Annotated in this window: 58 protein-coding genes (1 of these 58 running past the window's edge); 12 read left to right on the forward strand and 46 right to left on the reverse strand. The window is 62.3% G+C overall.

Annotated elements, in window-relative coordinates; all coding sequences use genetic code 11:
- Positions 1 to 64 precede the first annotated feature (64 nt).
- Complete coding sequence (gene rlmN / locus ACWF6P_RS29480) at positions 65 to 1,174, reverse strand: 23S rRNA (adenine(2503)-C(2))-methyltransferase RlmN (protein ID WP_230812959.1); 1,110 nt, start codon at positions 1,172 to 1,174, stop codon at positions 65 to 67.
- Between the two features lie 102 nt (positions 1,175 to 1,276).
- On the opposite strand from rlmN, the gene ACWF6P_RS29485 reads away from it, so the two are divergent.
- Complete coding sequence (locus ACWF6P_RS29485) at positions 1,277 to 1,687, forward strand: LapA family protein (RefSeq protein WP_452623412.1); 411 nt, start codon at positions 1,277 to 1,279, stop codon at positions 1,685 to 1,687.
- Between the two features lie 95 nt (positions 1,688 to 1,782).
- Entirely contained in the window at positions 1,783 to 2,625 is an 843-nt protein-coding gene (locus ACWF6P_RS29490; protein ID WP_030244636.1) for an HpcH/HpaI aldolase/citrate lyase family protein, read from the forward strand.
- A gap of 79 nt (positions 2,626 to 2,704) precedes the next feature.
- On the opposite strand, the gene ACWF6P_RS29495 is transcribed toward ACWF6P_RS29490, so the two are convergent.
- The 6 genes from ACWF6P_RS29495 to rpsB form a co-directional block, all read right to left on the reverse strand.
- The gene (locus ACWF6P_RS29495; protein ID WP_452623413.1) at positions 2,705 to 3,433 is read right to left on the reverse strand and encodes a class I SAM-dependent methyltransferase; all 729 of its coding nucleotides are present in this window, start codon (positions 3,431 to 3,433) and stop codon (positions 2,705 to 2,707) included.
- Positions 3,434 to 3,439: 6 nt separating this feature from the next.
- Positions 3,440 to 4,336, reverse strand: a complete 897-nt coding sequence (locus ACWF6P_RS29500; RefSeq protein WP_283303770.1) for a phosphatidate cytidylyltransferase — start codon at positions 4,334 to 4,336, stop codon at positions 3,440 to 3,442.
- Between the two features lie 48 nt (positions 4,337 to 4,384).
- The gene (frr, locus tag ACWF6P_RS29505) at positions 4,385 to 4,942 is read right to left on the reverse strand and encodes a ribosome recycling factor (protein ID WP_003942777.1); all 558 of its coding nucleotides are present in this window, start codon (positions 4,940 to 4,942) and stop codon (positions 4,385 to 4,387) included.
- Positions 4,943 to 4,985: 43 nt separating this feature from the next.
- Positions 4,986 to 5,714 carry a UMP kinase gene (pyrH, locus tag ACWF6P_RS29510; RefSeq protein ID WP_019747988.1) on the reverse strand — a complete coding sequence of 243 codons (729 nt, stop codon included), beginning with the start codon at positions 5,712 to 5,714 and terminating at the stop codon, positions 4,986 to 4,988.
- 198 nt (positions 5,715 to 5,912) lie between these two features.
- Complete coding sequence (gene tsf, locus ACWF6P_RS29515; protein WP_378449529.1) at positions 5,913 to 6,740, reverse strand: translation elongation factor Ts; 828 nt, start codon at positions 6,738 to 6,740, stop codon at positions 5,913 to 5,915.
- 151 nt (positions 6,741 to 6,891) lie between these two features.
- Positions 6,892 to 7,773 (reverse strand): 30S ribosomal protein S2, encoded by an 882-nt coding sequence (rpsB, locus tag ACWF6P_RS29520; RefSeq protein ID WP_113682954.1) that lies wholly within the window; start codon positions 7,771 to 7,773, stop codon positions 6,892 to 6,894.
- A gap of 307 nt (positions 7,774 to 8,080) precedes the next feature.
- Between rpsB and ACWF6P_RS29525 the strand changes: the two genes are divergently transcribed.
- Positions 8,081 to 8,581 (forward strand): M23 family metallopeptidase, encoded by a 501-nt coding sequence (locus ACWF6P_RS29525; protein ID WP_452623414.1) that lies wholly within the window; start codon positions 8,081 to 8,083, stop codon positions 8,579 to 8,581.
- Positions 8,582 to 8,612: 31 nt separating this feature from the next.
- Here ACWF6P_RS29525 and ACWF6P_RS29530 read toward each other — a convergent pair whose 3' ends face one another.
- Positions 8,613 to 9,722 (reverse strand): nucleotide-binding protein, encoded by a 1,110-nt coding sequence (locus tag ACWF6P_RS29530; RefSeq protein ID WP_452623415.1) that lies wholly within the window; start codon positions 9,720 to 9,722, stop codon positions 8,613 to 8,615.
- A 123-nt stretch (positions 9,723 to 9,845) separates the two neighbouring features.
- Complete coding sequence (locus ACWF6P_RS29535; protein ID WP_452623416.1) at positions 9,846 to 10,772, reverse strand: tyrosine recombinase XerC; 927 nt, start codon at positions 10,770 to 10,772, stop codon at positions 9,846 to 9,848.
- Between the two features lie 84 nt (positions 10,773 to 10,856).
- Here ACWF6P_RS29535 and ACWF6P_RS29540 point away from each other — a divergent pair, with 84 nt between their 5' ends.
- Complete coding sequence (locus tag ACWF6P_RS29540; RefSeq protein ID WP_378449573.1) at positions 10,857 to 12,029, forward strand: multidrug effflux MFS transporter; 1,173 nt, start codon at positions 10,857 to 10,859, stop codon at positions 12,027 to 12,029.
- On the opposite strand, the gene ACWF6P_RS29545 is transcribed toward ACWF6P_RS29540, so the two are convergent.
- From ACWF6P_RS29545 to ACWF6P_RS29565, 5 genes are all read right to left on the reverse strand, one after another.
- Positions 12,026 to 12,796: a siderophore-interacting protein gene (locus tag ACWF6P_RS29545; protein WP_378449533.1), complete on the reverse strand. Its 771-nt coding sequence runs from the start codon at positions 12,794 to 12,796 to the stop codon at positions 12,026 to 12,028. The two genes, ACWF6P_RS29540 and ACWF6P_RS29545, sit on opposite strands and share 4 nt — an antisense overlap.
- A gap of 293 nt (positions 12,797 to 13,089) precedes the next feature.
- On the reverse strand, positions 13,090 to 13,449 hold the full coding sequence (locus tag ACWF6P_RS29550; RefSeq protein ID WP_003942721.1) for a histone-like nucleoid-structuring protein Lsr2: 360 nt from the start codon (positions 13,447 to 13,449) through the stop codon (positions 13,090 to 13,092).
- Between the two features lie 404 nt (positions 13,450 to 13,853).
- Positions 13,854 to 14,981, reverse strand: coding sequence for a DNA-processing protein DprA (gene dprA, locus ACWF6P_RS29555; protein WP_452623417.1), 1,128 nt, complete (start codon positions 14,979 to 14,981; stop codon positions 13,854 to 13,856).
- Positions 14,978 to 16,486: a YifB family Mg chelatase-like AAA ATPase gene (locus ACWF6P_RS29560; RefSeq protein ID WP_452623418.1), complete on the reverse strand. Its 1,509-nt coding sequence runs from the start codon at positions 16,484 to 16,486 to the stop codon at positions 14,978 to 14,980. The genes dprA and ACWF6P_RS29560 overlap by 4 nt, the downstream gene beginning before the upstream one ends.
- The gene (locus ACWF6P_RS29565; protein WP_378533771.1) at positions 16,486 to 16,842 is read right to left on the reverse strand and encodes a YraN family protein; all 357 of its coding nucleotides are present in this window, start codon (positions 16,840 to 16,842) and stop codon (positions 16,486 to 16,488) included. Before ACWF6P_RS29565 ends, ACWF6P_RS29560 begins: the two co-directional genes overlap by 1 nt.
- A 263-nt stretch (positions 16,843 to 17,105) precedes the next feature.
- Between ACWF6P_RS29565 and ACWF6P_RS29570 the strand changes: the two genes are divergently transcribed.
- The gene (locus ACWF6P_RS29570; RefSeq protein WP_452623419.1) at positions 17,106 to 17,840 is read left to right on the forward strand and encodes a hypothetical protein; all 735 of its coding nucleotides are present in this window, start codon (positions 17,106 to 17,108) and stop codon (positions 17,838 to 17,840) included.
- A 1,417-nt stretch (positions 17,841 to 19,257) separates the two neighbouring features.
- Here the strand turns inward: ACWF6P_RS29570 and ACWF6P_RS29575 are convergent.
- Positions 19,258 to 20,073 (reverse strand): AraC family transcriptional regulator, encoded by an 816-nt coding sequence (locus ACWF6P_RS29575; protein WP_452623420.1) that lies wholly within the window; start codon positions 20,071 to 20,073, stop codon positions 19,258 to 19,260.
- A gap of 143 nt (positions 20,074 to 20,216) precedes the next feature.
- Between ACWF6P_RS29575 and ACWF6P_RS29580 the strand changes: the two genes are divergently transcribed.
- The 3 genes from ACWF6P_RS29580 to ACWF6P_RS29590 all read left to right on the forward strand — a co-directional run bounded on the left by ACWF6P_RS29580 (position 20,217) and on the right by ACWF6P_RS29590 (position 22,797).
- A complete protein-coding gene (locus ACWF6P_RS29580; protein WP_452623421.1) occupies positions 20,217 to 21,224 on the forward strand; it encodes an iron-siderophore ABC transporter substrate-binding protein in 1,008 nt (335 codons plus the stop codon).
- Positions 21,225 to 21,305: 81 nt separating this feature from the next.
- Positions 21,306 to 21,524, forward strand: a complete 219-nt coding sequence (locus ACWF6P_RS29585) for a hypothetical protein (RefSeq protein WP_452623422.1) — start codon at positions 21,306 to 21,308, stop codon at positions 21,522 to 21,524.
- Positions 21,525 to 21,621: 97 nt separating this feature from the next.
- Positions 21,622 to 22,797 carry an RtcB family protein gene (locus tag ACWF6P_RS29590; protein ID WP_452623423.1) on the forward strand — a complete coding sequence of 392 codons (1,176 nt, stop codon included), beginning with the start codon at positions 21,622 to 21,624 and terminating at the stop codon, positions 22,795 to 22,797.
- Positions 22,798 to 22,879: 82 nt separating this feature from the next.
- On the opposite strand, the gene ACWF6P_RS29595 is transcribed toward ACWF6P_RS29590, so the two are convergent.
- The 6 genes from ACWF6P_RS29595 to ACWF6P_RS29620 form a co-directional block, all read right to left on the reverse strand.
- The gene (locus tag ACWF6P_RS29595; RefSeq protein WP_003942715.1) at positions 22,880 to 23,185 is read right to left on the reverse strand and encodes a DUF2469 domain-containing protein; all 306 of its coding nucleotides are present in this window, start codon (positions 23,183 to 23,185) and stop codon (positions 22,880 to 22,882) included.
- A gap of 37 nt (positions 23,186 to 23,222) precedes the next feature.
- Entirely contained in the window at positions 23,223 to 23,903 is a 681-nt protein-coding gene (locus tag ACWF6P_RS29600; protein WP_378631236.1) for a ribonuclease HII, read from the reverse strand.
- A gap of 50 nt (positions 23,904 to 23,953) precedes the next feature.
- Positions 23,954 to 24,757 carry a signal peptidase I gene (gene lepB, locus ACWF6P_RS29605; protein ID WP_452623424.1) on the reverse strand — a complete coding sequence of 268 codons (804 nt, stop codon included), beginning with the start codon at positions 24,755 to 24,757 and terminating at the stop codon, positions 23,954 to 23,956.
- Between the two features lie 55 nt (positions 24,758 to 24,812).
- Positions 24,813 to 25,154, reverse strand: a complete 342-nt coding sequence (rplS, locus tag ACWF6P_RS29610) for a 50S ribosomal protein L19 (RefSeq protein ID WP_003942791.1) — start codon at positions 25,152 to 25,154, stop codon at positions 24,813 to 24,815.
- An 89-nt stretch (positions 25,155 to 25,243) separates the two neighbouring features.
- Positions 25,244 to 26,131 carry a hypothetical protein gene (locus ACWF6P_RS29615; protein ID WP_378533783.1) on the reverse strand — a complete coding sequence of 296 codons (888 nt, stop codon included), beginning with the start codon at positions 26,129 to 26,131 and terminating at the stop codon, positions 25,244 to 25,246.
- A gap of 104 nt (positions 26,132 to 26,235) precedes the next feature.
- Entirely contained in the window at positions 26,236 to 28,575 is a 2,340-nt protein-coding gene (locus ACWF6P_RS29620; protein ID WP_452623425.1) for a Tex family protein, read from the reverse strand.
- A 75-nt stretch (positions 28,576 to 28,650) separates the two neighbouring features.
- On the opposite strand from ACWF6P_RS29620, the gene ACWF6P_RS29625 reads away from it, so the two are divergent.
- Positions 28,651 to 29,637: a serine hydrolase gene (locus ACWF6P_RS29625; protein WP_452623426.1), complete on the forward strand. Its 987-nt coding sequence runs from the start codon at positions 28,651 to 28,653 to the stop codon at positions 29,635 to 29,637.
- A 26-nt stretch (positions 29,638 to 29,663) separates the two neighbouring features.
- Here ACWF6P_RS29625 and rffA read toward each other — a convergent pair whose 3' ends face one another.
- Both rffA and ACWF6P_RS29635 read right to left on the reverse strand, forming a co-directional pair.
- A complete protein-coding gene (gene rffA / locus ACWF6P_RS29630; protein WP_452623427.1) occupies positions 29,664 to 30,806 on the reverse strand; it encodes a dTDP-4-amino-4,6-dideoxygalactose transaminase in 1,143 nt (380 codons plus the stop codon).
- On the reverse strand, positions 30,796 to 31,782 hold the full coding sequence (locus tag ACWF6P_RS29635) for a glycosyltransferase (protein WP_452623428.1): 987 nt from the start codon (positions 31,780 to 31,782) through the stop codon (positions 30,796 to 30,798). Before ACWF6P_RS29635 ends, rffA begins: the two co-directional genes overlap by 11 nt.
- Positions 31,783 to 31,954: 172 nt before the next feature.
- On the opposite strand from ACWF6P_RS29635, the gene ACWF6P_RS29640 reads away from it, so the two are divergent.
- Together ACWF6P_RS29640 and ACWF6P_RS29645 are read left to right on the forward strand one after the other, a co-directional pair.
- The gene (locus ACWF6P_RS29640; RefSeq protein WP_452623429.1) at positions 31,955 to 34,153 is read left to right on the forward strand and encodes a hypothetical protein; all 2,199 of its coding nucleotides are present in this window, start codon (positions 31,955 to 31,957) and stop codon (positions 34,151 to 34,153) included.
- On the forward strand, positions 34,150 to 34,596 hold the full coding sequence (locus ACWF6P_RS29645) for a GtrA family protein (protein ID WP_283303750.1): 447 nt from the start codon (positions 34,150 to 34,152) through the stop codon (positions 34,594 to 34,596). The genes ACWF6P_RS29640 and ACWF6P_RS29645 overlap by 4 nt, the downstream gene beginning before the upstream one ends.
- Before the next feature lie 4 nt (positions 34,597 to 34,600).
- On the opposite strand, the gene ACWF6P_RS29650 is transcribed toward ACWF6P_RS29645, so the two are convergent.
- Positions 34,601 to 35,179: a TetR/AcrR family transcriptional regulator gene (locus tag ACWF6P_RS29650; protein WP_378449548.1), complete on the reverse strand. Its 579-nt coding sequence runs from the start codon at positions 35,177 to 35,179 to the stop codon at positions 34,601 to 34,603.
- Between the two features lie 68 nt (positions 35,180 to 35,247).
- On the opposite strand from ACWF6P_RS29650, the gene ACWF6P_RS29655 reads away from it, so the two are divergent.
- Positions 35,248 to 35,823, forward strand: coding sequence for a dihydrofolate reductase family protein (locus ACWF6P_RS29655; protein ID WP_452623430.1), 576 nt, complete (start codon positions 35,248 to 35,250; stop codon positions 35,821 to 35,823).
- On the opposite strand, the gene trmD is transcribed toward ACWF6P_RS29655, so the two are convergent.
- From trmD to ACWF6P_RS29765, 22 genes are all read right to left on the reverse strand, one after another.
- A complete protein-coding gene (trmD, locus tag ACWF6P_RS29660) occupies positions 35,820 to 36,524 on the reverse strand; it encodes a tRNA (guanosine(37)-N1)-methyltransferase TrmD (RefSeq protein WP_452623431.1) in 705 nt (234 codons plus the stop codon). The genes ACWF6P_RS29655 and trmD overlap by 4 nt on opposite strands.
- A 9-nt stretch (positions 36,525 to 36,533) precedes the next feature.
- Positions 36,534 to 37,106: a ribosome maturation factor RimM gene (gene rimM, locus ACWF6P_RS29665; protein WP_050656639.1), complete on the reverse strand. Its 573-nt coding sequence runs from the start codon at positions 37,104 to 37,106 to the stop codon at positions 36,534 to 36,536.
- 14 nt (positions 37,107 to 37,120) lie between these two features.
- Positions 37,121 to 37,363 carry an RNA-binding protein gene (locus ACWF6P_RS29670; RefSeq protein ID WP_003939023.1) on the reverse strand — a complete coding sequence of 81 codons (243 nt, stop codon included), beginning with the start codon at positions 37,361 to 37,363 and terminating at the stop codon, positions 37,121 to 37,123.
- Positions 37,360 to 37,830 carry a 30S ribosomal protein S16 gene (rpsP, locus tag ACWF6P_RS29675; RefSeq protein ID WP_003942818.1) on the reverse strand — a complete coding sequence of 157 codons (471 nt, stop codon included), beginning with the start codon at positions 37,828 to 37,830 and terminating at the stop codon, positions 37,360 to 37,362. Before rpsP ends, ACWF6P_RS29670 begins: the two co-directional genes overlap by 4 nt.
- Positions 37,831 to 38,039: 209 nt before the next feature.
- The gene (locus ACWF6P_RS29680) at positions 38,040 to 39,122 is read right to left on the reverse strand and encodes an amidohydrolase family protein (protein WP_452623432.1); all 1,083 of its coding nucleotides are present in this window, start codon (positions 39,120 to 39,122) and stop codon (positions 38,040 to 38,042) included.
- Positions 39,123 to 39,125: 3 nt separating this feature from the next.
- Complete coding sequence (gene ffh, locus ACWF6P_RS29685; protein ID WP_230812905.1) at positions 39,126 to 40,703, reverse strand: signal recognition particle protein; 1,578 nt, start codon at positions 40,701 to 40,703, stop codon at positions 39,126 to 39,128.
- Between the two features lie 116 nt (positions 40,704 to 40,819).
- Positions 40,820 to 43,327, reverse strand: a complete 2,508-nt coding sequence (locus ACWF6P_RS29690) for a [protein-PII] uridylyltransferase (RefSeq protein WP_452623433.1) — start codon at positions 43,325 to 43,327, stop codon at positions 40,820 to 40,822.
- Positions 43,317 to 43,655 (reverse strand): P-II family nitrogen regulator, encoded by a 339-nt coding sequence (locus ACWF6P_RS29695; protein WP_003942772.1) that lies wholly within the window; start codon positions 43,653 to 43,655, stop codon positions 43,317 to 43,319. Before ACWF6P_RS29695 ends, ACWF6P_RS29690 begins: the two co-directional genes overlap by 11 nt.
- Positions 43,656 to 43,711: 56 nt before the next feature.
- Entirely contained in the window at positions 43,712 to 44,971 is a 1,260-nt protein-coding gene (locus tag ACWF6P_RS29700; protein WP_042450902.1) for an ammonium transporter, read from the reverse strand.
- Between the two features lie 247 nt (positions 44,972 to 45,218).
- Positions 45,219 to 46,658, reverse strand: coding sequence for a signal recognition particle-docking protein FtsY (gene ftsY, locus ACWF6P_RS29705; RefSeq protein WP_452623434.1), 1,440 nt, complete (start codon positions 46,656 to 46,658; stop codon positions 45,219 to 45,221).
- 42 nt (positions 46,659 to 46,700) lie between these two features.
- Complete coding sequence (gene smc / locus ACWF6P_RS29710) at positions 46,701 to 50,288, reverse strand: chromosome segregation protein SMC (protein ID WP_452623435.1); 3,588 nt, start codon at positions 50,286 to 50,288, stop codon at positions 46,701 to 46,703.
- A gap of 26 nt (positions 50,289 to 50,314) precedes the next feature.
- Positions 50,315 to 50,599 carry an acylphosphatase gene (locus ACWF6P_RS29715; RefSeq protein WP_230812898.1) on the reverse strand — a complete coding sequence of 95 codons (285 nt, stop codon included), beginning with the start codon at positions 50,597 to 50,599 and terminating at the stop codon, positions 50,315 to 50,317.
- A 5-nt stretch (positions 50,600 to 50,604) separates the two neighbouring features.
- The gene (locus ACWF6P_RS29720) at positions 50,605 to 51,528 is read right to left on the reverse strand and encodes an SMP-30/gluconolactonase/LRE family protein (RefSeq protein WP_452623436.1); all 924 of its coding nucleotides are present in this window, start codon (positions 51,526 to 51,528) and stop codon (positions 50,605 to 50,607) included.
- Positions 51,528 to 51,980, reverse strand: coding sequence for an OsmC family protein (locus ACWF6P_RS29725; RefSeq protein WP_317555137.1), 453 nt, complete (start codon positions 51,978 to 51,980; stop codon positions 51,528 to 51,530). Before ACWF6P_RS29725 ends, ACWF6P_RS29720 begins: the two co-directional genes overlap by 1 nt.
- 42 nt (positions 51,981 to 52,022) lie before the next feature.
- Positions 52,023 to 52,892: a bifunctional DNA-formamidopyrimidine glycosylase/DNA-(apurinic or apyrimidinic site) lyase gene (mutM, locus tag ACWF6P_RS29730; protein ID WP_230812885.1), complete on the reverse strand. Its 870-nt coding sequence runs from the start codon at positions 52,890 to 52,892 to the stop codon at positions 52,023 to 52,025.
- Between the two features lie 8 nt (positions 52,893 to 52,900).
- The gene (gene rnc / locus ACWF6P_RS29735; RefSeq protein ID WP_378449558.1) at positions 52,901 to 53,674 is read right to left on the reverse strand and encodes a ribonuclease III; all 774 of its coding nucleotides are present in this window, start codon (positions 53,672 to 53,674) and stop codon (positions 52,901 to 52,903) included.
- 19 nt (positions 53,675 to 53,693) lie between these two features.
- Complete coding sequence (gene rpmF, locus ACWF6P_RS29740) at positions 53,694 to 53,876, reverse strand: 50S ribosomal protein L32 (protein ID WP_007729318.1); 183 nt, start codon at positions 53,874 to 53,876, stop codon at positions 53,694 to 53,696.
- Between the two features lie 2 nt (positions 53,877 to 53,878).
- The gene (locus ACWF6P_RS29745) at positions 53,879 to 54,439 is read right to left on the reverse strand and encodes a YceD family protein (RefSeq protein WP_007729319.1); all 561 of its coding nucleotides are present in this window, start codon (positions 54,437 to 54,439) and stop codon (positions 53,879 to 53,881) included.
- Between the two features lie 189 nt (positions 54,440 to 54,628).
- Positions 54,629 to 55,390 (reverse strand): DivIVA domain-containing protein, encoded by a 762-nt coding sequence (locus ACWF6P_RS29750; RefSeq protein ID WP_230813222.1) that lies wholly within the window; start codon positions 55,388 to 55,390, stop codon positions 54,629 to 54,631.
- Between the two features lie 132 nt (positions 55,391 to 55,522).
- Positions 55,523 to 56,017, reverse strand: a complete 495-nt coding sequence (gene coaD / locus ACWF6P_RS29755; protein WP_452623437.1) for a pantetheine-phosphate adenylyltransferase — start codon at positions 56,015 to 56,017, stop codon at positions 55,523 to 55,525.
- Positions 56,014 to 56,580, reverse strand: a complete 567-nt coding sequence (rsmD, locus tag ACWF6P_RS29760) for a 16S rRNA (guanine(966)-N(2))-methyltransferase RsmD (RefSeq protein ID WP_378449560.1) — start codon at positions 56,578 to 56,580, stop codon at positions 56,014 to 56,016. The genes coaD and rsmD overlap by 4 nt, the downstream gene beginning before the upstream one ends.
- A protein-coding gene (locus ACWF6P_RS29765; RefSeq protein WP_452623438.1) for a pyruvate carboxylase crosses the window boundary here: on the reverse strand, positions 56,577 to 57,671 show its final stretch. 2,310 nt of this gene lie beyond the right edge of the window; the window shows 1,095 of its 3,405 coding nt (coding positions 2,311-3,405); its start codon lies off the right edge, out of view; its stop codon occupies positions 56,577 to 56,579. The genes rsmD and ACWF6P_RS29765 overlap by 4 nt, the downstream gene beginning before the upstream one ends.

A 57,671-nucleotide genomic window follows, 5' to 3' on the forward strand; every position in this document is an offset into this window, starting at 1 on the left:
GAACGAAAGTTCGTGGAGGCCTTCTCTTTACGTGTTACAGGCCTAGAACTTGACCTGGAGCGTCTCAGTTCTCGGCGGCCAACTGGCCACAGGCTGCGGCAATTTCCTGGCCGCGCGTATCGCGCACCGTGCACGAGACGCCCTGGGCGATGACCCGACGCACGAACTCACGCTCGACGTCCTTCGGGCTCGCGTCCCACTCACTGCCCGGGGTTGGGTTGAGCGGAATCAGGTTGACGTGCACCAACCCGCCGAGCGCCTTCTTCAGCTTCTTGCCCAGCATGTCCGCACGCCACGGCTGATCGTTGACGTTCTTGATCATCGCGTACTCGATGGAGACACGGCGGCCGGTCTTGTCTGCGTAGTATCGCGCGGCTTGGAGCACCTCCGACACGGACCAACGGTTGTTGACCGGCACAAGGGTGTCGCGCAGTTCGTCGTCCGGCGTGTGCAGCGATACCGCCAGCGTGACGCTCAGGCCTTCGTCGGCGAGCTTGCGGATCGCGGGAGCGAGGCCGACGGTCGAGACCGTGACCGACCGCTGGGACAGGCCGAGTCCGTCCGGTGCGGGCGAGGTGATGCGCCGTACCGCCGCCACCACACGCTTGTAGTTCGCCAACGGCTCGCCCATGCCCATGAACACGACATTCGACAAGCGACCGGGGCCGCCGGCTATTTCACCGTCGCGCATGGCTGCTGCCGCCTCGCGAACCTGATCCACGATCTCGGCAGTCGAGAGGTTGCGGTCGAGGCCGCCCTGACCCGTCGCACAGAACGGGCAGGCCATTCCGCAGCCTGCCTGACTCGAGATGCAGAGTGTCGCCCGATCGGGATAGCGCATCAGGACGCTCTCGAGCAGCGTTCCGTCATGTGCCTTCCACAGCGTTTTGCGTGTGTCGCCTGAATCGCACGCGAGATGCTTGATCGGCGTCAACAAAGTCGGGAAGAGCGACTCCCCCACCTTTTCGCGTACCGATGCGGGGAGGTCCGTCATCTTTTCCGGATCTGCTTCGAGCCGAGCGTAGTACTGACGCGCCAGCTGATCGGCCCGGAAAGCGGGGAGGCCGAGCTCTTTCACCGCTTCTTTGCGCTCGGCGGAATCGAGATCGGCGAGGTGCCGTGGAGGCATTCCGCGCTTGGGTGCAGTGAAAACGAGGGGAAGAGAGGCAGCCATAGTTACACCATTGTCCCATTGTTTTGGGGTGCTACCCCACTGCCACCCGATTGTGGCCGGATTACCCGTGCAACTTCGCGCAGGTTGCGTGATGATCATGTCATGTCAACCACACCAGAGGATCCGTCGAACTCCCCCGTGTACGGCCCTGCCGACGGTTTCGGTCCCGACCCGGAATTTCCGAAGGTGGGCGAGGACAAGGCAGTCGAAAAACACGATCCCGAACCGAGCCCGACGCCTGAACCGACGCCGACCGGAACCGCGGTTACCGACCGAACCAGGGCTGCGACGACGTGGGTTGGCCTGGTCATCGGCGCAATCGTGCTGATCATGCTGCTGGTGTTCATATTGCAGAACCTCGAGAGCGTCTCCGTCAAGATCCTGGCCTGGCAAATCGACTTTCCGCTCGGAATCACGATCCTGCTCTCCGCGATTGCGGGCGCGTTGATCATGGCCTTGGCAGGCGGGGTTCGCATCATTCAGATCCGGCGCGCAGCGAAGCGGCAGATGTGACTGAAATCTAGTTACGCAATTGGGTCTACCCGCGAGTAAGCAGGCATCATTGTTGTCGTGGAAATCACCCGAAAGGCCCCGATGTGACTACTCACATGGAGAGACCTGTGACCTCGCGTATTGCCCCGCAACAGGCAAGATCATGGCTCCTCGTCCCCGCATCCAAACCTGACACTTTTGATGCCGCTCTTGCGAGCGCCGCCGACGCCGTCATTCTCGATCTCGAGGATGCCGTCACCGCACCCAACAAACCGGCCGCCCGCCGCGATGTCGCCGCATTCCTGAGCGAACACAATCACGCCTGGGTTCGGATCAACGATGCCACGACACCGTTCTGGGAAGAGGATCTGGCCGCACTCGCGGGCCTCCCCGGACTCGAGGGTGTCATGCTCGCGAAGACCGAGAGCGGCCAGCAGGCCGACGCCACTGCCGAGCGACTTCCCGAGGGCACCAAGATTCTTGCTCTCGTCGAATCCGCGGTAGGGCTCGAAGCTGCGCCCGAGATCGCACGCACCGACGGAATCTTCCGTCTTGCATTCGGCAGCGGAGACTTTCGTCGCGACACCGGGATGGACGACTCGCCCACCTCGATGTCGTACCCGCGTTCGCGGCTCACCATCGCCAGCCGCGCGGCTCGTATCGCTCCGCCGATCGACGGTCCCACGCTCGGCCCCGATCTGGATCTGCTCGCCCGAGACTGTGCGATCACGTTGTCACTCGGCATGGCAGGCAAGCTCTGCATGACCACCGCGCAGACTGCCCCCGTCAACGCGGGCCTGAGTCCGTCCGTGGCCGACGCGATTTGGGCTCAGAACGTCATCGACGATCTCGGTGAAGACGGCTCACGCGTACGTGACGGCAGTGACCTGCCCAAACTCGCCAAGGCAAAGAAGATTCACAAGCTCGCCACCCTGTTCCACATCCCCACCGATCACTAATTTTTTTGCTACTGAATCGGTGCAGAAAACGTCAGGCGCTCACGTCGGAGCGCCTGACGTTCGTCTTTTGAGCCCGCCTTCACGCCAGTTCGAGTGACCGTGGTTTGAATCGAACATGGATCCGGTATCGCACCGCAAAGGCCAATCCCGTCACTTGCGAGAACGCACGCTCGGCGGTCTTCTCGGTGAACTCGATCCCGAGTACTCGCCGCAAGTCGTCTCGATTCTCGAACTCCCACCGGGCGTCGACACGGGTGAGCGAGAATCCCTGAGCCTCGAAAAACGCTTCGACGGCCGCGGGATCGTATTTGGGCAGATCCGCCCTCATCCACTCTCCGTACGGGCCGGCGCTCACGTCCAGGTCCACGATCAGCAGGGCTCCCCCAGGCCTCAGGATGCGCATGGCCTCACGAACTCCCGGGCCGCAGCCTTTGCCGAAGAAGTACGCCGTTCGGGCATGAACGAGATCGACGGAAGCATCAAGGAGACCCGTGGACTCTGCGGAACCCTGGATCACGTCGATCGACGCCGAATCGCGGGTTCGTTCTCGCGCGGCCTTCACCAGCGGCGCGTGCGGCTCCACTCCGACAACACGGCGCGCGGTACGAGCGAACTCCGGTAGGTGAAACCCCGCGCCGCAGCCGACGTCGACGACGTCGAGTCCAGACCAGTCGACCTGGGCTCGCATCGCGGCCCAGATGGAACCGTCGACGTCCTGTGCGCGGTTCTCGACCTCGTAGACGTCCGGCCAGTGCCAGATGTTCGGGCTGGGGATGGGCTTGGAACGGCCCGAGAAGAAATCACGCACGAGAAATCAGACGAGTGCGTACAGAATCAGCCAGGTGACAAATGCCGACGGCAGGAGCGAATCGAGGCGATCCATGATTCCGCCGTGGCCGGGAAGCAAAGTTCCCATGTCCTTGATGCCGAGTTCACGCTTGATCTGCGATTCGATCAGGTCACCGACCGTCGCGACGACCACCAGCACCACACCGAGCAGGACGCCGATCATCGAGTTCGCGTCGAGGATCAGGGTCACCGAAAGCAGGCTGCCGATAACGCAGAAAATGAGGGAACCGACGAATCCCTCCCAGGACTTCTTCGGGCTCACCGCCGGGACCATCGGGTGCTTTCCGAATAGGACTCCCGCGGCATAACCGCCGACGTCGGAACACACGACACCGATCATCAGGACAAAGACACGACCCGGGCCGTCATCTTCGAGCACCATCAACGCACCGAAGGACGCCAACAGCGGGATCCACGCCAGAACGAACACCGTGATGGAGGTGTCTCTCAGGAAGTTCTTCGGAGTTGCCTTGAGCCCGTGGTCGAACAACCGCCACACCATGCACACCAGGACGGTCGCGGTGAATCCGCTGAGCACTCCGACCGGTCCCCACGGCCAACCGAGCCAGATCGTGGCTTGCCCTCCGACGAGCAGCGGAATTCGCGGCACCTCGATGTCGGCTTCACGAAGCCGCGTGGTGACCTCCCACGTCGCGATGAACATCGCGATCGCGACTACAGCGATCCACCCCGGAGGCAGAAAGATCAAAGTGCCGATGACCAGGGCGCCGAGACCGGCTCCGACGCCGATGGCGGCAGGTAGGTTCCTGCCTGCCTTCGACTTCGGCGGTTGCGCGCCCTCAGCGCCGCCCGTAGGCCCGTCCGTGACGGGACCACCGGCGGTTCCCTCTTGTGCGTGCACCCAGACTCCCTGATCTACTCCCGACGACAAACACTGCAAACGAGGAGGCTATACCTCCATCAACTCTGCTTCCTTGTGCTTGACGAGTTCCTCGACCGTGTGCACGTACTTCGCCGTGGTCTTGTCGAGTTCTTTCTCCGCGCGACCGACCTCGTCCTCGCCGGCTTCGCCGTCCTTCTGGATCCGGCCGAGTTCGTCCATCGCCTTGCGGCGGATGTTGCGCAGCGTGACCTTCGAGTCCTCGCCCTTGGACTTGGCCTGCTTCACCAGTTCACGACGACGCTCCTCCGTGAGCTGCGGAACCGAGATGCGGATGATGCTGCCGTCGTTGGACGGGTTGACGCCGAGATCCGAGTTGCGGATCGCCGTCTCGATCGCGTTGAGCTGCGAAGCCTCGTACGGCTTGACGATGACCATGCGGGCCTCGGGGACGTTGATGCTCGCGAGCTGCGTGATCGGCGTGATCGAACCGTAGTAGTCGATCACGATGCGCGAGAACATACCGGGGTTGGCGCGTCCGGTACGAACCGAGCCGAGGTCGTCCTTGGCTACCGTGACAGCCTTTTCCATCTTCTCTTCTGCCTCGAAGAGCGCTTCATCGATCACGGCTGTTCCTCCATGTTGTTCTGCATCATTTTTCGGGGTTCACTCACGACTTGATCAGGGTGCCGATCTTCTCACCGGACACCGCGCGAGCGATGTTTCCTTCGGTGAGGAGGTTGAACACCATCATCGGCATCGAGTTGTCCATGCACAGGCTGAACGCCGTGGCGTCCGCGACCTTGAGTTCACGCTCGATGACCTCGCGGTGCGTGATCTGTTCGTACATCGTCGCGTCCGGGTCGATACGCGGGTCGGCCGAGTAGACGCCGTCGACAGCCTTGGCCATCAGCACTACCTCGGCACCGATCTCCAGCGCGCGCTGCGCAGCAGTGGTGTCGGTGGAGAAGTACGGCATACCCATCCCGGCACCGAAGATGACCACGCGCCCCTTCTCGAGGTGCCTACGTGCACGAAGGGGAAGGTACGGCTCGGCGACCTGTCCCATGGTGATGGCCGTCTGCACACGAGAATCGACGCCGGCCTTCTCCAGGAAATCCTGCAGAGCGAGGCAGTTCATGACGGTGCCGAGCATGCCCATGTAGTCGGAGCGCGCGCGATCGAGGCCACGCTGCTGCAGTTCCGCTCCGCGGAAGAAGTTTCCGCCGCCGATGACCACCGCAACCTGTACGCCAGATCGAACGACCTCTGCGATCTGCTCAGCCACCTTGGTGACCACATCGGGATCGAGACCGACTTTGCCGCCTCCGAACATTTCGCCGCCGAGTTTGAGCAGGACCCGCTTGAATCCTGGACGTTCGTTGGCAGGTTCGGACATTGTTCTCCTCAGTTCGATACAAGACCCTGTGGGTCCTTCGTTCTTCTTCTGCCACCGAATCGGAGACGGTGACACAGAAAGCCCTCGGGACTAGTCCCAAGGCACTCCCATCCTGCCTCATCGGAGGCCCCAGGTACACGTAGACCCCGCCGGTAGAGCAAATGCTCTTCTGGCGGGGTCCATGTGTACGGGCTCCGATTAAGCGGAGGCGCCGACCTCGAAACGCACGAAGCGCTTGATGGTCACGCCGGCCTCGTCGAGGATCGCCTTGACGGTCTTCTTGGAGTCCTGAACCGAAGACTGCTCGGTCAGCACGACGTCCTTGAAGTAGCCGTTGACGCGGCCTTCGATGATCTTCGGCAGAGCCTGTTCGGGCTTGCCCTCCGCGCGAGCGGTCTCTTCGGCGATGTGGCGCTCGGAAGCGACGATCTCCGCGGGGACCTCGTCACGCGTGACGTACTTGGCCTTGAGTGCAGCGACCTGCATTGCAGCTGCGCGAGCAGCCTCGGCTGCGGCATCGCCTTCACCGGTGTACTCGACGAGCACGCCGACGGCCGGCGGCAGGTCGGCACTGCGCTTGTGCAGGTACACGGCAACGGGGCCGTCGAAGGAAGCGACGCGGCTCAGCTCGAGCTTCTCGCCGATCTTCGCGGACTGCTCCTGGATGACGGTGTCAATGGTCTTGCCGTCGAGCTCGAGCGCCTTGAGTGCGTCGAGGTCGGCGGGCTTGCCAGCAGCAGCGACGGTCACGATGGCGTCGGCCAGCTTGATGAACTCGTCGTTCTTGGCGACGAAGTCGGTCTCGCAGTTGATCTCGATCATGACGCCGTCCTTGGCGACGACGAGACCCTCAGCGGTGGTGCGCTCTGCGCGCTTTCCGACATCCTTCGCGCCCTTGATGCGCAGCTGCTCGACGGCCTTGTCGAAATCGCCGTCTGCATCTGCGAGTGCGTTCTTACATGCCATCATTCCGGAGCCGGTGAGCTCACGGAGCCGCTTGACGTCAGCGGCGGTGTAGTTCGCCATGATTAGCGAGCCTCCTCATGTGTCTGTTTCGGACCTAGGACTAACGGTGAGCACGGCCTAACGGTGAAGCACGGCCTGACGGTGGTGCTCGGGCCTAACGGTGAAACGGCCCTGACCAAAAGAACTCTTGGTCAGGGCCGGTTTCAACGAATCAGGCCTCGGTGGCCGGTGCCTCTGCGGCGGGGGCTGCCTCAGCCTCTGCAGCCGGAGCTGCCTCAGCCTCAGCAGCCGGAGCTGCCTCAGCCTCTGCGGCCGGAGCTGCCTGCGAGAGCAGTTCCTGCTCCCACTCGGCGAGGGGCTCGCCTGCGCCGGCTTCGGGCTTCGCGTCCTTGTCGGCGCTCAGTCCTGCACGTGCCTGCACTCCCTCGGCAACCGCGGAAGCGACAACCTTGGTCAGCAGTGCTGCGGAGCGGATGGCGTCGTCGTTGCCCGGGATCGGGTAGTCGACGAGGTCGGGGTCGCAGTTGGTGTCCAGGATCGCGATGACCGGGATGTTCAGCTTGCGAGCCTCGGCAACTGCCAGGTGCTCCTTGTTGGTGTCGACGATCCACACCGCGGAAGGAACCTTGGCCATGTCGCGGATACCACCGAGGGTGCGATCCAGCTTGGTCATCTCACGCGTGAGCATGAGGATTTCCTTCTTGGTGCGACCTTCGAATCCACCGGTCTGCTCCATTGCCTCGAGCTCCTTGAGGCGAAGCAGACGCTTGTGGACGGTGGTGAAGTTGGTGAGCATGCCGCCGAGCCAACGCTGGTTGACGTAGGGCATTCCGACGCGAGTCGCTTCGGAAGCGATGGACTCCTGCGCCTGCTTCTTGGTGCCGACGAAGAGAACGGTGCCGCCGTGGGCAACGGTCTCCTTGACGAACTCGTACGCCTTGTCGATGTACGTCAGCGTCTGCTGGAGGTCGATGATGTAGATGCCGTTGCGGTCGGTCAAGATGAATCGCTTCATCTTCGGGTTCCAGCGACGGGTCTGATGTCCGAAGTGGGTTCCACTATCGAGCATCTGCTTCATGGTTACGACAGCCATGGCTGTGTACCTCAAACTTTCAATCCGGTTGATGCAGGCGATCGGGTGATCCCTGCCCTGGCACCCGCACGGCCGTCGGACCTGTTTCGTGAGAACCAGGACCAGCCGAGGCCGGAAAACGTGCGCGGGCGCGCGAAGTCGGACTGTGCGAGCACAGACCGCTCGACAAGTGTACGTCCTCGTCCCCCGATGCCATAACCACCCCGGAAGCAACAGACCGAACCGGCGGTTGTGGATCGGCGGCCATCCTGTGGATTACCCGTCTGATCTGCATTGAAGCGCGCACAACTCCACGCAAGATCAAGCAATGACGATGTTGAGCGGAGCCCGACGAGGAGTGGTCATCGCTGTGATTTTCTGCTGTGTCGCCGTAAGCACGGCGTCGGCAGAGGCGCGTTTCGACTGGCCGCTCACTCCGCGGCCGCATGTGGAACACGCTTTCGACAAACCGGCCCAGAACTGGCTGCCCGGCCATCGCGGCGTCGATCTAGGCGGCAGTCCCGGCCAATCCGTCCTCGCGGCCGGCGACGGCGTCGTGGCGTTCGCGGGAGTCGTCGCGGGAAAGCCGACGGTGTCGATTGATCACGACGGCGGCCTACGTACTACCTACGAACCCGTCGCGGCCGACGTTCGAGCAGGTGAACGCATCGCAACCGGGGCGGTGATCGGAACCCTCGAACCCGGGCACGACGGGTGCGTCGTCGCCGCGTGTTTGCACTGGGGCCTGCGCAGAGGGCGCGAGTATCTCGATCCACTCGGACTGGTTCGGTCGCAACCGCTCAGACTCAAGCCACTGACGGGGGGTTGAGACCGATGGGGTTGAGACCGATGGGGTTGAGTCAGTGCCACTCGGAGACGGCGTGCCGACCCACGGCGTCTGCGAAATCGTCGGCAACCATCGCTGCCAATTCCATGAATGCTCGCCGGGTGGCCGGTCGCATCAACTCGAGATCCATGACCGATCCCTCCGCGAGATGCTCGTCGAAAGGAATGACCTCGACGGCGCGGCATCGACGCATGAAGTAGTCCACCAACGCATCCATGTCGATCACGCTCGACCCTGGTCGGGCGGCGCTGATCACGACGACGGTCCGTTCGACCAGATGACCGTATCCATGCAACTGAAGCCAATCGAGCGTTGCCGCTGCGCTTCGCGCTCCGTCGATGGCCGGAGAACTGACGAGAACCAACGAATTGGCAAGATCGAGAACGCCGTTCATCGCCGAGTGCATGATCCCGGTACCGCAATCGGTGAGGATGATGTTGTAGTAGACCTGCAAGATGTCGATGACCTGGCGATAGTCGTCCTCGCTGAACGCCTCCGAAATCGCCGGATCCTGCTCACTGGCCAAGACCTCGAGACGACTCGGCGACTGAGATGTGTGCGCGCGTACGTCCGAATAGCTCTTTATGTCCGGCCTCGCGGCGATCAGATCGCGCACTGTCGAATTTGTCTGCAGCGGAACACGTTGCGCCAAGGTTCCGAAGTCGGGATTGGCGTCGACCGCCACGACGCAGTCGCCACGCAGCGAAGCAAACGTCGCACCGAGTCCGACCGTCACGGTTGTCTTGCCGACGCCACCCTTGAGCGAGAGCAACGCTATTCGGTAGTCGTTGCGTATCGGCTGCTCAATTCTGGCGGCCAGTGCGCGGTTGCGCTGTTCGTTGGTCGAATCCCCCAGATTGACCACGCCCCCGGTCGCACGATGCAATCCTCTTCGCCAGCCGCCCCGCGGTGTCCGTTTAGGGCGTTTCAGTAAAGCTTCGGCAACCAGGTCCTGGTTGGTCACCTGCTGCTGGCTCGACGGCGGCGGCGGCGCGGCCCAGGCCTCTTGCGGTCGTGCCGCCGGCTCCGGCGTCGACACCGGCACGGGAGCCGGTTGCGGCGCTTCGGACAGCCAGGCCGGTTGGCCACTGTTCGGCGGGTGCTTCACATCTTGGCGGTTCACGAATCCCCCGGATATCGCATGTAATCGAGTGTCTTGACACGACGATCGAACTTTGCCGATTGTTCACTCTTCTGACCTGCGACGCTACCAAATACCCGCCGAGAACTCGCGTCGCTTCACAATCTAGGCGCGCGGATGGGCCTGATCGTGGACGGATCGAAGCCGTTCGACCGATACATGCGTGTACAGCTGAGTGGTCGCCAGACTCGCGTGCCCGAGAAGTTCTTGCACCACACGGAGGTCTGCACCGCCTTCGAGCAAATGTGTCGCAGCCGAGTGCCGGAGCCCGTGCGGACCCATGTCGGGAGCCCCTGGAATTGCAGCCATGGTTTCGTGGACCACCGAACGAGCCTGACGCTGATCGAGTCGGCCGCCTCGGACGCCGAGGAGCAATGCCCTCCCAGACCGATCCGAAGTCAGTGCGGGTCTTCCGTGCTCCAGCCACCCGTTCAGTGCCGATTCTGCGGGGAGGCCGTAGGGCACCGATCGCTCCTTGTTTCCTTTGCCGAGCACACGCAGTAGGCGTCGATCGGCGTCGACCGACTCGACGTCCAGTCCACACAACTCGCCGACGCGAATTCCGGTGGAGTACAACAACTCCACGATGAGCCGGTCTCGCAGGGCGAGCGGCTCTTGTTGCTGCGCACCGCTTTCGGCCGCATCCATTGCGTCGATCGCCTGACTCTGACGCAGCACCGTCGGCAGCGTGCGGCGGGCAGGTGGAGCTGCCAGACGTGTACCAGGGTCGACGGGAATGCGTCCTGTCTGCGCGAGCCACGCCGTGAAGCCGCGCGCTGACGACGCCCGTCGAGCTACCGTCGTCCGGGCCGTTCCCACGGCATTCTGGGCAGCCAACCACGAGCGCATGACTCCAAGGTCGAGGTCGTCGAGATCTGCAGTCGCCGAACCTGCAGCGAGATGGGTCAGCAATGCCCGCGCGTCACCGACGTAGGCGCGGATCGTGTGTTCCGACCGCCCTCGGCTCAGTCGAAGGTGCTCGGCGTAGGCATCGAGGTGAACACTCAAGCTCGCCGGCAATGCGTCAGTCATGAACACACGCTCGCCCGCCGCGATTGAAACTGCAAGCTGCCTCGCCGATAGGGTTGATCGGTGAATCGAGCAATTCCTCTGAAGATGTTGTGTGTACTGGCACTGATTTCCGCAATCGCTCCACTGTCCATCGACATGTACCTGCCCGGCCTACCTTTGATGGCGGATGCACTCGACACTACTGCGGCCAGCGTTCAGCTGACACTGACTACCTTCATGGCCGGCCTCGGAATCGGCCAGCTGATCATCGGTCCGATCTCCGACGGACTGGGGAGGCGGCGAATACTGCTTGCCGCGACGATCATCACAGCGCTGAGCGGTGCGGCATGCGCGGTGGCGCCGAGCATAGAGTTTCTCATCGGCGCTCGGCTCGTCCAGGGATTGAGTGGAGGCGCTGCCATCGTCTTGGCCCGTGCTTGTATTGCCGACCGGGCGCGCGGCGACGACGCAGCGAAGCTCTTCAGCATCATGATGATCATCGGCGGCATCGCTCCCGTGGTCGCGCCACTGATCGGCGGCGCACTTCTCGGCCCCGTCGGGTGGCGCGGAATCTTCTGGGTCCTGGCGGTCGCGGGCGCCGTGATGGTGGCTGGTGTCATTTTGCTTGTTCCCGAGACACTCCCACCCGAGCGACGCCACGGCGGTGGATTGAAGTCACTGCTCTCGAATCTGAGATACGTCGTCCGAAATCAGCATTACCTCGGATATGCGCTCGCATTCGTCTTCGGATTCGGCGCCCTGTTCGCTTACATCTCCGCGTCGCCGTTCGTCGTTCAGAATGTCCTCGGGCTGAGTCCGTCGCAATTCTCGATCGTGTTCGCAGTCAACGCCACCGGAATGGTCGCAGCAGCGATGATCACCACTCGTCTGCTCGGTCGCGTCGGAGCTCGCACCCTACTGCGTTTCGGCGTGTGCCTACTACTCGCCGGCGGCGCCGTATTGTTCTGCACCAGCGTCGTTTTCAGTTCCACGAATACCTGGTTGATCTTGGTTCCGCTGTTCGTGGCAGTTTCAAGCATCGGGTTCATCATGGGTAATGCGACCGCTCTCGCCCAAGGAGAGGTCACGAACGCTGCAGGAACCGGTTCAGCCCTGATGGGAGCGGGCCAGTTCGGCTTGGCGGCGCTGGTTTCGCCGTTGGTGGGAATTGCGGGAGAAGACACGGCAGTTCCGATGGCAATTGCAATTCCCACCTTCGGAGTTCTCGCGGCCGTTGCGCTCGTGTTGCTGACTCGCGGTAAGGCTGCAGCGAGTTAGCTTTCGACCGCGGCGAGTTCGGACTTCCAGACGCGGAATCCTTCTTCGGTGCGACCACGACGCCAGTATCCGGAAATAGAAGCGGCCGATGCCGGGACGTTTCGTTCCTTGCGAATGTACGGCCGGAGGTTATGCATGACGGCTTGCGCTTCACCGTGAATGAATACGTGCGGTTCGCCCGGTAGCCACTCGAGCGCCTTGACCGCGGCGACGACTGGCGCGTTGTCACCCGCCAACTCTTCACCCACCGCGTCGGACGACGCTCCGCGATGCAGCCAGGTCACCGCTATACCTTCCGGGGCATCGAGTGCGATTTCGTCTTCTGGTCCACCGACCTCGACGACGGCGTAGCCGACCGCATCCGGCGCCAATCTCGCTATCGACGCGGTAATAGCAGGTATTGCGGTCTCGTCTCCGACGAAGAGATACCAATCAGCGGATGGCGACGGCGAAAACGCGCCACCGGGTCCACGCAGGGTAATCTCCGCGCCCGGTTGAACTGACGCGGCCCACGGGCCTGCAACTCCCATGTCACCGTGGACGACAAAATCGATTGCAATCTCTTTGGCATCAAGATCGTACGAACGAATCGTGTAGGTACGCAGTACCGGCTGATCAGGCGTGCCGAATTCGATCTTTACATAGGAATCGCTGTATTCGCTGGGAGTGAACGACTCGAAGCCCGATCCCCCGAGAAACACTCGCACCATATGGGGAGTCAATTGTTCGGTCCGCAGAACCGTCAATGCAGTTGTCGGCTTGGCCACAGAAAGATCCTTCCGAAAGTTAGTGTTACCTAACTAAGGTACACGACAATTGCAGTGCACGGGCAAAATGCCTCCGCGGTGAATCCGTCCAGCGCGCGGACGGATCAAGGTAAACAACGAAATAAACCGACCACTCTGCCCGGTAAATGTGATGGCAGCCAAATTATCGGCTCACGAACCAGCGAATGATCAGGCAGGACATCACTATCGGAGAAATTGGCAAAGCAACAGTAAAATACGCCTCTGGCTCCTGACGAGGTTCGCCAGGAGCCAGAGGAGGTATTTAATTCAACCTAGTGTGCAGCATCGAAAGCGTCGATGATTTCCGCTTTGATACGCCCACGCGGAGCAACTTCGTAACCGTTCTTACCCGCCCAGTCGCGAATGGCCTGGAGCGTCTCCTTGGAGCGTCCGGAACCCGACGTGGCCTGCGGCGATGCAGCCTGAGCCTTCTTACCGCGTTTTCCGCTCACCTTCGCTGCTGCCTCGACGAACGGCTTCACCGCAGCGTCGAACTTCTCCGCATTGGTGGCTCGCAGATCGATCACGTAATCCGTTCCCTGGTAAGAGAACTCAATTCGATCACCGAATCCATCGTCAATCGGCTTACCGTCAAGGTCGTCGATGAGTTGCCGAATCAGCTTCTCAGCCATTGCACTCCTCTTTCAATGATCGATTCAATTCTCCTTCACAATACACAGATAGAGCGTTGATGAACAAAAGAAGTCCGAAAACCTCTGCCATTTCCGAACAGACTCAATGGTCCGAATTAGCAGCGGGTTAACGACATACCAATCAATACCCGCCTTCACTGTGATCCAGACTAATCAGACGTCCCAGCACATTGACCTGAAACTTTCCTGAGGCCCGTTGAAATTCACGGCCACGTCTGTATAGCAGGGTCGAGAATAACGCTGCACACAGCCGAGCAAGTTCTCGAAAAACAGCCCTGACGTGCAATTACCAGCATCGCGAGGGTATTCACGTTTCGCTGTCGCAGGAACAGTTAGTCAGCATCGCCACCCGCCCACAGGAAGAGCAGAATGAAGTTCTCGCGCTACCGCGTCCGAAACCAACCACTCGAATCAGAACTTGCAAACCCCTCGAGTTCGAGCAGTGGAAGAGTTGCACGAACCTGAGCCATGAGCAATCCCGATTCCTCGGACAACTCACGGGTACTACGGGAACCTGTTCCCGGCAAAGCTTCGTACACCAATCGAGAATTGCCTCGCAATGCGTCGATGTCACGCGTCGCGGCGACATCCTCCGCGCAATCACCCACACCGAACGGACCCGACGCTTCGACTACGTCCACGGCGTTGGAGACGAGTTGGGCTTCACCTTCGCGAATCATTCGGTGGCATCCGGTCGACGACGCCGAGGTCACCGGTCCGGGCACCGCCATGACGGGACGGCCTAGCTTTCGAGCCCAATTGGCGGTATTGCGTGCCCCACTGCGCCATCCGGCCTCGACCACCACTACTCCGTCCGACAATGCAGCAACCAGTCGATTCCTCGCCAGGAACCGAAACTTTGCAGGTGTTGTACCCGGCGGATACTCACTTATCACTGCACCCGAATTCGCTATCTGCTTGAGTAGTCGCGCATGCCCCGACGGATACGCCCGATCCACGCCACAGGCCAAGACGGCCATTGTGGTTCCCCCTACGCCCAATGCAGCCCGGTGCGCTGCCCCGTCGATACCGAAGGCCGCTCCCGAGGTCACGGTCCATCCGTCGACAGCCAGATCACCGGCAATCTCTGCCGTCACGTGTTCGCCGTACGCAGTCGATGCCCGCGTGCCGACAATCCCAACCGATCTCTCGGTCAGATCTACCAGATCCCCAGACCCCAACACCCACAACACAAATGGCGCGATCTCACCGCCGGCGGCATCGAGTCCGTCGAAGGAGAGCATCCGCCACGCCGGCCAATCGGCGCAGTTCGGCGTCACGAGCCTGCCTCCCATCGCCTCCATCAGATCGAGGTCTCGCTGGGCCGTGTCGATGTGAGCGCGAGCTCGCGTCTTCTCCTCGATCGCGGGTGGCAGATCGCCGCTGCGGACAGCCCTCGCAGTTGCTTCGATCCCGAGCTCGTCGATCAACATGGACATATACGCGCTGGGCCCTTGCACGACGCGGGACAGATATGCCCAGGCAAGTAGTCGTGGGTCGTGTGCAGTCATTGGAATCCCCTGTCGCGGAAGTCGAGTGCGGTGACAACTTGATCTGGTCCGGGCATCGCCTCACCTGCCAGATCGGCGACACTCCAGGCAACCCGCAACGCTCGGTCCGCCCCTCGAGCTGTGATCACCCCTTTACGTAGCGCCCGTTCCACCGGCGCCAGCGCCGCACGCGAGAGTCTGAACTTCTGTCTCAACGCCGGCCCTGGTACCTCCGCGTTGGTCCGCCACCCGTACTCACTCCACCGCTGGGCCGCAGTGTCTCGAGCTGCCGCCACGCGCGCACGAACGTCGCTGGTGCTTTCCCCTACTTCGTCGATCAGCGCTCCGGTTGCAACGGCCTGCATCCGGACCCTGATGTCGACTCGGTCCAACAACGGGCCGGACAATTTCCCCAGGTATCGGCGACGTGCCGCGGGTGCACAGACGCAATCCGCGTCACGGGGCGGCGCGCACGGACACGGATTCGCGGCCAGGATGAGCTGGAATCGCGCTGGGTAACGTGCCACTCCGTCCCGTCTGGCGATTCGCACTTCCCCGTCTTCGAGTGGCGTGCGTAGCGCTTCGAGCACTTTCACCCCGATCTCCGCACATTCGTCGAGGAACAGCACGCCGCGATGAGCCCGGCTGACCGCACCCGGACGAGCCATCCCACTACCACCACCCACCAACGAGCTGACCGACGAACTGTGATGCGGCGCAATGAAAGGCGGCATATCGATCAACGGCCGATCCTCCGGCAACACACCCGCCACCGAATGAATCGCCGTCACCTCCAACGACTCCCCCTCCGTCAACGGCGGAAGAATCCCCGGAAGCCTCTGCGCCAACATTGTTTTCCCGATCCCCGGCGGACCCGTCAACATCAAATGATGCGCACCCGCCGCCGCAACCTCGATCGCCCACCGAGCATCCGTCTGCCCGACAACCTCACTCAAATCCCGCACCGCCACCGCATCAGCACGCTCGAAAACATCAGGAACAGCCAGCGCCAACTCACCGCGCAACCACCCGATCACCGCAGACAAATCATCGGCACCCAGCACTTCGATCCCCTTGACCAAGCCCGCCTCTGCCAACGCCCGGGCTGGAACCACGACAGTCCCCCACCCCGCCCGCTTCGCCGCAAGCACCGCAGGTAACACACCACGCACCGTCCTCAAACGACCGTCGAGCGCCAACTCCCCCAAAAAGACAGTCTCCCGCAACAACTTTCGCGGTAGCTTCTTCGCCGCATCGAGAACCGACAACGACAAAGCCAAATCGTAAACACTGCCCACCTTCGGCAACGTCGCCGGCGACAACGCCAAAATCACCTTGCTGTCCGGCCACTCCTCACCGGAATTGGTCACCGCCGCCCGAATCCGATCACGCGACTCGTGCAACGCCGTATCCGGAAGCCCCACCAAATGCACCGCCGGCAACCCGCGCCCGATATCCGCCTCGATCTCCACGATCTGCCCGTCCACACCACTGACCGCAACAGAATGCGCCCGCCCCAACGCCATCAGAACGCGTCCACAAAATGCTCGACCGAAGGCTCGCCGTCGCGGCCGATCAACACCGCCACCACATCGAAACGCACCCTCGACCACGACCGGCCCGAATCAGTGAGCCACTGCATCGCCAAAACCCGAATCCGACGCTGCTTCGCGAACGTCACCGACTCCGCCGGACTCCCGTACCCGACACCAGAGCGAGTCTTCACCTCCACGAACACAATCCGATCACCGGACGTCGCAATCACATCCAACTCGCCGTACCGACAACGCCAATTACGCTCGACAATCTCCAAACCCGCATCGATCAGGAACTCGACAGCCACATCCTCGCCCCGAGCACCCAACGCCATATTCCTCGCCATCGCAGCCCCCACCACTCACACGACCGCGCGCCCGCCCCATACGAAACGCGTCCCAACCACCACTCAACCCACCACCACAAAACCAAGCCACCCGAAAACAACCTGTTGACAACTCGGAACCTGTGGAATTCGGCAGCGCAATACATGAACGACGGCGCACACTCCGACAATTTTCTGAAATCCCCACAAATTGGACGAAAGTCCAGTAGAACTAGTTACAGTTTTGCTCAAACCGTCACGCACCCCGCTGAATGGAGTTCTACATGGCCCGCCGCTCACTACGCCACGCAGTAGCCACCACCACTTCCCTCGTTCTCCTCGCCGCCGGCGTCACTGTTGGACTTGGCGCTTCGGTGGCACAAGCAGCGCCGGCCTGCGCGCTCAACCAGTCGGTCACCGACGATTGGCCCGGCTCCGTCTGGACGCCCTACACCGTCAGCAAGGAGGTTGTCGGCGACGGCAAGGTCGCAGCGGGTCAGACGGTCACCTACATCACCAAGGTTTCCGGTTCGGGAGCCCTCGTCAACGAGATCCGCGATTTCCATCCGGCGGGATTCCAGCTGGTGAAGGCTCGCCTGAACGTCAAATGGCTTATCGGCGACCAGAAGTGGGACGACGTCACCAAGACCGTCGTCGTCGGCAATGACTCCGTAATCGCCAAGGGCGGCGGATGGACCACGGCGGGCGGTGGCGTCATCGCTTTGGAGACCACCTACAAGGTTCCCGACAACGCCGTCGTCGGCACGCAGCTCGACAGCGGCGCCGGCACCAACATTGTGCTCGCGGGCGGAAACTGGAACATCAATCCGATGGGCGTGTGTGTCACCATCCGGCAGCCGAACCCCGTCGAGGCGGGCGCCGGAAGCCTCGAAGACATGGGCTTCGGCTCACTCAACTCCGGATCAGGCCAGGTATTCGGCTCCCTGACCGACCCGCAGGGCTCGATGACCAATGTCATCAGCGGCGTCCTGGGCAATGTGCTCGGCAACATGAGCTGACCCAGTTCGGATAGGAGATGGGCCGAGCCACCAGCGCATGCTGGCAGCTCGGCCCATCTCCTCGTTCTGGAGGCATGTTCCGCAATTGAAAACCAACAATCACGTTCAGTGTTGCGACACTGAAAGGAGAAGCGCACGACATCCAGCTGTGGTCTAATTCGCCCGACGAGGAAAACCTGGAACTTCCAGCTTTGTACTAAACTCCATAAATTCGAACTACCTAGTTGTCGAATTCCCTACAAGCAAACACCCCGTCCCACGAAGACAGCAGGGAAGGTCTCAGGAAGCAAAGTGAGTCAATATAGGCGTAAGCAAAGGCATTCTACGCGAAGCACCCAGGCGGTCAACGTCGCCGGGACTCTGCTCCGCCCGCCAGATCTATTCACGATTCGTTCGAAGTAAGCAGACAGGCTCTTGGCGAACATTTTCTAACTCTGAAAAGACAGTCAACTCTTCGAATTTACCCCTGACCGAAACCATAAGAACTCCGCGAAGCTTTCACTTGTATAGTCTGTCCGACGGATTGAAGTTGCAATCAACTCACCCACAAACTGAGCGGCTTACACAGCAGAAAGTTGGTTCTCAAGTGACGCAGCCACCCAACTCTCCATTTGACCAACCGAACTACGAGCCCCGACCACCGGAATACTGGCTCGCTCAGCACCAAGCACCGTCGCCAGAATCGGATCAACCTTACGAACCCCATTCCGAACACGAGACAGAGTGGCGATTCGCAGGTGTACCGCCGGTTGGATTCGTACAGGCCGACTCTCCCCTCCCTTCCAACTACCTGCCAAATATCGTGGCAGCTTTGCTTGCATGTTTCGGGATAGTCGTCGGAAGCCTCGGTCCATGGGTGACATTTCTCAACTTCTCAAAGTCCGGTGTCGACGGAGACGGCGTCCTAACACTCGTTCTCGGCGCGGTGGCAGCAATCGCACTGTTCACTATTCTGTCTAGAGGAGGAAAGGCAAAGTTTGGAGACCGGTGGGTCGCGCCAGCGGTAGGCGCAATCACGGTCGTGATCGGAATAATCGACGCCATGAACGTGTCCGACGTAGAAGCAACAATTCTTCGCACCACCGTTTCTCCATCGATCGGGTGGGGGCTTTGGGTTGTCCTCCTGTCTGGCGCAGCATTGTGTGTTACAGCTTCTACGGTTGCGCAGATTGCCGGAAAACGCTCACGCTGAGGACATTTCTGAATTTTGTCTAATCGCCGTCGAAATGCTGCCCGTAAGCGATTGACCGATGTTCTAGACGCAGCCTTGAATGACGAATCCGATGCCCACGCCGACGCTCAGCCTCCACAAAGCCAGCCTGGGTGTACGGGAGATTGCCACCCTCAGCTTTTAGCCTGTCGACGCGAGCAAGATCTATCAACTCTCGTCTCCGCGTGTGCGGCGTCGGTTTCCAATTCAGCGAATCATTGCATCAGCTTTCGCGCCGTACCTGGCGGGCGTCGTACCAAAAGTTTCGCGGAATGCGGCGATGAACCCACTACTGGTTCGGTAACCCACCTGCGGGGCAACGTCGTTGACGCCCTCACCCCGCGCGAGCATCTCGAGTGACGCATACATGCGTGCACGAGTTCTCCACTGTCCGAAAGTAATCCCGGTATCGGCGACAAAGGCGCGCATCAAGGTTTTGGAACTGACCCCGAGTTCGCCTGCCCACTCCCCTAGTGTTCGTGAGTCTGCCGGATCTGCGAGGATCCGGGTAGAAACCGAACTCGCCGCAGCGTTGCGCGGAACCGCGAGGACATCGTGCCGTTCGGGTGCCGCAGCAAGAATGTCGTAGAGCAACTCCTGACTCATCAATCGCCGAGCATCATCGATGGTCCGATCGGCGAGATGCCGCAGCAGTTGAGCAGACAAAGCATCGACTTCGAGAACAAGTGGCTGAGTCCACCGCGGCCCGGCAGGGCGTAGATCCGGACGCGCATAGGCCGCGATCATGCATCCCTCCGTCAGAAGAGTCATGTCATGGAGGACGGTGCCCGGCAACCAGACCAAGTGCTCGCTGTGCAGGTGCCACACATTGCCCCCGGCAGCGATCTGCATCGTCCCTTCGCTCATCCAGGCGATCTGATGCTCCGGGTGGCGGTGAGCCCCGTACGCGGTCACGCCGTCGACGACGTTGGCGTAAACCTGAAAATCTTGAAATGTCCGTCTGCGACTATCGGGCAGCGCTAACAAGGAATTTGGGCGAGTCGAGTACTCGATAGTGGACATTTGGCGTCTTTCTGGGCGTATCCGAGTCCATCGGGAAGGATGGACCGACGATTCTTCAAAGGTTAGCCTCACTTTATTGCTGACGAGACCAGTTCAGCACTTCATGCGGAACTCAGATCACTCGCCCACCACTTCGAAGGAGCATGCACGTGCCCTCACGCAGCACCCGAATCCTCGCCGCCTTACTCACGACGGCCGCGATCATCGGGTTCTCGACCGCCTGCGGAACCTCGCAAGGCGTCGACACCGCATCAGCGACCCCGAGCAACGACGCATTCCCCGTGACGATCGAGCACGCCCTGGGTTCGACGACAATCGACACCGAACCACAGCGCGTCGTCACACTCGGGTACACCGATCACGAACCACTGCTTGCCTTGGGAGTTGAACCCGTCGGCATGGCCGAATGGTGGGGGTCCGGCATGGATGAAAGTTGGCCCTGGACGAAGGACTACTGGAAGGGAAAGACTCCGACCTACATCAACAGCGGCGGAGACTTCAACTTCGAGCAAATCGCCTCCCTCGCACCAGATCTGATCCTCGCGCTGTACGCCGACATCGACACGGAAAACTACAAGAAGCTGACCTCGATTGCGCCGACTGTCGCGCAGAGCAAGGACTACGACGCGTACACAACGCCGTGGACCGACATGACGCTCACGGCCGGGCGCGCCCTCGGCAAAGGACCACAAGCTCAGCAACTGATCGCGGAAACCGAAGACGCATTTGCCGCTGCTCGCGCTGCGCACCCGGAGTTCGCCGGGCAAACCGCAACGATCGTCAACCTCGACACTCCCGAGGGATACGTGTTCTCGTCGCGCGACCCACGCGGCATCTTCCTCTCGTCACTCGGGTTCACCCTCCCCCCGACGGTCGACGCATTCGTCGGCGATCAGTTCGGCGACTGGCTTCCGAACGAGCGCTACGACATCCTAGAGCCCGTCGACCGCTTGATCGTGATGGCCGACCCAGAGGGAGAGAAAGCCCTCGCCGGCAACACCCTCTACCAGCGGCTACCCGCTGTGAAAAACGGAAATTCGATAGTCGTGCGGTACACCGCAAACCCACCAGTCGGCGCGGCGATGTCCGGCAACACCGTCCTGAGCATTCCGTATGCCATCGACCAACTGACCGCCACGTTGTCGAAGTGAACAACAGGGCGGGTATCGAAAATATGTTCGAAGAGTGCTAGCCTCGAAATCAGGAAGCACTCACGGACATCGAGGATCACCATGGACGAGGTACCGGACACCGCGTTAGATCTGGCTCGACTGGTCGACGAGCTGACGGTTCTCGACCAGCGACGCGTCGACATCGGCGAGAGCTTGGTTCATCTCGAGTACCTCTACTCCCAGATGGGCGCACGACACCAAGCAGATGCTGCCCGAAAAGCCTTCCAGGAGAAGTACGTCGGACGAATCTACGAACTCGCAGACGGCCTGCGCACCTGAAAAGGGGTTGCACACAACCACTGACGGAGCGCATGGTCATTCCTGCACGACACACCGGACCGATCGGTTCGGCTGTGAACTATGTGGGAGAAATCTGATGGAGAAGATCACCAAGAGGCTGTGGAACTGGGCATCGATACTCGACGAGAATACTCGCGAGCAAGCGCTGCGTACGTCCCAGATGCCTTTTGTCCGTCCACATCTGGCATTGATGCCGGATGCGCACCTCGGTGCGGGAGCGACGGTGGGTTCGGTCATTCCGACGGAAGGCGCAATCATGCCCGCCGCCGTCGGAGTCGATATCGGCTGCGGAATGATCGCAGTCAAAACCCAGTTCAACGCACGCGACCTGCAAGGCCGCGACCTGAGCATTCTTCGCCACAGCATCGAACGCTCCGTTCCACTCTCGGCGGGTGTCTACAACAAGACGCTGAGCGACACGGCGCAAATCCGCATCGCAGAACTCGAGACCATGGCGGGCGATCGTCTACCCTTCTACGACAAGTTCAAGAACAACTGGAGGTTTCAGCTCGGAACGCTGGGTTCTGGTAACCACTTCATCGAGGTGACGCTCGACGAAAGCGACGGCGTCTGGCTGTTCCTGCACTCGGGTAGCCGCGGTATCGGAAACAAGATCGCACAGCATCACATCAAGATCGCCAAGGACTTGTGCGAGCGGTGGTATATCAACCTTCCCGATCCGGATCTTGCCTACCTGATCGAGAAGACACCCGAATTCGACTCGTACATCACCGATCTGAACTGGGCTCAGCACTTCGCTCTGCTCAACCGCGAGGAAATGATGGACCGCGTCGTGAAGGACTTCGCGCACTTCATGGGTGACGGCACGATCATCGACGAGATCGAGCGGATCAACTGCCACCACAACTTCACGCAGAAGGAATTCCACATGGGCCGGGGTGTGTGGCTGAGCCGCAAAGGTGCGATCAAGGCCGACGAGGGCACTCCCGGGCTCATCCCCGGTTCGATGGGGACAGCGAGTTACGTCGTCATCGGTAAGGGAAACGTGCCGTCGTTCAAGTCCAGCCCCCACGGCGCGGGCCGGGTGTACGGACGTAACCAGGCACGCAAGACCTTCACCATCGAAGATCTCGACAAGGCGATGGTCGGAATCGAATACAAGCGCTCCGCGGCGTTCCTTGACGAGATCCCGGGTGCCTACAAGGACATCGACGTCGTGATGGACGACGCGAAGGACTTGGTCGAGATTCGACACACGCTGCGTCAGATCGTGAACGTCAAGGGCAACTGACCCCGCGCAACTCCGCGAAAGACGAAGTGCCCCGCCGATATCGGCGGGGCACTTCGTTGTCGAGCAGTCAGGCAAGCACAGGTCAGTCAGGAAGGCGCAGATCCGGCTTGTCCAGCTCTTCGATGTTGACGTCCTTGAACGTCACGACGCGTACGTACTTCACGAATCGCGCCGGGCGGTACATGTCCCACACCCACGCGTCGGACATCCGCAGTTCGAAGTAGATCTCCCCGTCTGAATTGTGGGGCAGCAACTCGACCGTGTTGGCCAGGTAGAAACGTCGTTCGGTCTCCACGACGTAGGAGAACTGTCCGACGATGTCCCGGTATTCGCGGTAGAGCGACAGCTCCATCTCGGTTTCATACTTCTCGAGATCCTCGGCACTCATCGGTTTAGCCAGTCCTCCCAGTTCGTCTGAACTTCCATCATCCCGTACGGCCTGCGCGTTGTTCCAACCGGACTCCCGCAGCCACCACGTTGGCGTAGGTCATGCGATGCTCGGGGCACGGCCCAAGCTCGTCGAGAGCGTCCATGTGCAGGGGCGTGCTGTATCCCTTGTGAATCGCGAAGCCGTATCCGGGATGAGTGTTGTCCATCTCGGTCATCACGCGATCTCGGGTCACCTTCGCGAGAACGCTGGCCGCAGCGATACATGCGGCGGCGCCGTCACCGCCGATGACCGGTAGCGAGGGAGCCGTCAAACCCGGAACCCGGAACCCGTCGGTGAGGACGTAGCCCGGTTCGAGGTCGAGGCCCGCAACTGCTCGCCGCATCCCCTCGATGTTCGCGACGTGGATACCGATCTGGTCGACTTCCGCGGCGGGAACAGCGATGACACTCCACGCCAATGCCAAGCGCTTGATGGCTGGGAAAAGCTCCTCGCGAGCACGTTCGGTCAGCTTCTTCGAATCGTCCAGACGCGCCAGTGCCGCTTGCGGTTTCGGTGCCAGGACACACGCTGCAATGACGAGCGGACCAGCGCAGGCTCCGCGACCGGCTTCGTCGACGCCGGCGACCGGACCGAGTCCGGTTCGCGCCAACGCAGACTCCATCGTCCGCAGACCTGCCGATCTGCGAATGACAACGCGAGGGGGCCAACTACTCACTGTCTCTGCCTACTCGGAACTACGCGAATCCATGTGTGCGGTCCGACAACTCAATTGCCCTGAATATCAGGCGCATCGACGCCGCCCATTCGCGACGGGGGAAGGACGATGAATCGTGCTTGGCCGATGATGTTGTCGACCGGGACGGTTCCCTGGAACTCGTCGTCGACGTGGTAGCGCGAATCGGCGGAATTACTCCGGTTGTCACCCATGACCCATACGTGTCCCTCGGGCACGGTGATCGGTCCGAAGCAGCGCCCCGACTTCAGTTCGGTGTCACACGTCTGTGTTCCCGGAGTAAACGGGAAGTCCATCTTGATGTACGGCTCGTCGAGTGGTTTGCCGTCGACCAGCACTCGGCCCTGATCGTCACAGCATTCGACGGTCTGGCCGCCGGTTGCGATCACTCGCTTGACCAAATCGTTCTCGTCGGGCGGGACGAGGCCGACCCACGAACCGACCTCTTGAATGCCGCGGACGACAACGTTGTCGGACCGATTGGACACATACTTCGTGTTCCACGAATCGGGTCCCTTGAAGACGACAACGTCGCCGGGTTCCGGATCGCCGAAGCGGTATCCGATTTTCTCCACCACGATGCGGTCACCGGTACATCCCGCACAGCCGTGCAGTGTCGGTTCCATCGACTCGGATGGGATGAGAAAAACTCTGAAGACAAATGCCTGAAGAACGATGCTGAGTACCAGCGCAACGCCGATCAGAACAGGGAGTTCTCGCAGGAACGATCGCTGTTTCTTCTGCGGCCGATGTGAGGTCGGTTCCTCGGAACCGCTTGATCCCTCGTGATTCTCGGGTCCGGACGACAATGCCTGCTCCTTCGAAGAATCTGCCACAGAAACCAGATTAGCCCGACACCGCGCGTGCGCGGTGCCGGGCTCATCGGAAAGATCAGCGCTTTTCCTTGATCTTCGCCTTCTTGCCACGAAGCTCACGGAGGTAGTACAGCTTGGCGCGACGGACGTCACCGCGGGTCAGAACCTCGATGGAGGCCAGCGTGGGGCTGTGAACCGGGAAGGTGCGCTCGACGCCGACGCCGAAGGAGACCTTACGGACGGTGAAGGTCTCGCGAACGCCGCCGCCCTGGCGACGAATAACGACGCCCTTGAAGACCTGCACGCGCTCCTTGGAGCCTTCGATAACCTTGACGTTCACGTTGAGCGTGTCGCCGGGACGGAACTCGGGGATGTCGTCGCGGAGCGACTTTTTGTCCAGGAAGTCCAGGGTGTTCATATGTCATCCTTGTATTTCGCAGGAGCAGAGGAACCGAGCGGCACGCGTTTCAGTCTCCCGAAACGGCGCTCGTCTGGTTCGTGCCCAGATCAAGTGCTGCTGCCTGGTCCAGGCAACCCGTCCATTGTGCCAGACGCGGACACCAGTGGGGAAATCGGTGGTGGCGGAGCCGCGTGGATGGTGTGGTCCAATTCCTGCTCGGCCGCCGTCATGGCATGTTCGACGCTCGGCGATCCGGCAATGAGATCCTGTACGTAGATCTTGGCGCGGATGACGGGCCGACGCCATTTCCGTTCACGCTCGAGAGCGCGGTTCATCCGTTTCGGCTTGCGCGTGTATCGCCAACGTGCCCACGGCGCACCCGGCCGGCTCAGGCGAAGCGCGCCGATTACCAGCAACGGAAAGACGAACAGGCCCACGAGGCCCGTCCAGATCTTCCCCTTGAGAATCACGATGGCGGCCAAGGCGAAGTTGATCAACGCGAAAAAAACGAAGACCAACTTGATCCACGGATCTCGTTCTTCACGGAATCCGGCGACGTCCAGCAGTTCGAGCGGGCGGAAACCCAACAGCACCAGACCGGTCACGGCTATCGCGACGAAGACCGCGTCAACCGAGGTCCGACCTTGCTCGGACCAGTACACGTCCTTCAGGTAGAAGATCAGTGCAAACTCGTCGAGCACCAATGCCGCACCCATACCGAAGATCGCGGCCAGTACGGCACCGGTGGTCTGCGAACCGTCGACGTAGACCGCAATCAGCGCACCACCGGAGATCATCATGGCGATCACACCGAATACGACGTGATGCACGTGCTGACCGCCTGGCGCGATGTTGCCCGGCCACCATTTCACCTTCGCGCGGATCATCCGGACGCTCAGGCGGATGAAAAGGAAGGCGGACAGGAACCCGAGAAGGAAGAACAGCAGCGGCAATCGGCCATGGGCGATGATCTCTCGCTCGAGCCACTCCCGCATCACTGTCCTCCCTTCACCGAATTCATGATCCGACCCTGATCGGATTCATACCGCGAACCGACTCGATTGTGACGATACGGACTTCGAAAACCCGGCGTACGGCTTTACTTGCCGAATCCGGCCTTGCGCAGCGCGTCGGCCATCGATCCTGCGACGGGCGTGCGGTTGTCCGGACGCGACTCGCGTCCACCCTGTCGCCCTCCGCCACCTCGCTGCTGGCCCTGGCCCTGACCCTGACGTGGAGGCTGGCCCTGTCGCTGGGGTTGCCCACCTCGCGGGCCTTCGGACTTGCGGGGAGCGCCCACCTCGTCGTCGAGTCGGAGCGTCAGCCCGATGCGTTGGCGCGCCTCGTCCACTTCGAGAACCTTCACCTTGACGACGTCACCCGACTTGACGACCTCTCGCGGATCCTTGACGAAGTTGTGCGACATAGCCGAGACGTGAACCAGACCGTCCTGATGAACCCCGATGTCGACGAAGGCGCCGAAGGCCGCGACGTTGGTGACCACACCTTCGAGCGTCATACCGGGCTTGAGGTGGGCGACCTTTTCGATGCCTGCGGCAAAAGTCGCGGTCTTGAACTCGGGTCGCGGATCTCGTCCAGGCTTTTCCAACTCGGAGATGATGTCGGTGACGGTCGGCAGGCCGAATCGCTCGTCGACGTAGTCGGACGCCTTGACCGATCGAAGTGCCTGCGAGTTTCCGATCACGGAGCGCACGTCCCCGCCGGCACTCGCGACGATCTTGCGAACCACCGGATACGCCTCCGGGTGGACACTCGACGCGTCGAGGGGGTCGTCACCGTCAGTGATCCGCAGGAAGCCGGCACACTGCTCGAATGCCTTGGGGCCCAATCGTGAGACGTCCTTGAGGCCCTTGCGGGATTTGAACGGACCGTTCTGGTCCCGATGCGCGACGATGCTCTCCGCGAGGGAGCCTGCAATTCCGGACACCCGAGCGAGCAGCGGCACGGATGCAGTGTTGACGTCGACGCCGACCGAGTTGACGGCATCTTCGACGACGGCGTCGAGGGAACGTGAGAGCAGCGATTCGGTGATGTCGTGCTGGTACTGACCGACGCCGATGGACTTGGGATCGATCTTCACCAACTCCGCCAACGGATCCTGCAGGCGACGCGCGATGGACACCGCACCGCGAATCGAGACGTCGAGGTCGGGAAGTTCCTGCGACGCATAGGCCGAAGCCGAGTACACCGATGCGCCTGCCTCGGACACGACGATCTTGGTCAGGTTGGGCGCACCGGTCTTCTTGATCAGTTCGGTAGCGAGCGTGTCGGTCTCGCGTGAAGCCGTGCCGTTGCCGATAGCGATCAGTTCCACGCCGTACTTGGTGACAAGCCCGGCAAGCGTCGCGAGAGCAGCGTCCCATTTGTTCTGCGGCTGGTGTGGGTAAATCGTCTCGTAGGCAACAACTTTGCCGGTTCCGTCGACAACGGCAACTTTGGTTCCTGTGCGGAATCCGGGGTCGAGCCCCATGGTGGGTCGTGCGCCGGCGGGGGCCGCGAGGAGTAGATCCTTGAGGTTGGTGGCGAAGACGTCGACGGCATCCTTTTCGGCCGACTGTCGCAGACGCATCCGGGTGTCGATACCGAGCGTGACCGCGAACTTCGTCTTCCACGCCCACCTCACGGTGTCGAGTAGCCACCCGTCCGCGGCACGGCCACGGTCGGCGATCTCGAACCGCGACGCGATGCGGCCTTCGTAGACCGTGCGCTCCCCCGGCGCGAGCTCTTCGGTGTCGGCGGCCATGTTCACCGACAGCACTTCTTCCTTCTCTCCGCGCAGGACGGCGAGGATGCGATGCGAAGGCAATTTGGAGAACGGTTCGGAGAACTCGAAGTAGTCAGCAAACTTCGAGCCATCGGATTCCTTGCCCTTGCGGACTGAGGAGACGACCTGGCCGCGACTCCACATCAGCTCGCGCAATTCGCCGACCAGATCGGCGTCCTCGGCGAAGCGCTCCACGAGGATCGACCGGGCTCCGTCGAGTTGCTCGTCCGAATACTGCGCGGGATCGGTGGTGGAGTCGCCGATAAGGGCATCCGCGACGGGTTCGTGGCCGGCCTCACGGGCGATCTGCGCCTTGGTACGACGCTTCGGCTTGAAGGGAAGGTAAATGTCCTCCAACCGCGCTTTTGTCTCGGCCAGCATGATCTGACCACGCAATTGATCGTCCAGTTTGCCCTGAGAGTCGATCTCCGTGAGCACGGCGTCACGACGGTCGTCGAGCTCGCGGAGATACCGCAGCCGCTCGTCCAGGAGTCGCAACTGAGCGTCGTCGAGCGTGCCGGTGACTTCCTTGCGGTACCGGGCGATGAAGGGCACCGTGGCTCCGCCGTCGAGAAGGTCGACTGCTGCTGCAACCTGGCCTTCGCGGACGTCGAGTTCCTCGGCAATGCGCTGGTTCACGGTCTTGAGAATCACGAGATCCGACCCTACCGCTATCCTGAGACAAGAAGATCGGCAACAGTGCCGTGTCAGGGCTACCGGGGGAAACAGATGAGTACGCGGTACGTCCGGATTGCCGCAATGGCGGCCGCAGTTACTTTTGCGGCGTCATGCAGCGGCGGACAGAACCCGGATGATTCGATGCAGACCCCCGCCTTCCCCGACACCAATGTTCCGGTCGCGGAGACTCTCGACGGTCGACTGGCGCAAGCTCAGGTGGCGGCGCTCGGGCGCGGCGCGGACGTCTCCATCGCCATCCTCGACCGCTCCTCGGACAAGTACCTCGATGTGTCAGGCGACCAACAGATCGAAACCGCCTCGGTGGCAAAGCTATTCATCGCAGAGGATCTACTTCATCAGGACGCGCGAGGCGAGCGGCCGATCACAGACGACGACCGCACCCTCATAGCGGCGATGCTCGAATCCTCCGACGACACCGCAGCCAACCTCCTGTGGGACGAGGTCGGCGGCCAAGAGGTGATCACCCGCGTCGCCGAGCGTTACGCACTGACCGCGACGACGCCGCCGTGGGACGGAATGTGGTGGAACACCGAGACCACGACCCGTGACCTGGTCACCTTCTACAACGCCGTCCTCGACGACTCCGACCAACTCGGACCCGAACGGGTCGACCAGTTCGTCGAGTACCTGCGGCAATCCACTCCAGAAGGAACCGACGGTTACGACCAGAGGTTCGGACTGCCCGAGGCCCTGTTCGGCGAGCCGGTCATCGGAGTCAAACAAGGCTGGATGTGCTGTGTCGAGGACAAGTGGATACACCTGTCCACCGGCATCGTCGGTGACGACAACCGATACATCATCGCGATCGGTTCGCGAGAAGACGTCCAGTACACGGACGAGGACAGCTTCTATCCCGACACTTCGTTCACCGATGCTGTCGACGACGAAAGTGCACTGCACGCACGCGACACGGTCACCGGCGTCACACAAATCCTCTTCCCGAGCGGAAGCATCGACGACTGGGCGGCAGCATCCACGACCACGGATTCGGTGATGCCCGAAGCTTCCGGACCCTGATTCGGTCCACGAGAGTCTGTTCGAACTCAGTCTTGGTTGTACTCGAGCACCGAACTGATGACCCGCTCCTGCTGTTCGGACGTGAGCATCGGCCACAGGGGCAGTCGAAGGATCGACGCCGAGAACTCGGCACTACGCACGCACGGCTCCGGCGTTCGTCCGTAACGCACACCAGCCGCACTCGTATCCAACGGAATGTAGTGGAAGGGCGCCACGATCCCGTCGGCGGCAAGATGCCGAATCAAGCCGTCACGGCTCTCTTCGGTCGACATCTTGAGATAGAACAGGTGCGCGGTGTGCTCGCGATCTTCGGGCACCGCCATGGGCGCGACATCGTTCGCGGACGCCCACTCGCCCAGACCCACGCTGTAGGCATCCCAGACGCGATGTCTGGCCGCCTGAATCGCGTCGAACTCGGAGAGTTGTGCGTCGAGGACGGCGGCATTGAGTTCACTGGGCAGATAGCTCGACCCGATGTCCTGCCACGAATATTTGTCGACCTGTCCGCGTAGGAAACGCGCACGGTCGGTCCCCTTTTCACGGATGATTTCGGCGCGAGTCATCAACTGATCGTCGGAGAGCAACAGCGCGCCACCCTCGCCGCAATGGACGTTCTTGGTGTCGTGAAAACTTTGCGTACCGATTGTTCCGATGGTGCCGAGCGCACGCCCGCGCCACTTTCCGCCGAGCCCGTGAGCGTTGTCTTCGATCAACGCGACGCCGTGGCGATCCGCGAGGTCGAGTAGAGGTTCCATGTCGGCGGCGACTCCGCCGTAATGCATGACGAGTACTGCTTTTGTGTGTTCGGTGATCGCCGCCGCGACGCACGCCGGATCGATGTTGCCGGTACTCGGATCGATGTCGACGAAAACAACAGTGGCCCCGCGCAACGCGACGGCGGTTGCCGCCGAACTGAACGCGAAGCTCGGAACGATCACCTCGTCGCCCGGGCCCAATTCGAGCAGCAGGGCACCCAATTCGAGTGCGTGCGTGCACGAGGTGGTCAGCAGGGCATGCGTGGATCCGGTGATCGTTTTGATGGCTGCAGTCGCGGACTTGGTGAAACGCCCGTCACCGTGAATGTGATCGGACTCCAGAACCGTTGCCAGATTCGACAATTCGTTCGAGGCCCGATAGGGGCGGGAAAAGATGATTCGATCAGTGCTCACGAGTACGCCGATCGATCGAGGTTCCCGGCCGCGGTGAATCGACAGTCAGATACAGCGGCTTTCCGACGAGGACGTGCAGTGCCACACCGAGGTATTCGGCGATCAGCCCGAGCGAGAACAGGATCGCACCTGAACAGACCAGCAGCGCCATGATGATCGACGCCCATCCTTCGGGGTCGTTGTTGTCGCCGGTCATGGCCTGGATGAAGATCACCGCGGCCATGATCACACCGGCCGACGCCAGTGTGACTCCGAGCAGACTGACCAGCCGCAGACCGCGGGTTCCGCTACACAACACCATCTTCCAGAACAACGAGAACAAACGGCGATAGTTGTATCCGGATTCCTCGCGGCCTTCGGCTCGAAGTGTCACCGGTGCCGTGGCGGTGTTGCCGACAACCCACGTCAGCGCGACGTCCAGATACACGCCGTTGGCGGCGACGCCGGCCAACTGTCGACCGATGTCACCGCGGATCAGGCGGTAACTTTCGAATCTCGTCGAATCAGGGAACGCGAACACCGTCGCCAAGACGATCTTGGCGCCGCGCGAGGTCAGATTCCGCAAAAATCCGTGCGGACGGGTGTTCGTGGGTTTGGAATACACGAGATCGGATCGCTCCGTCAGCGCGGTGTCGAGGAAAGCCCCGATGTGCACCGGGTCGTGCTGGCCGTCCTCGTCCATCGTCACGATCCACTGGCCAGTTGCCGCGGCCATGCCGGCGATGGTCGCCGCGTCCTGGCCGTAGTTGCGGCTGAGCCACACGACACGCACCTGCTCGAAACGGCGCTCCAATTCGAGTAACACGACGTCGGAGCGGTCCGGGCCGTTGTCGTGGACCAGCACGATCTCGTCGACGGAGAACAGCGCACCACCAGGCGTCGCACTCGGTGCGCCCAGGGCGTCCAACTCCTCGACGAGCGCTGTGATCGTCTTTTCGCCCTGATAAACGGGCACTACGACGGAAATCGAGTGCACTCGCTTCCACTCCCTTCAGGGGGATCGACTGGCGCCGAGAGACAGGCACGATCGGGCCCACACCGTCGCGAACTTTAACACGCAAAGATGTCTTGACTTCGGATGCCGGCGGCGCGTGACGCGCTCGCGTCTCCGTACGCCCCACCTGCCCTGTTAAGGTCTGGAACTCGTGGTGGAAACTCGCACTCTCGCCCGGGCCGATGTGTACAAGTGGGGCGCCGTCACGGCGGTCGGTGTCATCGCCGGTTACCTGGCCGTGGTGCTCGCGAATGCTCGTCACTTCTATACGGACGACACCGAGTCCCAGTACGCACCGCTGTGGGTCATGCTCGGCCGCAGTCTGCGAGAAGGACACCTCCCGGTACTCGTCCCCGAGAACTGGATGGCGGGCAACTACGCGATCGAGGAAGCGGGCCTTCTCAATCCACCGCAACTCCTGATCGACCTGATCGCGCCGTCCTTCGACAACTTGGCGTTGTACGCGACGATCGTGAAGTTGATTTTCGCGATCATCCTTGCGCTGGGCGTCTATCGGATCTGTCTCGAGTACGGTTCGAAGCCCACGTGGGCTGCGGTCGCCGGCGTCTCCATTCCGTTCACCGGTTTCCTGCTTTTCTTCGACTCGGCCAGTTGGATGACTGCCTTCACCGGCACTGCATGGATGGTTCAGGCGTGGGCGTCGGCGATCCGCTACGCCCGGGGTAAGAGCGGTCCGATCCCGACCTTCGTGTTCTTGTATCTCGCGATGTCGGTCCAATATGTTTTCCCCGCAGTCGAATCCGGCTTGATGATCGGCGCGGTCGCAATCGGCGAAGTTGTCTATCAGCGGCGTTGGCTGCCGTCGCTGCGGCTTCTGGCGGTGTCCGCATGTGCGGCTCTGGCCGGGCTCGCGACGTATCTGCCGAGCCTGCTCACCGCCGACGTCACCTGGCGCGGTGCATCCGAGGTCAAGAACGACGCATTCCTTGCCGTTCCGTGGTCGGAATCGCTGAACGCGAGCCTGCCGAGCACCATGCCTGCGTTCACCTCGTGGTGGGGATACATCCAGACCATGCCCATGGTCTACATCGCCTGGTTCCTCATTCCGGCGCTGGCTTTCATCGACTGGGGCAAGGCACGCGCCGCGGCACGCGAATTGACCGCCGTCGGGATCTTCACCGTCGCCGTCCTCATGTGGACGGCCGGGCCGAGCACGATCGGCCCGCTGCGGTGGCCCGCACGCGTGCTTCCGATGGTGGCCATCGGCCTTCTGCTTCTGGTGTGCATTCTGCTCGGGCGTTACGCCACGACCGACAAGTTGCGCGGGCGCTGCGCCGCGGCGGGAATCCTCGTGGGCCTGCTTCTGATTCGGTCCGCCTCGGCGGCCCCGGGGCTCGCGAAATGGCATGTGATCTCAGCCGTCGCCGTCGCTGCTCTCGGCGCCGCCATGGTGTGGCTCGGCCGTACCAAAGGCACTGCATTCGCATGCCTCGTAGCGATCGTCGCCGTCTCCCCCATCGCTTACGCCCAGGTTCGAGCAGCACAACCAACCCCGATGAGCTGGAACCTGCCCGAATCCCGCTCGGAGATGAAGGAAGCCTTCCCCGACTTCGAAGGCACGACACTACAACTGGGCGACCGCGCGCTCATCGGCCCCGGCGAGCGAACACTCGACGGAGCGTACGGTTCCCTCGCCTTCGGCAACTACCCCAAAGACCTCGAGCTGACCTACACCAGCGGCTACACCCCCAACGGGCACTTCTACTTCGGTGACCTGCTCTGCATGCGCTGGGACATGAGCGTGTGCCCCGACGCCTTCCGACGCGCATTCACCGTCGAACCCACCACTGGCAGCACCATCGTCGATCTGATGAACGTGGACCGCGTCGTACTGCAAAACGCCCTCTACCCCGAAGCACGCAAGAATCCGGCTCCCGACGGATGGAAATGGGTCGACTACCCAGGCCACGAAAACTACATCTCGGTACTCGAACGCGTCGACGGCCCCGTTTCGACACGCAACGGACGCATCGCCGATGCCCACGGCGTCGAGGCTACGTCGATCGCGGAATCAAACATGTCGAGCACCCTTCGTGTCAGTTCGGAGACCGGCGGCAAGGTTGTGTTCGCACGGCTCGGCTGGCCCGGATATCGGGCGAGCATCGACGGTCAGCCTGTCCCGATCGACGTCGTCGCGAAGTCCTTTGTCACCGTGGACGTTCCAGCCGGCACGAAAGACGCGGAACTTGTCCTGACGTGGCGTCCCCCGGGATGGAAGGTCGGCGGCGCCTCCATGGTCGCCGGAATCCTCGGACTCGGGGTGCTCGAGTGGATGTATCTGCGCACGCGACGCAAGGACCGGATCAGCGACGTGCACACCGAGTCTTCATGACCGAAGACGTCGCATCAACCGAGAACCCCGGCCCACTGCTGCGGGTGGTCAAGCATCAACCCATTGCGTTTGCCATTGTCGGAGTGGCCAATACGGCGATCGGCTACGTGCTCTTCGTGATGTGGTCATTGATCCTCGACAACAAGAATCTGTATCAGGTGGCAGTGATCGGCGCGTACTCCATCAGCGTCCTCATCGCCTTTGTTCTGCATCGGACTCTGGTTTTCCGCGTTCGCGGACATGTTGCCCGCGACCTGGGCGCGTTCATCGTCGTCAATTCCGGTGGCCTCGTGCTGAATCTGATTCTCGGAACACTCGCAGTTTCGATTCTGCATGCCCCGCCGCTCCCCGCTCAGGCCGTTGTCATGCTGATCGTTGCCGGTGTGAGTTTCTTCGGTCATCGATACTTCTCATTCCGCCGCAAACCTACGGAGCGGCACTGACCTTCTACGACTCGCGAGGTAGCGCTCGATCCACTGCCGCCTCGACGATCGTTCGAATGTCTTCCTCTCCGAACAGGTTCGGTAATGTGAGTCGATCCAGGGCGAGCCAGTTCAACGACATGTAGAGCAGGCGAACGGTCATCGCATCACCGGGCACGCCCGACGCCAGATGATTGGCTACGTTCAGATCGAAGTCCTCTCGGATGCGGACCGTCAGTACCGCACGCAGGTCTGGTCGACGCGTCGCCTCCAGGCGCAACTCCATGAGCGCAAGGAAACCCGTTCCGAACGAGGTGACCCGCTCGACCACTTCGAGCATGAGCGTCACCAGACGCTCACGATCGGTGCCGTTGACGGGATCGATCAGTCCCTCGAGGTCGTCCGGAATCAGTCGCTCGTAGATCCGGCCACCGGCTTGTGTCAGTAGGTCGTCGCGATTGGAAAAGTAGTTCGACGCAGTCCCGTTCGGCACAGCTGCCTGACTGTCGACGGCTCGAAAGGTCAAGCCTCGAGCGCCCTCTCGCGCCAACACCTCGATTGCCGCGTCGATCAGGGCAAGCCGACGTTCCGGGTTCTTTCGCACTTGACATCACTCCAGACACGACCCTAGGTTAAACCACTACAAATAGAGTACTACGAACGGAGCACTTCATGCGAAAGCTTGTGTACTACGTGGGAGCATCGCTCGACGGCTACATCGCGGGACCCGGCGGCGAATTCGACTTCTACCCGGTATCCGATCAGATCACTGCCTGGATATGCGATCGGTATCCCGACACCGTGCCAACGCACGTGCGGCCTTCCCTCGGAGTGGAGGGCGTACCCAACAAGGTCTTCGACACCGTCATCATGGGTCGCGGTTCCTACGAGCCCGGACTGTCCGCCGGGGTGAGCAGCCCCTTCGCACATCTGCGTCAGTTCGTCGTCTCCACGACGCTCCCCGACACCGAGGATCCTGCGATCACCCTCGTCCGCGCTGATCCCCTGGCGCTGGCCAAATCCCTCAAAGAGGAGGAAGGACAAGACATCTGGCTCTGCGGCGGCGGAACTCTCGCCGGCGAACTGCTACCGGAGATCGACGAATTGGTCGTCAAGAGGTATCCGGTTGTCGCAGGCGCTGGTATACCGATGATCAGAGGCAACTTCGAGCCGACACTGTTCACACCGACTGCAACCGAATCGCTGAGTGACGGCGCGAGCATCACCTGGTTGAAGCGAAATACCTAAGGGAGCAGATCCGGTCGACGCTCGGCCGTGCGCTGCAGCGACTGCTCACGGCGCCAAGCCTTGATCTTTGCGTGATCACCGGACAGCAGAACAGGAGGAACCTCGAGGTCGCGCCACACGGCCGGACGCGTGTAACTGGGTCCTTCGAGGAGTCCGTCGGAAAACGAATCTTCTTGGTGTGAATGCTGATTGCCGAGAACGCCGGGCATCAGTCGAACAACAGCCTCGACCATCACCAGCACGGCAGCTTCACCGCCGATCAGTACGTAGTCGCCGATGCTGACTTCTTCGACGCGAACCCGCTTGGCTGCGTCGTCGAAAACTCGTTGATCGATTCCTTCGTATCGGCCGCAGGCGAAGACAAGATGCTTTGCGGTAGACCAGCGGTGCGCGGTCGCCTGAGTGAACGGGACGCCGGCAGGAGTGGGCACCACCAGAATCGTCTCGGCGTCATCCGGGCCGTCAGTATCTGCTCGTCCGATCACGTCGTCCAAGGCCGGGCCCCAGACGGTCGGTTTCATGACCATGCCGGGTCCGCCGCCGTACGGAGAATCGTCGACGGCTTTGTGCACGTCATGGGTCCACGACCGCAGATCGTGGACGTCGACCGAGATCAAGCCACGTTCGATTGCCTTGCCCAGCAAGGCAGCACGAAGCGGTTCGAGATACTCGGGAAAGATGGTGACTACATCGAGACGCATGACAAGCGATCAGTCGCTGTCGGCGTTCGAATTGTCGCTGTTCGACTTGTCACCGAAGTCCGGATCGAGCAGTCCCTCGGGGGGCTCGATCACCACAACGCCGTCGGCGATCGACACCGAGGTGACGATGGCTGCGACAAACGGGATCAGCAATTCACCGGACGTCTCACCGGCGCGGCGAATCGAAAGCAATTCGCCTGCGGCGGAATGCAATACCTCGATGACCGAACCGATCTCGGTGCCGTCCGTGAGGACGACCTTCAGTCCTTCGAGTTCGTGATCGTAGAACTCGTCCGGATCATCCGAAGGCTCGAGTTCGGAACTGTCGATCACAAACAGTGTGCCGCGCAACGCATCTGCGTCGCCACGGTCACTGACGCCTTCGAGGCGCAGCAGAAGCCGCCCGGAATGATCCCGGGCGGCTTCCACTGTGTACGACTTCAGTGTGGACTCGCGCGGCTTACGCCCACGCAGCACGGAACCTACGGCAAAACGATCTTCGGGCTCGTCTGTACGAACCTCGACAACCAATTCACCTTTGATGCCATGCGACTTCGCGACACGACCGACTACGAGTTCCACCTGTTTACTGCCGTCTACTGATCGGTGTCGACGACATCAACACGGATACCGCGGCCACCGATGCCGGAGACCAAGGTCCGCAGAGCGGTCGCCGTGCGACCACCCCGACCGATGACCTTGCCGAGATCGTCAGGGTGCACGTGCACCTCGACGGTCCGTCCCCGACGTCCGGTGATCAGCTCGACACGAACATCGTCGGGATTGGCGACGATGCCACGCACGAGATGCTCTACCGCATCAGCGACGACGGCACTCACTTGTCAGCAGCCTCGGCGTCTGCAGCGGGAGCCTCGGCGTCAGCCGCGGTGTCTTCTGCCTTGGCCTCGTCAGCCTTTGCAGCCTTCTTCTTCTTGGGGGTGATTGCTTCAGCAACCGGCTCGTTCTCGGCCTGCGCGAGTGCAGCCTGGAAGAGCTCGAGCTTGGTGGGCTTGGCTTCCTTGACACGCAGGGTGCCTTCGGTGCCCGGCAGGCCCTTGAACTTCTGCCAGTCACCGGTGATCTTGAGGAGTGCCTCGACGGGCTCGGTGGGCTGTGCGCCCACGGACAGCCAGTACTGAGCGCGCTCGGAATCGATGTCGATCAGCGAGGGCTCTTCCTTGGGGTGGTACTTGCCGATGGTCTCGATCGCACGGCCGTCACGACGGGTACGCGAGTCGGCGATGACAACGCGGTACTGAGCGTTGCGGATCTTGCCGAGGCGGGTGAGCTTGATTTTGACAGCCACAGCTGCAGTTCTCCTTCAGCGCGCACAACAGTGCTGCGCATGTCACGTGCAATTCAGCGACCCACACGATTTGTGAGCCCGGTTTTGCCTCTATCCTGTGACCGTCGCAGCGGTACGTAACCGGTTGCGACGAACAATGGTCCATTGTGCCAGATGGGTGGGCTCGTTCGGAAACCACCCTGTGCGCGTTCGGGGAGTGCAGGGACTCCCTAACCACTCACGGGGGTGCCGCGGAGGATCACACGCGTCGGCTTCGCGAGCACAGCGGGGTTTCCGCGCGGATCTTCGGCGAACACCACCAGGTCGGCGGGCGCTCCTTCTTCGATGCCCTGAGCGCCCAACCAACTCCGTGCATCCCAGCAGGCTGCACCCAACGCCTGGTGTGCTGTCAGACCGGCAACCTGGAGTTCGGCGACCTCGTCGGCGATCCGTCCGTGTCTGATCGAACCGCCGGCATCCGTTCCGGCATAGATCGGAATCCCCGCGTCGTGAGCGGCACCGATGGTTTGGTGCCGACGAGCGTGCAGATCCCGCATGTGCGCCGCGTAGGTCGGATACCGCGTGGCAGAATCCGCGATCTCGGGGAAAGTAGCGATGTTGATCAGCGTCGGAACCAGGACCGTGCCGTGAGCGACCATCGATTCGATGGTCGCGTCCGTCAGTCCGGTCCCGTGCTCGATGCAGTCGATACCGGCGTTGATCAGTCCGGGTAGAGCGCCTTCGGCAAAAACGTGAGCGGTGACCTGTGCGCCTTCGGCATGAGCGGCGGCGATGGCCTCGACCAGAATCTCGTCACTCCACAACGGGGCGAGGTCGCCGATGGAACGATCGATCCAGTCCCCGACGAGCTTGACCCAACCGTCACCGGCGCGTGCCTGACGCACGACTTCGGCCGGCAACTGAGATTCGTCGTCCAGATCGACCGGCAGGCCCGGGATGTATCGCTTGGGTGCCGCAATGTGCTGACCTGCCCGAATGATCCTCGGCAAATCGAGACGCTCGTCGATGAACCTGGTGTCGACCGGTGATCCGGCGTCACGAAGCAACAGCACGCCCGCGTCACGTTCGGTCTGCGCCTGCCCCAGCAAGCCGTCGACGGTCTCGCCACCGCCACCGCCGTAACGGATACCGACGTGACAGTGCGCATCCACGAGACCCGGTGTGATCCAACCCGATTCGACGATCGTCTCCGCACCGGACACCGGCTCGAAGGAAATCAGCCCGTCGACGATCCACAATTCGACCGGCCGGGCATCGGGCAGACCGATACCCCGAAGGTGAAGAGCAGTCACCGACTACTTCTTGGGCAGCTTGAGCTGGGAGAGATCGATGCCTTCCAGTCCGGGCGGCAACTGATCGAGACCCTTGGGCATGTTCGACAGGTCGGGCATTCCGGCCGGCATGCCACCGGGCATACCCGGGAACCCGCCCATGCCGGGGAATCCTCCGCGCATCTTGGGCTGCGTCGGACCCTTGCCGCCCTTCTTGCCCTTCTTGCCCTTCTTGCTGCGCACCTGCTTGCGGGCGCCGGGCATGCCCATACGGCCGGCCATGGCAGCCATCATCTTGCGGGCTTCGAAGAAACGGTCCACCAACTGGTTGACGTCGGAAACCTTGACGCCCGAGCCGTTCGCGATACGCAGTCGGCGTGAGGCGTTGATGATCTTCGGATCGTCACGCTCGGCCGGCGTCATACCGCGGATGATTGCCTGAATGCGATCGAGTTGCTTCTCGTCGACGTTGGCAAGCGCGTCCTTCATGCCGCCTGCACCCGGCAGCATGCCGAGCAGGTTGCCGATCGGGCCCATCTTGCGGACGGCCATCATCTGATCGAGGAAGTCTTCGAGGGTGAGCTGACCGGAACCGATCTTGGCTGCGGTGGCTTCGGCCTGATCGGCGTCGAAAACCTGCTCGGCCTGCTCGATGAGGCTCAGGACGTCGCCCATGCCGAGGATCCGGCTGGCCATGCGATCGGGGTGGAAGACGTCGAAGTCTTCGAGCTTCTCACCGGTGGAGGCGAAGAGGATCGGCTGGCCGGTGACCTCGCGGACGCTCAGCGCGGCGCCACCGCGGGCGTCGCCGTCGAGCTTGGTGAGGACGACGCCGGTGATGCCGACTCCCTCACGGAAAGCGTCGGCGGTGCTGACCGCGTCCTGACCGATCATGGCGTCGAGAACGAAGATGGTCTCGTCCGGGTTGACGGCGTCACGGATACCGGCGGCCTGCGCCATCAGCTCCGAGTCGATGCCGAGACGACCGGCGGTGTCGACGATCACGACGTCGTAATGCTTGTTGCGTGCTTCCTCGACGCCGGCGCGGGCGACCTCGACGGGGTCGGCAGCGGACACACCGAGGGCGTTCTCGCCGCCGCCGATGGAGGTGCCGGGATGCGGCGCGAAGACTGCAGCGCCCGCGCGCTCACCGACGATCTGAAGCTGAGTGACGGCACCGGGACGCTGAAGGTCACAGGCGACGAGGAGCGGCGTGTGCCCCTGATCCTTGAGCCACTTGGCCAACTTTCCGGCCAGCGTGGTCTTACCGGAACCCTGCAGACCGGCCAACATGATGACCGTCGGCGGAGTCTTGGCGAACTGGAGTCGACGGGTTTCGCCGCCGAGAACCTCGACCAGCTCTTCGTTGACGATCTTGACGACCTGCTGAGCCGGGTTGAGTGCACCCGAGACCTCGGCACCCTTGGCTCGTTCCTTGACCTTGGCGATGAAGCTGCGCACTACGGGAAGTGCGACGTCGGCCTCGAGCAGGGCAAGGCGGATCTCGCGGGCCGTAGCGTCGATGTCGGCGCCGGACAGACGACCCTTGCCACGCAGATCCTTGAGAGATCCGGTCAATCTGTCGGAAAGGGATTCGAACACCGAGTGCGCTCCTGAAGGTCGTGCGAGTTAGCCGTGGATATTCTCGGGCACCAGCCTAGCCGCTACGCCCGCACCGATCCCAGCCGATGCGGGCGTATCCGCCGAAACCAGGTCCGTCAATCCTCTTTCTTCTTGGGTTGAGGCACTGGAACCACCGCGAGTACCGCCTCTTCCACACGCTCTCTCGCCGCGCGGGTGTCTGCCTCACCGAAGTCGAGGCAGAACGCGTCGACCACCGAAGAACCCAACGTCGCGACCTTTGCCCACCGGATATCGGCACCACTGTGTTCGAGTGCTGCGGCCAGTCGGCAGAGTAGGCCGACGCGGTCCTCGGTACGCAATTCGAGGATCGCGTGACCGTCGCCGGGCGCGTCGAACCAGATGACCCGCGGCGGCGCCTGCGCATAGAGCACCGGAACCGCGGAATCCTTGTTGGTCTGGATCGGGTCGTCCCACTGCTCTGCCCGTGCCTCCTCGTCCTTCGCGTCGAGAAGTTCGAGCAAATTCAGTTCACCGGCAGAAGCCCGGATCAATTCCTGCCGGAGCAGCACCGCCTGCGGGGGTGTGCCGAACCTCGGCGTCACGACAAACGAGTTGACCGCCGAACCCGCATGCGACCCCAGCGAAGCAGAATGCACCCGCAACGACTGCAGCGCCAGAACCCCGGCAGCCCGAGACAACAACCCGGGTGCGTCGGGCGCGATGACGGTCACGACGTAGGTATGCGCATTCTCGGCCGGAACGAGCGAGACGTGAACCCCGCCCTCCTCGGCGATGGCCAGTTGCTCGGGAGCGAGTGGATCGGGTTGCGGGAGCTCCTCCCCCGCCATCAGCAAACGACAACGACGCACGAGCTCGCCGATCAACGACGACTTCCAGTCGCCCCAGACACCAGGCCCGGTGGCCAGAGAATCCGCTTCCGCCAACGAATGCAGGAGATCGAGAAGGGTCCCGTCTCCCTCGAGTGCGTCGACCACTCGCTGCACAGTTGCCGGATCGTCGAGGTCGCGACGGGTCGCGGTTTCCGGCAACAGCAGGTGATAGCGCACCATCGCCGTCAACGTCGCGACGTCGGAAGGCCAGAGTCCCAATCGATTTCCGATCGCGGTCGCCAGTTCGGCGCCGACGACGCTGTGATCTCCCCCTCGCCCCTTGCCGATGTCGTGGATCAACGCACCGAGCATGAGCAGATCCGGCCGGGCGACCCGCGTGGTGAATCCGCTTGCATAGGCGGCAGTTTCGACCAGGTGGCGATCGACCGTCCACGTGTGAACGGCGTCGCGCGGCGGAAGATCGCGAATGGTTCCCCACTCCGGCAGGAGTCGACCCCAGAGCCCGGTCCGGTCCATCGCCTCGATCACCGGAACCGCACGCGAGCCCGAACCGAGCACGACAAGAAGATCGTTGACCGCGTTCTTCGGCCACGGTTCACGTAGTTCGGGGGCATTGTCGGCCAGGCGATTGAGGGTCGACGCAGAGATCGGCATGCCGTTGGTGGCTGCTGCTGCCGCCACGCGCATCACCAGACCGGGGTCCTTCTTCGGCCTGGCGTCGCGCGCCAGAACAACCTCACCCGCGTGCTCGACGACGCCCTCGTCCAAGGGCCGCCGCACCGGAGCACGACGCAGGCGAGACAAACCGCGCCTGGGCAAGGAATTTCCCGCGGTACGGATACCGACGTCCACCGAATAGCTGATGGTGCGCGCCGATTCGCTGAGAAGGCGCGCAAGATCGAATCGATCCCCGATCCGCAGCGCCGCACCGATCTCGTCGGCATCCTGTGCTCGCAGTTGATCGCGAGCGCGACCGGCAACGCGATGAAGTTCGGTGCGCACGTCGAGCAACCGCCTGTGCGCAAGTGCCAGGCCACCGCCGGGTGAGTTGGGTCCGAGTCCCGGCATCCCGTCGGTCAACTGCGCGATGGACAGGGCGTTGAGCAACTGCACGTCACGCAACCCGCCGCGGCCGCTCTTGAGGTCCGGTTCGGCGCGATGGGCGATCTCGCCGCTGCGCTCCCACCTCGTACGAGTCTGGGTGATCAACTCGTCGAACCGGCTGCGGATGTCCATGCGCCACTGTCGACGAACACCACTGATCAACAGGTTGCTCAGTTCCACGTCGCCGGCAATGTGGCGCGCTTCGAGCATTCCGAGCGCCGCGGTCATGTCGGTGGCCGCAACCTGGAGCGCCTGCGGAAGCGTCCGCACGCTGTGGTCGAGTTTGATGTGCGCGTCCCACAGCGGGTACCACAGGCTGTCCGCGACGTGGGAGACGACTGCCGGGTCCATGTCGTCGTGCAGCAAAATCAGATCGAGGTCGGAATACGGCAACAGTTCGCGTCGGCCCAGACCACCCACGGCGACGATGGCAAACCCACAATCCGGTTTGATGCCCAGTTCGGTCCCCTTGGTGGTCAACCAGAATTCGTGCAGATCGACCAGTGCATGTCGCAGTGACGGGGCGTCGAGCCTCCTGTTCTTGACGCCACCGGTGAGTAGGGCCTTGCGTGCGCGGGCCAGGTCCGCAGCTTCGTCGGATCCCCCTGACGAGACCGGCCCTGGCCCCGTCGCTTTCGCGACGGAACCAGGGCCGAAGTTCTCGGACCCTTTCGGGTCAGAGTGCATCGCCACCGCGTTCCCCGGTACGAACCCGGATGACCGACTCGACGGGCGAGACCCACACCTTGCCGTCACCGATCTTGCCGGTGCGAGCGGCCTCGACGATCACCTCGACCACCTTGTCCACGGCCGCGTCGTCGACGACAACCTCGACCCGAACCTTGGGTACGAAGTCCACGGAGTACTCCGCGCCTCGGTACACCTCGGTGTGGCCCTTCTGTCGGCCGTAGCCCTGAACTTCGCTGACTGTCATACCCAGCACTCCGGCCTGCTCGAGTCCGGTCTTGACGTCCTCGAGCGTGAACGGCTTGACGATTGCTGTGATCAGCTTCATGTGCTCATCCCTTTCCCAACTCTGAAGTGCCTGAATTCACTTTAATCACGTGCTGATCACGCGAGGTCGTATGCGGTCTCTGCGTGTTCGGTCTCGTCGATGCCGCGTGCCTCGTCCTCGGCCGAGATTCGCCAGCCCAGGGGCTTGAGTGCGAAGCCGATAATCGTCGTCAGAACGCCGGTGAAGACGAGTGCTGCGAGTGCGATCACGATCTGAACCACCAGTTGCTTGTAGTCGCCGCCGTAGAAGAGGCCGGTTGCGGTGCCGAAGAATCCGATACCGATCGTGCCCCACAAGCCGGAGACGAGGTGAACACCGACGACGTCGAGCGAGTCGTCGAAACCGAAGCGGAACTTCAGGCCGACTGCGAGAGCAGACAGGATGCCGGCGACAGCGCCCAGGAAGATGGAACCGACCGGGTTGAGCGCACCGGCAGCCGGAGTGATGGCAACCAGACCGGCAACCGCACCGGATGCTGCGCCGAGGCTGGTGGCGTGACCGTCACGAATACGCTCGGTAGCGAGCCAGGCCAGGACTGCAGCACACGTCGCGGTGGTCGTGTTGACCCAAGCCAGACCGGCGTTACCGTCGGCGGCGAATGCCGAGCCGGCGTTGAAGCCGAACCAACCGAACCAGAGCAGTGCGGCGCCGAGCATCACGAACGGCAGGTTGTGCGGACGGAAGGCGGTCTTGCCGAAGCCGAGACGCTTGCCGACGATGAGGGCGAGAACCAGACCGGCCATACCGGCGTTGATGTGAACGACTGTGCCACCGGCGAAGTCGATCGGAGCGACGTTGGCGACGGTGACTCCGTCGTCGTTGACCGTGGTGCCGAAGAGCTTTGCCGCGATGCCGTCCTCGGAGCCCGAGAGGAGTCCGCCGCCCCACACCATGTGTGCGAGGGGGAAGTAGACGACGGTGACCCAGATACCCGAGAACAGGAGCCAGGTGCCGAACTTGACTCGCTCGGCCAGGGCGCCACTGATGAGGGCGGTGGTGATGATCGCGAATGTCACCTGGAACGCGATGTCGATGACGTTGGGGTAGCCCCACGCGCCGGCGATGAAGTTGCCGTCAGCATCGGTGATGCTGTTCTTGAGGCCGAAGAACTCGAACGGGTTGGCAAAAATGCCCCCGATGTTCTCGGTGCCGTAGGACATCGACCATCCCCACAGAACGTAGATGACGCCGATGACGGCCATGGCCCCGAAGGACATCATCATCATGTTCAGGACGGACTTGGACCGAGACATCCCGCCGTAGAAGAAAGCGAGGCCGGGTGTCATCAGCAAGACCAGAGATGCAGCCATCAGCATCCATGCGGCGTTACCGGAGTTCGCCAACAAATCGTCGGTACTCACTTACTACCTCCTAGTCGCACGTGCCGGGCAGCACGTCGTTAAGGAGAAGAGTGCTGGGCTGGTGTTTCGTCCATGGCGCTGTCGCGTTTCGCAGACGTGAACCAATTGCCCAACTTTGTTGCAAACAGGTTTCGCCAGGGGGTTCTACGAACCCTGTGCGCCTTTTTGGTAGTTCGAACTACCAAAAAGGCGCACGGGGGCGTCAGCCCAGCAGGGCGTCTACGAACGCACCCGGCTCGAACGGCGCCAGATCGTCGGCGCCTTCACCGAGACCGACCAACTTCACCGGCACACCCAGCTCATGCTGAACCTGGAAGACGATTCCGCCCTTCGCGGTTCCGTCCAGCTTGGTCAACACGACGCCGGTGATGTCCACGACCTCCGCGAACACTCGCGCCTGCGCGAGTCCGTTCTGGCCGACCGTCGCATCGAGAACCAGCAGAACGTCGTCGACCGACGCCTTCTTCTCGATGACTCGCTTGACCTTGCCGAGTTCGTCCATCAGACCGGTCTTGGTGTGCAGGCGGCCGGCAGTGTCGATGAGGACCACGTCGACGCCGTCCGCAATGCCGCGAGAAACCGCGTCGAACGCGATCGCAGCGGGATCGCCGCCCTCCTTGCCACGGACAACTTCGGCGCCGACACGCTCTGCCCACGTCTGGAGCTGATCGGCAGCGGCGGCGCGGAACGTGTCCGCGGCACCGAGCACGACGCGACGACCGTCGGCGACGAGCACGCGAGCCAGCTTGCCTGTGGTGGTGGTCTTGCCGGTCCCGTTGACACCGACGACGAGCAGAACAGCCGGGTGATCGTCGTGCGGCAGTGCGCGAATGGAACGGTCCAGTTCGGGACGCAGTTCGGCGATCAGCACCTCGCGAAGTAGTGCGCGGGCGTCAGCTTCGGTGCGGACACTGCGGGCCGCCATCTGCTCACGAAGCTTGGTGACAACTTTCTCGGTGGTCGCGGAGCCGAGGTCCGCGATCAGAAGGGTGTCCTCGACTTCTTCCCACGAATCCTCGTCCAGATCGCCGCCACCGAGCAGACCGAGCAAGCTCTTGCCGACCGCCGACTGCGAGCGGGAGAGGCGTCCGCGCAGTCGGTCCAGCCGACCCTCGGTCGGATCGATCTCGTCCAGCACGCGCGGTGCAGGCACGACAGGCTCGGGTACAACGACAGGTTCGGGAACGACAACAGGTTCGACAACCGGTTCTTCGACAACCGGCTTTTCGATTACCGGCTCTTCGGCAACCGGTTCCTCGACGACGGCCGGCTTCTCGGCGACAGGTTCCTCGACAGCCGGTTCCGCAACAGCCGGCTTCTCGACAACCGGTTTTTCGACGACAGGTTTTTCGACGACAGGTTCTTCAACTATCGGCTTTTCGACAACGGGCGGCTTCTCCGCGACCGGAGGTGTCGGAACCACCGGAGGCGGCGCCGTCGCCGTGGACCCCTGACTGAAGTTGAACCCGCCGCCGGCCTTGTAGCCGCCTGACTTGTCCTTCTCGGGGGCGCCGAGCTCCGGCTTCGTCTCGGGCGCCTTCAGCGACACCTGCCCCTTGCGGTAGCGCAGGAATCCGGCAACGAGAACGACGAGTAGTACGGCTGCTACAGCCGCGATGATGATCCAAGCCTGGGTAGTCACCGGCCCATTGTTTCAGGCTCCGAGCCGGAAAGTGAGCAGGGCTTACGTAGAGGCCATGTCTTGACCGCGAAGTCGCTGCGAAATCACTGTGGTGATTCCGTCGCCGCGCATGCTGACTCCGTACAACGCGTCGGCGATTTCCATGGTCGGTTTCTGGTGGGTGATCACGATCAACTGCGACTTCTCCCGCAATTGTTCGAAGAGTCCGATCAGCCGCCGCAGGTTGGTGTCGTCCAAAGCCGCCTCGACCTCGTCCATGACGTAGAACGGGGAAGGGCGAGCCCGGAAGATCGCGACCAGCATGGCCACCGCGGTCAACGACTTCTCGCCGCCCGACAGCAACGACAACCGCTTGACCTTCTTGCCGGGCGGACGCGCCTCGACTTCGATGCCGGTAGTGAGCATGTCCGAGGGGTCGGTGAGGACCAGTCGTCCTTCTCCCCCGGGGAACAATTTCTCGAACACTCCCACGAACTCACGCTCGACGTCGGCGTACGCCTCGGTGAATACCTGCAGAATTCGCGCGTCCACGTCTGCGACCACAGCAAGAAGGTCCTTGCGAGCGGTCTTGACGTCTTCGAGCTGAGTGGAGAGGAAAGTGTACCGCTCTTCGAGTGCTGCAAATTCCTCGAGCGCGAGCGGATTGACCTTGCCGAGGGTGGCGAGGTCTTTCTCTGCACGCTTGGCGCGCCGTTCCTGAGTCGTGCGGTCGTACGGAAGCGGAGCGGGCGCGGTGACCTGCTCTCCACGCTCCTTCGCCTGTTCGTACTCCTCGATTTCGAGCGCCGTCGGTGGCAGTTCGACGTCGGGCCCGTACTCGGCGATCAGGTCGTCGAGGCCGATACCGTACTGGTCGAGGATCGACTCCTCGAGTTGTTCGATGCGCAACGCTGCCTGAGCCTTGGCGACCTCGTCGCGATGGACGGCGTCGGTGAGCGAAGCGAGTTGTCCGGTCAGTGCGCGGACTATCTCGCGGACCTGATCCAGTTTGGCCGTGCACTCGGAGCGGGCCCGAGCCAACTCGTCGCGGTGAGCAAGAGCCGCAGCGACGACGGTCTCGAGTTCGGCCGCCACTCGTTGTCCCGATTCGGCGACGGCAGCTGCAACCTCTGCCGCGTGCGCCCTGGCGCGCAGAGCCCGTTCGGCGCGAATTCGCGCTTCTCGTTCGGCGGCCGCGGCGCGGCGAAGCGAATCAGCCTTGCCGCGAACGGATTCCGCACGTTCTTCGGCGGTGCGCACCGCAAGGCGAGCATCCATTTCGACGATGCGCACTTCCGCCAGCGCTGCTGCGGCCATTTCACGATCAGCAGCGGTCGATTCTGCGCCGTGTCCCGGTGCGCTGCCGTCGGTTTCGGCAACGCGCAGTCGTTCCTCCAGATCCGCGAGCTTGGTCAGCGACTCACCGCGCCCCTCCTCGGCGCGCACTCGCTGGGCGGTCAGCCGATCGGATTCCGCGTGGGCGACTCGAGCTGCCTGGCCCAATCTGCCCAGCTGCTCGTAGATGGCGGACATGGCGGCGTCCGATTCGTTGAGCGCAGCCAGTGTCTGCTCCGCGGTCTCGCGTCGAGCGGCCTGTTCGGCCAGGGCGCCGGACAGCGCAGCGTCGAGTTCCTCGGATCGGCTCTCCGTTTCCGCCAGTTCCGTTGCGGACGCGTCGATCGCCGCCTGCACCTCCAGCGTGCTCGGTTGCCGATCCGAACCGCCGATCATCCACCCCGGACCGTGCAGATCGCCGGAACGCGTCACTGCACGAATTCCCTTGTGGTCAGCAACAACTCGAATCGCGTCATCGAGAGTCTCGACCAGGACGACGCCATCGAGGATTGCGGTCAATCCGGCACGCAACTCGTCAGGGCAGTCGATGACGTCGACCGCATGACGACTACCCGGCGCGATCTCGGCCTCGCGCTTGATCGTCGGTTCACCACTCACGATCAGTGATGCACGCCCACCGTCCTGATCGGCCAGTGATGCAACAGCAGAGCGAGCCGAGTCCAGCGACTGCGCCACGACGGCGTCCGCTGCCGGTCCCATCGCGGCGGCGATCGCGGCCTCGTAGCCTGGTTCGACGTGGATCAATCCGGCCAGCGAGGTGATGCCGTCGTCGCGTCGGTGTTCGAGCAGCCAACCGCCACCGTCCTTGCGCTGCAAGCCCATCGACAGTGCCTCGACGCGCGCACGGAGCGAAGCGATGCGTTGCCCGCTCGTCTTTTCTTCCTCGCGAAGTTCGTCGACGCGCGCGTCGATCATCTCGAGAGCTTCGATGGCGCGTTCGTGATTGGTGTCGAGGCCGACTTCACCGGCGTCGAGGTCCCCGATGCTTTCCTGCACCGTGTCGAACTCGGCCTGTGCAGCATCCCCACGCAGACGAGCCTCGTCGATCGCTTCGGTCAGCCGAGACACTTCGGCGTCGACGGATTCGACGCGGGTGCGCAGAGTGTCGACCTGACCGGAGAGTCGAGCGAGACCTTCGCGCCGATCCGCGACGGCGCGGACTTCCGCCATGTGCGCCCGTTCCGCCTCTGCTGCAGCATCTTCCGTGGCTGCCAGCTGCTCACGAGCTGCTTCCGATGCCGCTCGCGCGATCTCGACGTCTTCGAGGAGTTCAGCCTCCTCGGCAGCAAGACGTTCGGCGCGCGCCTCCATCTCGTCCGGGTCCTGGCCTCGGTTGCCGACGGGTTCGGAGTCGAGATGTCGTGCGCGTTCGCGGGCGATGCGCACGGTGGCGTTGACTCGTTCGGCAAGCGCGGAGAGCTGGAACCAACTCTGCGCGGCAGCTTCCGATCCCGGAGTCAGACGAGCGAGGGCTTGCTCTTGTCGCCCGAGTTCGAGATTGGCCTCGTCCAGCGCAGCCGCTACCTGATTGTGCTGTTCGCGAGCCGCTTGCTCGTCCTGCGCCTGGTCGTTCAGTTGGGTTCGACGGGTCACCAGGTCGTCAGCGGCCAGTCGCATCTTGGCATCACGGAGGTCGGCCTGGACCGTCTGCGCTCGCCGGGCGACCTCGGCTTGGCGTCCCAGCGGTTTGAGTTGCCGACGCAGTTCCGAGGTGAGGTCACTGAGCCGAGCGAGATTGGCCTGCATGGAATCGAGCTTGCGCACCGCTTTTTCCTTGCGGCGGCGATGTTTGAGGACTCCGGCGGCTTCTTCGATGAAGGCGCGTCGGTCTTCGGGCCGGGATTCGAGGATCGCGGCGAGCCGTCCCTGCCCGACGATGACGTGCATCTCGCGGCCGATACCGGAGTCGCTGAGCAGTTCTTGGACGTCCATCAGACGGCAGGACGAGCCGTTGATCTCGTACTCCCCCGCGCCGTCGCGGAACATCCGGCGCGTGATCGACACCTCGGAGTACTCGATCGGGAGCGCGCCGTCGGCGTTGTCGATGGTCAGGGTCACTTCGGCGCGGCCCAGCGGCGCGCGGCCGGAGGTCCCGGCGAAGATGACGTCTTCCATCTTGCCGCCGCGCAAGGCTTTGGCGCCCTGCTCGCCCATCACCCAGGTCAACGCATCGACGACGTTGGATTTACCCGAGCCGTTGGGGCCGACGACGCAGGTGATCCCCGGCTCGAACCGAAGAGTCGTTGCCGACGCAAAGGATTTGAATCCCTTGAGTGTCAGACTCTTGAGGTGCATGGGGGGAAACTTTACCGCCAAACCGGTCAGCGTTCGACGAACCCTGTCAGGTCACCCCTGGCGGGGTCCCAGCTGTCGACCACAAGATCCACCGTGCCCGGAGTAGTCCCCGAGCGCAGTAACTCCAACAATCGCTCGAGCTGCGTGCGTTCGCCTTCCGCCACGACGAGCACTCGACCGTCACGCTGATTGGACGCATATCCGATCAACCCGAGTTCAAGAGCGCGGGCCCTGGTCCACCACCGAAACCCGACGCCTTGAACGTATCCGTGAACCCACGCCGTCAACCGCACGGGTGCTGTCTCAGCCACGACGCTCAGCCCGCCACACGTTCGAGACGGTGAACCTCACCCAGGAAACCGGTGGTGTAGAGCGAGTTGGGATCCCAGCCCGGACCGGCGCCGAACTTGACCGCGGATGTGAACGGCAGACCCGAGGCGATCTCACACGAAGATCCCGAATCCGGATCGACGCGAACAACTTTGCCGCCGGCATTGAAAGCGACGTACAGCGCGCCGTCCGGTCCGACGGTCAGATCGTCCGCCATGTTTGCCGGACCGAATCCGGGGAGCGTGATCGTCCGCACTGCTCCGCCCAGATCGTGTGCGTCGAGGACGTGGACGGCGGTCACCATGTCGAAGGTCGTGCTCACGTAGATCGTCGAACCTGAGCGCGCGAGACCGTCGACGGTGCCGAGATCCTCACGAACGATCGAACTGGTTCCGTCACCGTTGACGACTGTCAGGCCCGGCCGGGTCAGCGTGCGAGCGGTGAGGAAGCGGTTGCCGTCCAGCGGCACAAGCCCGTTCGGCATCACCAGACCGTCGGCAATCGTTGTCACCGATCCGTCTGCGACGTCGACCTTGCGAAGGCTGCCGTCTGCGATTCCGAACAGTCCCGAGACAGTCGAGTTGCCCGTGGTGAAGTACACGGATCCGTCACGCGCGACCAACCCGCCAGGTCCGGTGACGTCACCGACCAAAGTTGTCCGTGTTCCGTCCGGAGTCACTTTCAGCAGTGCACCCGGCCCGATCAGAGCCGACTGCGACAACACCATCGATCCGTTGCCGTCGAATTCGAGATTCTCGAGCATGCCGGCGCCAGTCGTCACGACGCTCGACGTCCACGACCCGCAACCACCGGCCGAGCCGTCGACCGGGACCGAGGCGTGCGCCGGAGCACTCACCGCCACAACGGAACCCAGTGCGATCGCAGCGACAATGCTGCCCGCGCGAGACATCAGGCTTCCGTGTCGAACGACAGAGTGACCTTGGTTCCGGCCTTGAGAGTGCGCCCGACGGTGCATACCTTGTCCACGGAGCGCTCGACGAGAGTGATGAGGCGCTGTTGTGCTTCGGCATCCAACTCGCTGAGATCGAGTTCGAGGACCTCGTCGAGCTGCGGGTAGACCTCGTTCTCCCGATCGGCGGCGCCGGACACGCGGACCGTCGCGTCGTAGTTGTCACCGAGGCGGCGAGAAATCGGGAAGTCGGAGCTCATACCGGTGCACGCGGCGAGCGCGATTTTGAGCAGTTCGCCGGGCGTGAAGACTCCTGGAACCGATTCGGAGCCGATGAGAACCTCTGCGCCGCGCGAACTCTTGCCGGTGTAGAGGCGGGTTCCGGTGCGTTCGACCCAAAGCTCCGTGTGAGCGGGGGCGGTTGCAGCGTTGTCGGGAGTCTGTTCAGCCATGACGCAATCTTGCCACTCCGCCGAACCGGAGGGGCGGGAGACCTAGGCGATTCGCCTTGCCCTCGGGGTCGGCTGACACCTCGGGCAACTGAACGACGATCGATTCATGAACTTCTCACGCTTGATCGGCGCGCCGCATCGCGGGCACGGAAGATTTTCCTGCCCGTACGCCGACAGCGACCGGTCGAAGTAACCGGACTCGCCGTTGACGTTCACGTACAGAGCGTCGAAGGACGTACCGCCCTGATCGAGTGCTTCACCCATCACTGCGTGCGCTGCGGTCAACAGCTCTCGAAGTTTGGGCCTGGTGAGGGATTCGGCGATTCGGTTGCCGTGAATCTTTGCGCGCCACAACGATTCGTCGGCGTAGATGTTTCCGATCCCGGAGACCACGGTCTGATCGAGAATCGCGCGCTTGATCTCGGTATGTTTGCCCCGCAGGACTTTCACGACGGATTCGAGATCGAATGCAACATCCATGGGATCACGAGCGATGTGCGCCACCGACTCGGGCAGCATCGTTCCGTCGACCTCGACGAGAGGTGAAATCGACCAGCCACCGAAAGTTCGCTGATCGACGAATCGAAGATCCGCTCCGGAATCGAGGGCCAACCGGATGCGTAGATGCTTTTCCCAGTCGACTGTCGGGGGCTGGACCAACATCTGTCCGCTCATCCCGAGATGAACCACCAGCCCGACACCGGCAGGCTCGAGAACCAGCCACAGATACTTGCCTCGACGCTCTGCCGAAGCGATGGTCTGCCCGGTGAGTTGGCCGATCAAGTCCTCGGAACCGAGAATGTGGCGCCTGATCGCGCGGGGATGGAGGACCTCGACGGCCTCGATCGCCGCACCTACAGCATGAGACTGCAGGCCGCGGCGAACGACTTCGACTTCGGGAAGCTCAGGCAAGAGTGAACTCAGCCGGCAAGATCAGGCGCGTCGTCGGCAGCAACTGCGGTAGCAGCGGCATTCTCCGACATCGTCTTCCATGCCGAACTTGCTGCCTTCTGCTCGGCTTCCTTCTTGGAACGACCGACACCGACACCCAAGGGTTTGCCACTGATGAGAACGGTGGCCGTGAATTCCTTGTCGTGATCGGGTCCGGTAGCGGTGATCTCGTAAACGGGAACTCCGGCACCGTGTTCTGCGGTCAGTTCCTGCAGACTCGTCTTCCAATCCAGACCCGCGCCCAGAAGCGGTGCGCGAGTGAGTAGATCGTCGAACAGATCGAGAACAACGCGTCGCGCAGTCTCGATGCCGTGCTGCAGGTGAATGGCGCCGAGAATCGACTCCATGCCGTCGGCGAGAATGGACGGCTTGTCACGGCCGCCCGTCATTTCCTCGCCCTTACCCAACAGCAGGTGTGCACCGAGTCCACCTTCACCCAGAGTCCTGGCGACCTCGGCGAGTGCATGCATGTTCACCACGCTGGCACGGATCTTCGCCAGATCACCTTCGGATTTGTCCGGGTGGGACAGGTAGAGATTTTCGGTCACCGTGACGCCGAGAACGGAATCCCCGAGGAACTCGAGGCGCTCGTTCGTGGGCAGTCCGCCGTTCTCGTACGCGTACGAGCGGTGCGTGAGAGCCAGGGTCAGAAGACCGGGCTCTATATCTACGCCGACAGCGGCGAGGAGCTTGTCGTGATTGCCCTCGCCGCCGGCGGCTGAAACTGTATTTTCGCTCGTCATAGTCTTTCTCCGGGGAGAACTAGACAGCAGCGGTTACCTGGCGGCCCTTGTAAGTACCGCATGACGGGCATGCGATGTGGGGAAGGGTCTGCTCGCCACAGCCACGGTTGGGGCAGGTAACGAGGGTGGGCACAGTGGTCTTCCACTGGCTACGACGCGACCGCGTGTTGGATCGCGACATTTTGCGCTTGGGGACAGCCACTTCTACTTCTCCTCGGCTTCGGTGATCACAAGATTTTCGCTGGTGTTTGATTCCACGCCAAATTTGGCCGCGAGACCAGCCCAGCGAGGATCAAGTATGTCATGCCCATGCCCAGATTCCGCAATCGCCAGGCGAATGCCACATTCTGAGCACAATCCCAGGCAATCGTCACTGCACAGAGGCTGGAGCGGAAGCGCCAGCCCGACTGCATCGACGATGACCGGTTCGAGGTCGATTTCGTCGTCTTCGACCGCGTAGACCTCTCCCTCTTCCGTCGTCTCCTCGGTGGTGCTGTCCGGGTAAGCGAACAACTCCGTGAGATAGATGTCCACAGTGTCGGTGAACGGTTCGAGGCACCGCGAGCACTCACCCTTGGTGGGTGCGTGCACGTTTCCGGTGACAAGAACGCCTTCGGACACTGCTTCGAGACGAAGATCGAGATCTATGTCCGCGCCCGCTTCGATCGCGATCAGATCGAGACCGATACGGTTCGGGGACTGAATTGTTCTCTCGACGGTACGCATCGACCCTGGACGACGACCGAGCTTGACCGTGTCCAGCAAAAATCCCGCATCACTTGACTGATGCGACGAACTACGACGATGCGTTGACAAAGAGAACTCACCTATCTGTTGAAACTGGTATGGGCAACCACTCCACAATACGGCAGCTACAAGGCAAATCCCAATTCCGTCCACGAAAAAGTGGGCCGCCCCATATCGGACGACCCACCCTCGACTGTCTGATCCGCTCTAGCGGCGCCGCTCCGAACGACGATCGTCGTCCTGGTAATCGGGAACTCCCGAACCCGTTCGAAGCTGCTGACGACCACGCCCGACCGATCGAACGGTTCCCGTGAGGAACTCCTCGAACTCGGCCAACTTGGTGTCGACGTACAGGTCGCACTCCGAACGCATCCGATCGGACTCGGCGTGAGCGGCATCGATCACCCGCGCAGATTCCGCGTGGGCTGACTGGACAACCTCGGTCTGGGAGACCAGACGAGCCTGCTCTGCCGTTCCCTCGGCCACCGAATGGTCGTACGAAGCCTGGCCCGACTCGATCATCCGATCGGCCTCGGTACGAGCCCGTCCGGTCACTGCGTCGTACTCACGACGGCCGTCAGTGACAGTGCGTTCCGCTTCTGCCTCTGCGTCCTCGACCAACTGATCGGCATGTGCACGTGCTTCGGCAACCATGCGATCGGCCTGAGCCTTGGCGTCGGACAGAATGCGGTCGGCGTCGTCGCGTGCGTTCTCCACAGTCGACGTCGCCTCGGCGTTGGCGCTGCTGACGGTCTTCTCCGCGTTGGCTCGCGCGTCACCGACCAATTTGTCCCGATGATCGAGGACGTCCTGAGCGTCGTCCAACTCGCTCGGAATTGCGTCCCGGACGTCGTCGAGAAGCTCGAGTACGTCGCCGCGAGGCACAACACACCCTGCGGTCATGGGAACACCGCGCGCCTCTTCGACAATTGCGACCAGTTCGTCCAGTGCCTCGAATACGCGGTACACAAGCAACCCCAATCTCTTACCGGCCGAATTCGGCCCACATCGTCACCGGTCCACTCGGACCTGTGCCCGTTCCTGTCCAAGTTTGCCGGAAGAACGGCCAACGGGGTGTCGTCGTGGTCGGTGTGTCGGGGATCAGCTGTTTTCTGCTGCTCGTTCGGCGATACGCGCGAGTAGCCGAGAATGCACCTTGGCCGGGAGCATGTCGGAGACGTCGCCACCGAAGGTCGCGACTTCCTTCACGAGAGAACTCGACAGGTAGCTGTAGGTCGGATTCGTGGCGACGAAGAGCGTGTCGACGCCTGTGAGCTTCTGATTCATCTGAGCCATCTGCAGCTCGTAATCGAAGTCGTTCGCGCCGCGCAGACCCTTGACGATCGCGCTGAGGCCTTCTTGTTTCGCAAAGTCGACCAACAGTCCGTGCCACGACGTGACCCGAACATTGGGCAGGTGACTCGTCGCGTCTTCGAGCATCTCGATCCGCTCGTCGATCGTGAACATGCCACGCTTGCTCTTGTTGATCAGCACGGTGACCACGACCTCGTCGAATTGCGCAGCAACTCTTCCGATTACGTCGAGGTGACCCTTGGTCACAGGGTCGAAGGATCCGGGGCAGACGGCGCCAGTCATGAGTCCAGACCGTAGCAGGTGGCCAGCTCGATGCGAGCTTCACCGTAGTTCTTCGCCTTGATCGGCTCGTAGCCCTGCGGCCACACGGTCTCCGGCGAACGCGACGAACGTTCGAGTACCACGATCGTGCCCTCCCCCACCCATTTGTTGACCTGCAGATCAATGAGCATCGACACGACGGCCTCGTCGGTCACCGCATACGGCGGGTCGGCGATGACTATGTCGTATTCGCGCGCGCTCGGCCCCGACACCACGGCCGCGACCGGAGCGGCGCGAACCGTCGCCCCCGGCAACGCGACAGTGCTGATGTTCGCCTTGATGACGGCAGCGGCTTTGGCATCGGATTCCACGAGAACGACGTGCTCGGCTCCACGTGAAAGCGCTTCGAGGCCGAGGGCACCCGAACCCGCGAAGAGGTCGAGAACCGCGCACCCTTCGAGATCGATGCGCGCTTCGAGTGCACTGAACAACGCCTCGCGAACCCGATCCGACGTCGGACGGGTGCCGCTCGGCGGGACTCGCAGGCGTCGACCGCCCGCGAGACCCGAGATGATGCGAGTCACTCTGCGGCGCTCTCCCCCGTCGAGACGACTACCAGCAGGTCTCCGCCCTCGACCTGCTGAACAGCGCTGATCGCGATCCGCGAAACGACGCCGGCACGCGGCGAGGTGATCGCCGCTTCCATCTTCATCGCTTCGATCGTGGCCACGGTGTCGCCGGCCTCGATCTTCTGGCCTTCCTTGACCGCGAGCGTCACGACGCCCGCGAACGGTGCCGCCACGTGGCCCGGGTTGTTCTTGTCGGCCTTCTCCGCCACCGGCACGTCACTGGCAATGGAGCGATCGCGGATCGAGACCGGACGCAGCTGGCCGTTCAGGATGCACATGACAGTGCGGTAGCCGCGCTCGTCGGGCTCGGAAATCGCTTCGAGACCGATGATCAGTTCCACGCCGGGAGCCAATTCGACGCGGTGCTCGTCGCCGCGCCGCAGACCGTAGAAGAACTGGTTCGCCGACAACCGCGACGTGTCGCCGTACTTCTCGCGGTGCTCGAGGAATTCCTTTGTCGGGCCGGGGAAGAGCAGACGGTTCAGCGTCGCCTGACGGTCCTTCGAAGAGCCCTCCAGCAGTACCTCGTCCTCGGCGGAGAGCGTCGCTTCGGGCTTGGCCTGGCCACGGCCTTCGAGCGCCTTGCTGCGGAACGGTTCCGGCCAGCCACCGGGAGGCGTACCGAGTTCGCCGCGCAGGAAGCCGACCACGGAGTCGGGAATGTCGAACTTCGCCGGGTCTGCGGCGAACTCCTCCGAAGGCACACCGGCACCGACAAGATGGAGCGCGAGGTCGCCGACAACCTTCGACGACGGCGTCACCTTGACCAGATGCCCGAGCATGCGGTCTGCGTCGGCGTACTTGGCTTCGACCTCTTCGAACCGGTCGCCGAGGCCGAGAGCAACGGCCTGGGTGCGTAGGTTGGAGAGCTGGCCTCCCGGGATCTCGTGCGTGTACACGCGTCCCGTCGGGGCCGGTAGACCGGATTCGAAGGGCGCGTACACCTTTCGCAGCGCCTCCCAGTACGGCTCGAGGTCGCACACGTTCTGCAAGTTCAGTCCGGTGTCGAACTCGGAGTGCGCAGCAGCGGCGACAATGGCCGAGAG

The sequence above is a fragment of the Rhodococcus sp. NPDC055024 genome, assembly GCF_053608585.1.

Coding starts and splice junctions, on each gene's coding strand:
- ACWF6P_RS29540 (WP_378449573.1), top strand. CDS start 10,857: ATGTTGTGTGTACTGGCACTGATTTCCGCAATCGCTCCACTGTCCATC.
- ACWF6P_RS29535 (WP_452623416.1), bottom strand. CDS start 10,772: ATGACTGACGCATTGCCGGCGAGCTTGAGTGTTCACCTCGATGCCTAC.
- pyrH (WP_019747988.1), bottom strand. CDS start 5,714: ATGTCCGAACCTGCCAACGAACGTCCAGGATTCAAGCGGGTCCTGCTC.
- ACWF6P_RS29695 (WP_003942772.1), bottom strand. CDS start 43,655: ATGAAGCTGATCACAGCAATCGTCAAGCCGTTCACGCTCGAGGACGTC.
- ACWF6P_RS29690 (WP_452623433.1), bottom strand. CDS start 43,327: ATGCACTCTGACCCGAAAGGGTCCGAGAACTTCGGCCCTGGTTCCGTC.
- ACWF6P_RS29700 (WP_042450902.1), bottom strand. CDS start 44,971: ATGCTGATGGCTGCATCTCTGGTCTTGCTGATGACACCCGGCCTCGCT.
- ACWF6P_RS29645 (WP_283303750.1), top strand. CDS start 34,150: ATGACCGAAGACGTCGCATCAACCGAGAACCCCGGCCCACTGCTGCGG.
- ACWF6P_RS29655 (WP_452623430.1), top strand. CDS start 35,248: ATGCGAAAGCTTGTGTACTACGTGGGAGCATCGCTCGACGGCTACATC.
- rpsB (WP_113682954.1), bottom strand. CDS start 7,773: ATGGCTGTCGTAACCATGAAGCAGATGCTCGATAGTGGAACCCACTTC.
- rnc (WP_378449558.1), bottom strand. CDS start 53,674: ATGACGAGCGAAAATACAGTTTCAGCCGCCGGCGGCGAGGGCAATCAC.
- dprA (WP_452623417.1), bottom strand. CDS start 14,981: ATGACTGCACACGACCCACGACTACTTGCCTGGGCATATCTGTCCCGC.
- ACWF6P_RS29565 (WP_378533771.1), bottom strand. CDS start 16,842: ATGGCGAGGAATATGGCGTTGGGTGCTCGGGGCGAGGATGTGGCTGTC.
- ACWF6P_RS29560 (WP_452623418.1), bottom strand. CDS start 16,486: ATGGCGTTGGGGCGGGCGCATTCTGTTGCGGTCAGTGGTGTGGACGGG.
- coaD (WP_452623437.1), bottom strand. CDS start 56,017: ATGACTGGCGCCGTCTGCCCCGGATCCTTCGACCCTGTGACCAAGGGT.
- ACWF6P_RS29485 (WP_452623412.1), top strand. CDS start 1,277: ATGTCAACCACACCAGAGGATCCGTCGAACTCCCCCGTGTACGGCCCT.
- ACWF6P_RS29575 (WP_452623420.1), bottom strand. CDS start 20,073: ATGTCCACTATCGAGTACTCGACTCGCCCAAATTCCTTGTTAGCGCTG.
- smc (WP_452623435.1), bottom strand. CDS start 50,288: ATGCACCTCAAGAGTCTGACACTCAAGGGATTCAAATCCTTTGCGTCG.
- rlmN (WP_230812959.1), bottom strand. CDS start 1,174: ATGGCTGCCTCTCTTCCCCTCGTTTTCACTGCACCCAAGCGCGGAATG.
- ACWF6P_RS29725 (WP_317555137.1), bottom strand. CDS start 51,980: ATGGCTGAACAGACTCCCGACAACGCTGCAACCGCCCCCGCTCACACG.
- ACWF6P_RS29580 (WP_452623421.1), top strand. CDS start 20,217: ATGCACGTGCCCTCACGCAGCACCCGAATCCTCGCCGCCTTACTCACG.
- ACWF6P_RS29615 (WP_378533783.1), bottom strand. CDS start 26,131: ATGCGGGAGTGGCTCGAGCGAGAGATCATCGCCCATGGCCGATTGCCG.
- ACWF6P_RS29720 (WP_452623436.1), bottom strand. CDS start 51,528: ATGTCTCGCGCGGGCAGCATTGTCGCTGCGATCGCACTGGGTTCCGTT.
- ACWF6P_RS29570 (WP_452623419.1), top strand. CDS start 17,106: ATGGCCCGCCGCTCACTACGCCACGCAGTAGCCACCACCACTTCCCTC.
- trmD (WP_452623431.1), bottom strand. CDS start 36,524: ATGCGTCTCGATGTAGTCACCATCTTTCCCGAGTATCTCGAACCGCTT.
- tsf (WP_378449529.1), bottom strand. CDS start 6,740: ATGGCGAACTACACCGCCGCTGACGTCAAGCGGCTCCGTGAGCTCACC.
- ACWF6P_RS29550 (WP_003942721.1), bottom strand. CDS start 13,449: ATGGCTGAGAAGCTGATTCGGCAACTCATCGACGACCTTGACGGTAAG.
- ACWF6P_RS29490 (WP_030244636.1), top strand. CDS start 1,783: ATGGAGAGACCTGTGACCTCGCGTATTGCCCCGCAACAGGCAAGATCA.
- ACWF6P_RS29595 (WP_003942715.1), bottom strand. CDS start 23,185: ATGAGTGCCGAGGATCTCGAGAAGTATGAAACCGAGATGGAGCTGTCG.
- ACWF6P_RS29525 (WP_452623414.1), top strand. CDS start 8,081: ATGACGATGTTGAGCGGAGCCCGACGAGGAGTGGTCATCGCTGTGATT.
- ACWF6P_RS29625 (WP_452623426.1), top strand. CDS start 28,651: ATGAGTACGCGGTACGTCCGGATTGCCGCAATGGCGGCCGCAGTTACT.
- ACWF6P_RS29585 (WP_452623422.1), top strand. CDS start 21,306: ATGGACGAGGTACCGGACACCGCGTTAGATCTGGCTCGACTGGTCGAC.
- ACWF6P_RS29590 (WP_452623423.1), top strand. CDS start 21,622: ATGGAGAAGATCACCAAGAGGCTGTGGAACTGGGCATCGATACTCGAC.
- rplS (WP_003942791.1), bottom strand. CDS start 25,154: ATGAACACCCTGGACTTCCTGGACAAAAAGTCGCTCCGCGACGACATC.